Raw genomic sequence first — 56452 nt, 5'->3', positions numbered from 1 at the left:
CCCCGGGCAATCGTTGATAAGCCGGCCTCGCGAACCGGTTCCGTGCCGGACCCGTGGACCGCACGCGAGATCCCTCGTCCTAGCCGCATCCGTGCTGCCGCGCGCATCAATGTGCCTGACCGTTGGCCGAGGGCTGCTGGATTGCCTGCCATGGCACCAGCGCATCGAGAAGCAATGAGTGAGAGAAATGGGCAAGTCTTCGAGCGATTTCGCCTACGCCCGAAGATGCGAATCACATTGAATATAGACACTTCACAACCTCAACTCGAAAGCGGGCACACCACATGCAGACAGCACTCATCACCGGAGGTAGCGCTGGTATCGGGCAAGCCACCGCTCGCCTGCTGGCCAGCCGGGGCATCGGTGTCATCATCACGTTCCGGTCCCACCCCGAAGAAGCCGAACAGACGGTCACCGCTATCGAGTCCGAGGGTGGTGCGGCGCTCGCGCTGCCACTGGATCTGGCCGCGGTCAGGGGCATCGACGATTTCGTCGTCACGGTGACAGACGCGCTGCGAGCACGGTGGAGCACCGGCACGCTGGACTATCTGGTCAACAACGCCGGCTTCGGCGGCCCGGCGATGTTCGCCGACATCACCGAGGAGACCTTCGACGCCTTGCACAACGTATTGTTCAAGGGCTCATACTTTTTGACCCAGAAGCTGCTGCCGGTCCTCGCTGATGGTGCAGCGATTGTGAACACCGGCAGCACCTCCGCCCTGCCGTCCCGGACGACGCCGGGTTATTCCGCCTACGCGGCGTACAAGAGTGCCATGCACACCGTGACCGCGTTCTGGGCGAAAGAGCTCGCCCCTCGTGGCATCCGGGTGAACGCGGTCGCGCCCGGCACCACGCGCACGAGAATCGCCGACGACGCCTTCACCAGGATGCCCGAATTGGTTCCGGCGATCGCCGAGGCGGTCGCACTGGGCCGCATCGGGGAACCCGACGATGTGGCGAAGGCCATCGCGTTCCTGCTCAGCGACGAGGCGGCCTGGATCACGGGACAGGTGCTCGAGGTGTCCGGCGGCGAGCGCCTCTGAAACCCGCCGAATGCCCGCGGCGGGCGGCGCGGCTCGTCAGGCGGGCAGGTCAGGTGACGATGATGCGAAGGCGCGCTTGGCCTCTCGGCTCGGCGGCTCGCCGAACAACCGGCGGTACTCCCGGCTGAACTGCGACGCGCTGTCGTAGCCGACACGGTGAGCCACGCCGGTGACGTCGCGGGAGTTCGACGCCAACAGCAGTCGCGCATGTTGGAGCCGGATGTTCTTCTGGAACTGGAGCGGACTCTGCGCGGTGACGATCTGGAAATTCCGGTAGAACGCCGAGGAACTCATGCCGGACAGGCGAGCCAGGTCGTCGACCCGGAACGGCTCGTCGTAGTGCTCGCGGATCCAGCGCACCGCGCGCCCGATGTGGTGCAGCCCGCTCTCGGCGAGCCCGAGCTGTTGCACCGCCTCGCCCTGTTCGCCGACGATCAACCGCCACAGGATCTCCCGTGTCACCAGTGGAGCCAGCACCGCGCGATCACCCGGATGGTCCAACAGCCGGACGAGCCGAACCAGGGCATCAAGCAATTCGGCGGTCAGCTTGCCGACCGCAACCGCGGGTACGGTCCTGCGTTGCCTGCGTGGCAACTCGCCCGCGCCCGCCGCCAGCAGCAGATCGGCGATGGTGACCGGGTCGAGAACCAGGGCGAGCCCGAGCGCGGGAGTCTCCCTGCTCGCGCCTACGAACGAGCCGGTGACCGGCAAGTCCAGCGACGTGACGAGGTAATCGCCCGGCCGGTATTCGAACACCTCCTCGCCGACCGCGAGGCGCTTGGCGCCCTGCGCCAGAACCGCCAACACGGTGCCGGACATCTGCGTTTCCGGCGGGCCCGACCGGTGCACCTGCGCGATGTACAGGCCTGCGATGGCGGTCGTCTCATCGGGGCGCACATGTTTGGCCAGCAATGCGCGGAGTTCATCGAAGCTCATGCCTCGATGACACCACGCCATTGCATCAAACCTCCACACGAATGGAGTATCAGGCAAGTAAACGAGTCGATCATTCTACCGATTATGTGCTCTGAACAGCTTGAATAGAAGCATCCACTGTCCCGGCGCCGCAAATCTGACTTCGTCAGCCGGGAGAATCATATGAATGAAGGAGTAGCCGTGCGTATCGGTTATGGATTCAACGCCCTCTTGACCGCCAAGCCCGGAATGGCCGACCGGTTGGTGGAGCTGCTGCTGACCGGTCTCGACGACGGCAACCCCGGCGCCAGCGAGCACTGCGTGGTCTACCTGGTGTGCCGGTCGTCGTCCGACCCCGATCTCATCCACGTCACCGAAGGCTGGACAAGCCGGGAAGACCACCATCGACTCTTCGCCGGCGCGGCGGCCCAGGCCCTGGTCGCCGGAGTCCAGGAACTCGTCGCCGACGCGGCCCCCTACACCGATTACGTCCCCGTCGGCGGCAAAGCCGCCTTCTGAGCCCCGACACCAACACCCGCGAAGGATTCCGATGAAAACCCTGGCCCGTCCCGCCCTCGACCCCGAACTCGGGGCGCTCATCACGGACATGCCGCTCATACCCCGGATCACCTCCGAGATCCTCGGCCAGCTGCGACAGATGCCCTCTACGCCGCTGGAGACTCTACTGGCGGGCCGCCCGGTCGACCGCCGCGAAGTCCTCGTGCCCGCCTCCGACGGTTTCGACATCCCGATGACTGTCCTCACCCCTGCGACCGCCACCGCCGCGGCACCGTGTGTCTACTGGCTGCACGGTGGCGGCATGATCATGGGCGACCGCTTCTCCCAGCTGGACATCCCGCTGGAATGGTTGGACGCGATCGGCGCGATCGTGGTCACGATCGACTACCGTCTCGCACCCGAATACGGCGGCCTCGTCCCCGTGCGGGACTGCTACGCCGGACTCCTGTGGATCGCCGATCATGCCGACGAGCTCGGCATCGACCCGCACCGCATCGTCGTCGCGGGCACCAGCGCAGGCGGCGGCCTCGCCGCCGGGACCACCCTCATGGCCCGCGACCTGGACGGCCCGCCCATCTGCGCGCAGATCCTCAGCTGCCCCATGCTCGACCACCGCAACACGAGCACATCCAGCAGGCAGTACTCGGACGAACCGACGATCTGGACCCACGAGACCAACGCCTTCGCCTGGAACGCCCTGCTCGCCGGCCTCGCCGACGAACACATCCCCGCCTACGTCTCGCCCAGTCGAGCAGAAGACCTCACCGGTCTACCACCGACCTACATCGACGCCGGATCGGCCGAAGTATTCCGCGACGAGGACGTCGAGTTCGCCAGCCGCATCTGGGCTGCGGGCGGTCGAGCCGAACTCCATATCTGGGCGGGCGGATTCCACGGCTTCGACGCACTCTTTCCCCAGGCGGGACTGTCGGCCGCCGCTCGCCGCGTACGCACCGACTGGCTCCGCCGCACCGTGCCGTGATCGACAAGCCCACGCACCCCCGCCACCGATGAGAGATCCGGCCCGCCAGAGAGGGGTTCGAGCCACACCACCCGGCCGGGGTCGACGTCCGCACCGGCCGAGGCTTCCCGGCAGACGCGGGCAGGGTCGGTATCGATGGGCACTCGAGCTGACATGCCGTTTCGGACCATTCCGCAGCGGCGGATTGAGCCGGAAGAGTGGGGTCAGAGACTGTCGGTCGCTGCGGAGCTGAAGCTGATGGTGAAACTGCCGTGGTGGGCGGTGAGGATGAGTATTCCGTGGTGGGCGGCGTGGTGGCGGATCAGCTCGATCAACGTCACGCCGTCGAACGATTCGGTGAGGTCGATGTATTCGACGAAGTCGTCCCCGCCGACCGCGGCGCCGGAAAAGTTGAAGTGGCTGCGGTTGTCGTAGCCGACCGCGTACACCACCTTCGACGATCCGTCGGGTCGAGTCGGGTCGGCGAGCAGACGAGGCCGACCGTTGGACAGCAGATAGGTGCCCTCGTCTTTGGCCCATACCAGTGCCGGAGGCACCGGGTGGGGTTTGTCGGTGTCCCACTCGGGCCAGGAATGCTCACCAGCGGACATCGCGTGCTCGGCAATGGGCAAGACCTGCCGCAGCGGGAACCACAACTCGAACGAACTCGATCGACGCATGATGCGATACCTTTCGTTTGAACGGCACTGGGGCGTTGGCGGCTTCGAACACCGCGCGGTGTGCCGTAGCTGTTCCGGTGAGACCGGTGAGCGGGTGAAGGATCTCGGTGACGGCGCGTTAGCCCGGGACATCCGCCAGGCCTGTGCTGAGGGCCCGGTGAATCGAGGCCCCACACCCTGGAGGGACCTGAACGCGCGGTGCCGGTCGCGCCGCGCGAGGACGCCGTGAAAGTGGGAGATCGGCTCGGCGCTGTGGAACGCCGACCGCGTCGCGGTGGGCGGACTCACCGCGCTGAAGTAGATGCGCTGCGACAGGGTCGGCGTGACGAGAGGTGTGGCCAGGGCTGGCCCGGCGCTGGTCGCCGTTCAGCTCCTAGGCGTCGCTGGCGCCTTCCAGTTCGATGATCACGCGATCCTCGGTGATGTCGACGATGGTCACCGTGGTGTAGGTGTCGGTAATTCCGCCGTGCACGGTGGTTGCCTCGGTGGCGCGCACAGTACTGGTCACCCACCCGAACAGCGCCTTGATCTCCACTACCGCGGTATCGCCCTCGACCGCGACCAGGCGCACCGGCTTGCCGTACGCCGTCGCCGACGGGTCTTCCACGCGCCGGTCGAAGACCACCGTGCAGACCATCGGAACGCCGTTGTCACACGAGGCTTGTCCACCTGGACCGTTCTCCGTCGGGGTGGTGTACCACAAGCCGAAGAGCACGCCACACGGGCAACCACACAACATCACGACGATGAGCACATGTGGACCGAATTCGCGGAAGAAGTCGCGTCCCCACCCCATGTATCCGATCGTCGCACAGATTCTGTTCTCGAGAGCTCGATCCTGCTGTCGCTCTGTGTATCCCGCGTGCGGCCTGGGTTGCCCAGTGTTAGTGCTCGCAGTCGTTGTGCACGGGCGGGCTGTAGGTGGTGGCACCGCACACGAGGCAGGTGTGGGCGCGGTGGTGCCCGCCGACGCGGCGGCACGGCATGGCCGCGACGATCGCGCGTCCGGCGCCGAGGCGGTGCCCGTTCGGGCAGAACCGCGGCGAGGGCTCCGTCCAGATCCCGAGCCGCAGGTAGGGTCGCGCCGACTCACACACCGATGGGAACATGTGTTCGATTATAGTATCGATCCTGGAGGTAGGAGACTTAGTCCGGATCGGCACGAACGGTGTCAGCCAGTTCAAGATCCTCAACATCGATGGCACCACCGCCCGGATCGAACCGACCCTGGACGCCCCCCGGCGCGTACCCGTTCTCGATGCGGCTGGTCGATCTGACCCCCTGGACCGAGTGAGCACGATGAACGACGGCGGAGACGAGCCGAGCGGGCCCGCGCGGACCGAGGGCACCTTTCCTCGGCCGTTGTACCCGCAGGGGCGCGGCCACTTCGCACGGACCGTGGTGGAGTCGCCGAAGCCGGTGTGGGCGCGGCTGGACGCCATCGTGGTCCGCGATCCCGGCATGCCCCGCCACGTCAACGGCGCCGGACTGGATATGACCGGAGAACGCCCGGGCCTGCTCTCCCACTGGGTCCCGACCTATGCCGGGGACTGGCTGGGTTATGGCCACGGCGGTAATGGCGTGACAGACGAAGATGAACGCGGCGGGCGTGGTGGGCGATCCGTGCGGGAATCGAGAATAGTTGCAGGCGGAGTGTTTTCGGTTCCAGGCGCCGCGCCCGGTGGTGGTGCAGGCCGAGCGTCTGCAGCCAGGCGGTCAGATCGAGCGCGAGGGCGACGATCGCGACCTATATCCGGTTCGCGTCGAAGGATGTGAACGGCAGGTTGCGCAGTCCGGTGTCTTTCGCGGCGCGGATGCGGTCCTCGCAGCGGGCGCGGCGTCGATGCCGTAGCTCCAGATCGGGCAGTTGGCCGCGGCGGGTGTTGGTGACGAATGCCGTCAACCGGAGGCCGTCGACGTCGGTGAATCGCAGCTGAGCACCGGGATGTGGTCGCTCTTTGCGCACGATCAGCCGCATATCGTCGGGCCAGCCGACCAGCTCCGCCATGCCGGTGAGCTCGGCGACCCAGGCACCTTCACGGACTTGCTCGTCGGCGTCGTAGGCGCGAGTCCACACGTGTTCGGGGAGCGCGTCGACCGCCGTGACTATGGCGTCGGTGAGGGTGAACCCGAGCGAATACTGGAGTCTGCGAGCAGTGCAGTAGTCGACGAAATCATGGGTTCCGCCGCCGGAGTCGGTGCGCACCAGAACTTTCCGACCGACCCGATAGCCCGGCTGCCACGGCAGTTGCGCCAGCGCGGCAGCGAGGACCCGCTTGTGGTCGGCGGCGGTGTTGGCGCCGGCGTTGCCCGGGCGCAGCAGCTCGGCCAGGGGTTCGCCGGTGCCGTCGCGGCCGTGGTCAGCGAAAGCCAGCAGCGGATGGAACCCGAAACCTCGCTTGAATGTCGGTGTGGCGCATTCCTTCTCCGAGTGCGCGTCGAGCAGGGTGGCATCCAGATCGATCGTCAACGGGTCCTGCGCGGTGATCGCGTGGTCGGGTGCCTGGTCACCGGCGGCCTGCCAAACCGCCGCTCGCGCGGTGGCGCGAGCAGACGCGATGGCGGACACCACCTTCGGTGCATCACCGGCCAGTGTCGAGATCAGGCGAGACACCGTGGGGTCTGATGCCACGGAACCGAACACTCCCGGCTCGCCGCGCAGCATCGCCAGATCGGCGGCACAATCGCCGCCGACCGCGACCGACACGGCCAGGTCCAGCACGATCTTGCCTGGATCATGAGTTGCGAACCGCTTGCGCCACGGCGCAAGGACCTGCGACAACGCCCGATCCAACCCCACCCTCGCCGCCGTGCGCGGCAACGCGACCGCCCCGGCCTGCGAAACCACGCCCGACCCGACCCCGTCAACTTTCAGCGACGGGTACCACCCCGTAGACTCCCTCACCAGAAAGGTGCTCCTCGATACTGCTGATTCAACCTTCGACAAGTCGAATCCTTGCAGTTCAGAGCACCTTTCGCCATTCGAGAACCGCTATCTGTTCATCCGGCATGATTGGCCGAGGTTAGTCGCCCAGGAAGCGCTGGGTGGCGTCGTAAACGTCGCGTTGGTAGGCACGATCGCGAGAGCAGGCCGAGGACAGCTTCGCGCGTCCGGTGTCCACGCCGCGGACCGCACGGATGTAGCTGCCGCTCGGGTGGGCGGGGCGGGTGGCCGTCGCGACCACCGTGCGCGCCGGCCGCTCCGGTGTGGTCATCAAGGGTGCGCCGAGGAGGCCGATCAGGCGCAGCGGACCGCCCGCGCTGCGCTGGAAGCCGGTGCGCACGGCCCCCGGGTCCACCGCGTATACCTCGATACGGTCGCGCCACCGTTCGGCCAGCGCGTAGGTGTAGGCGAGGTTGGCGAGTTTGCTCGACGCGTACGCGTGCATCTGCGTCCACTCCCCCGGAAGTGCCCAGTCCTGGATCGGGCGGGCCCGCGCTTCCAGGTACGAGGTCATCATGATCACCCGCGCTGGTGAATTCCTCTGTTCCCCGATCGGTTTCAGGAGCGATTCGAGGCCGCGGGTAAGTCCGGCGGCCGCCAGGTGGTTGACGGCGACGGTCCGTTCGACGCCGTCTGCGGTGAGGCCGCGCCGATCGAACGCGGCGCCCGCGTTGTTGACCAGGACGCCGAGACCGTCCGGTGCGGCGCGGTGCACCTGATCGACCAGTCGCCGCACCCCCGACTGTGTGTCGAGGTCGGCATCGACGGGGATCAGACCGCCGGGCACGTCGCCCATGCGCGCTGCCGCGTCGCACGCACGCTCCGCGCTGCGCCCGTGCACCAGTACGGTCCAGCCGAGCCGCGCCAGCGCGCGACCGACCGAGAATCCGATACCGCTCGTCGCTCCCGTCACCAGCGCGGTCGAAGCCGACGGGACCGCCAATGAATTCGTTGTGTCCATTGTTCTCATTCTCGGAGCGCAGAATGGAATAGCAACACCAAAATCGAGTCCGGAGAAGCCGATGCCCATGTCCACCGATACCCTGACCGCCAAGGGACTACGTAGCCGCGCCAAGATCGTCGACGCCGCCGCGCGCCTGATGCTCGCGAACGGTGCGCACGGCACCACGATGGAGGCGATCCAGCATGAGGCGGGCGTCAGCGCCTCGCAGCTCTATCACTACTTCGACAACAAACGGGATCTGCTGGCGGCGGTCATTCAATCCAGCACAGAGGTCGTGGTCGCCAACAAGTGGCTGCTCGATATGCGCTCGCTACACGATCTGCGCGCATGGCGGGATGCGGTGGTCGCCGCGGCGCGCGCGACCGGCTGTCGCACGGGGTGTCCGCTGGCCTCGTTCGCCGAGGACATCCCCGACACCGATCCGGAACTCCTCGAACTGGTGGCCGCCGGATTACGCCGCCTCACCGCCGCCGTGGCCGAGGGCCTCACCGCCATGCGCGATGCGGGAGAACTGCGCCAGGACACCGACATCAACCGCCTGGCGCTCGTCGTCGTCACCGCCTACGAGGGCGGCATGCTCGTCTCCCGCGCCCAGCGCGAACCCGCACCGCTGGAAGCAGCGCTCGACGCAGCCGTCGCCTGTGTCGAGACACAGGCCGCTCGCACGGATCTGTGACGTCGAACGGATCGCGGCCCCAATGACAGCCCACACCGACCCACGACCACCTACTTCGCCACACGACCTACGTGTGAATTTGCGCGGCTACGGCTTCGTTGGAATGTTGCCGTGTTCCAGATAGAGCGGAATATGGCCTGCCAGTTGAGCTTTCGTTGTTCCCGTCAGTCGGCGAGCCAGTACTCCAGCAGGGTTCGCGCATTCACCGCGCCGAATCACGGGGCTGCTGTAGGGAGAGGTGACATCGTCGTCCCCCTCCCCGTACGCGGGCATTCGAGGAGTGCGTAACCGACATGTCACCCCGGACAGGTGCGCTACTTCCTCGCGGCGCAATCCGTCGACGCGGCGGCGCCGGTCGGTCGGGATGCCGACTTCCGCCGGATCGACCCGGGAACGCCGGGTAGGCAGGAAGCCGCGAGCCGACTCATAGACGCCGATGTTCTGGCCTACGTCTCCCCCGTCCACTCGGAGAACATCAACTTCTTCGGCGCGATCGAGGTCGACATCGACGCCGAACTCGCCGCGCTCGGCCCCACCGGCTACCGGCCGCTGCGCGTCCGCGACACCCTGTTCCGACCAGCGCGCCAGCAGACAATCCGCGTGCGAAACCGCCGAGACAGAACAGGATCGGGCGAGAGCGCCGCGGTCAACTCGCGCGGTCTTGGGACTGTTCGACCGGTAGACCGGCAAGGCGCCACTCGAGCATTCCTTCGTCGAGGCGCTTGACATCGCGGCCGACGGCTCTTGCGATACGGACCGCGTCGGGGGCCATGACGCAGAACGTTCCGCGGCAGTAGGCGACGATGTCGTGGTCGGCGGGCAGTTCGGCGAGCCGGTCGGCCAGTTCGGCGAGCGGGACACTGATCGCGCCGGATATGTGTCCGGCGAGGTATTCGTCGTGGGGGCGCACATCGATGAGGGTGATCTGTCCGGCATCGCGGCGGCGGATGAGTTCGTCGCGGGTGATGGCATCCTCGGGGGCGCCGAGCACGGCGGCCGCCGCGACGGCGACGTCGGCCAGATGCGCTTCGGCCACGGTCTGCACCAGCGCGAACAAGCGAGCGACATCGGTTCCGGCGAGCCGGTAGTACTGGCGGGTGCGCTCGCGGCGTGCCTCCACGAGACCGCCGGCCTTGAGCGATTGCAGGTTCGCCGACGCGGTGGTCAGGTTCATGCCGGTCGCGGAGGCGATTGCCTCGACGGTGCGCTCACCCTGGGCCAGCAGGTCGAGGATCTGCAACCTGCGCCCGTTGCCCAGCGCCTTGCCGACGCGGGCGATCTCGTCGAACAGGGCCGCTTTACGGCCGGTCGGCTCACTCACGCTTGCTTCTCCAATACTCTTTGGAATAGTTTATTCCATAGTTCCTTGGAACAACATCAGACGCGGTGATTGTATTCACCGCCCGCCTGCTCGCCCGAATTGGCGCACCCGACCAGGGAGAACGCGTGAACTACCTCTTCGTCCTGCACGACCCGCCCTACGGCACCGAACGCACCTACAACGGCATCCGCTGGGCCCGGCAGATGCTCGACGCCGGGCACGCGGTGCGGGTGTTCAACTTCGCCGACGCCGTCATCTCCGTCACCGCCGGGCAGAAGGTGCCCAATGGCTTCTACAACCTGGCCAAGATGACCACCGCGCTCACCAAGAACGGCGGACAGATCGGCAACTGCGGCGCGTGTATGGACGCGCGCGGTATGAGTTCCGACCAGCTCATCGACGGCGCGCATCGCTCCTCGATGGCGGAGCTGGCCGAATGGACCGCCTGGGCAGACCAGGTCATCAACGTTTGAAACCCCTCGAGTAGCAGAGGAAACGAGAAACTCATGAGCAAAACCGTCGCTGTGCTCGGCGCGGGCGTGGGCGGGTTGACCGCCGCCGCAGAACTGCGCAAAGTCCTTCCCGCCGACGACCGGATCGTCCTGATCGACCGGTCCTTCATCGGCAGCCTCGGGTTGTCGATGCTGTGGGTGCTGCGTGGCTGGCGCACCCCCGAGCAGATCACCGTGCGCCCGACCCCGGCCGCTCTACCCGGTGTCGACCTGCTCACCGGCGAGGTCGAAGGCATCGACCTGCGAGCCCGGACCATCGACTGCGGGCAGGCCGGAACCCTCGGCTACGACGCCCTGGTAATCGCCCTGGGCGCGAGCCTGGACGCAGCCCGCTTGCCCGGCCTGCCCCAGGCGCTCGACGCCGGGGTGGCGGGCCAGTTCTACACCGTCGACGGAGCCGCCGCGCTGCACCGCCAGGTCGAAGAACTCGCGTCGGGTCGGGTGCTGGTGCTGGTGGCAGCGGTCCCGTTCAAGTGCCCGGCTGCGCCGTTCGAGGCGGCATTCCTGATCGCCGACCAGCTCGGGGAGAAGTTCACCAGCGGCGCGGTGCGCGTCGATGCGTTCACTCCGGACCCGCTGCCGATGCCGGTCGCCGGCCCTGCGGTCGGTAACGCGCTAGTAGGCATGATGGGCAGCCACGGCATCGGATTCCACGGCGGCAAGGCCGCTACCGGCATCGACGCACAGGCCCGGACAGTCGAATTCGCCGACGGTACCCGCGAAACCTTCGATCTGCTCGCGGTCGTGCCGCCGCATACGCCGGGCGCGGCCGTCGCTTCGACCGGGCTCGGCCCGGGCGGCTGGATTCCCGTCGATCCCGCGACCCTGGCCACCACCGCCCCGGGGGTGTTCGCCGTCGGGGACAGCACCGCGCTGCTGCTGCCGGGCGGTAAACCGCTGCCCAAGGCGGCGATCTTCGCCGAAGCCGAAGGTGAGGTGGCCGCGCACCAGGCGGCCCGCTATCTCGGCTACGACGCCCCCGATACCCGTTTCACCGGCGAGGGCGCCTGCTATGTGGAACTCGGCGGCGGCCTCGCGGCCAAGGGCGAAGGGAACTTCCTGGCCCTTCCTGCCCCGCAGGTGAGCTTGGGTGAACCGTCGCCCGCCTACCACCAGGAGAAGGAGCAGCAGGAGAGAGACTGGTTGGCCCGCTGGAACATTCGCTCATAGTCCGCCACCTGGATGTGCCCGCGAGGGGCGCGCGCCCGGGATCCTCGCTGCCAGGAAGAACACTTTCGTGACCCATAGCGCCACCAGCACCGCCGACTCCTCTTTCCCCGATATCGCCCACGCTCAGCGCCGCGTCCTGACCGTGCTGGTGTCCGCGCAGATCCTCAGCGGCGCGGGACTGGCCGCCGGGATTACCGTCGGCGCGCTGCTGGCCCAGGACATGCTCGGCTCAACCAGCCTGGCCGGATTGCCCAGCGCGCTGTTCACCGCGGGTTCCGCGCTCGCCGCCGTCGCCGTGGGCCGGCTGTCGCAGTCTCGGGGCCGTCGCCCCGGGCTGGCCACTGGATATCTCATGGGCGCTCTCGGGAGCCTCGGCGTCATCGCCGCCGCCCTCGCCGACAACCCGATCCTGCTGTTCATCGCGTTGTTCGTCTACGGCGCGGGCACCGCCACCAACCTGCAAGCCCGTTATGCCGGGGCCGATCTGGCCACCGCCTCCCATCGCGGCCGTGCAGTGTCCACCGTCCTGGTGGCCACCACCGTCGGTGGCGTCGTCGGCCCCAACCTCGCCGCCCCCACCGGTAGCCTCGCTCGCGTCCTGGGCATCCCCTACCTAGCCGGGCCGTTCCTGCTCGCCGCGGCAGCCTACGCCCTGGCCGCACTGGTGCTGGCGGTATGGCTGCGCCCGGACCCCCTGCTGCTGGCGCGCGAGCTGGGCTCGACCGACCCCGGCGCAGTCTCGGCCACGACCGAGCCCCTGGAGGCGGAGGGTTCCAGCAGGGGCATCGCCGTCGGCGGGTTCGTGATGGCGCTGACACAGCTGGTCATGGTGGCGATCATGACCATGACACCGGTCCACATGCTCCACCACGGGCACGGCACCGCCGCCGCCGGGCTGGTGATCGCAATCCACGTCGGCGCCATGTATCTGCCCTCACCGCTGACCGGCTGGCTCGTCGACCGCTACGGCCGCCTGCCCGTCGCCGCAACCTCCGGTGTGACGCTGCTGGCCGCCGGAGTACTCGCGGGCCTCGCGCCCGGTGACTCGATTGCCGGGCTCGCGCTGGCGCTGGCGCTACTCGGGCTGGGGTGGAATCTCGGTCTCGTCGCGGGCACCGCCATCATCACCGACACCGTGCCCCTGGCCACGCGAGCCAAAACCCAAGGGGCGGTGGATGTCTCCATCGCCATCGCCGGCGCCACCGGAGGCATGGGCTCCGGGCTCATGGTCGCCGCCACCAGCTACCCGACACTGGCGCTCGCCGGTGGTGTGCTCGCCTTGGCAGTCGTCCCGGCCGCCGCGCTCACCGCACGACGAAACCACTGACCACACCACGGATGCCCACCCGACCGGCGGCATTCTGGGTCAGTGGCGCCGTGCGCGATACAGACGCATTCCCGCACGCAGCAGCCGCGGCGCGGTGAGTCCGGTCGCGATGGCTGCCAGAGGCACCACCACGTCGGTCCAGGAATCGCGGATCGGCCGATAGCGTGCCACGCCGTCACGGATCTCGATGAATCCCAGCGGTCGCACGTCCATACCGCCGCCGCCTCCACCGCCCTCACCAACCCTGTCCGCCGTCGATTCACGACCCAGACCGCCGCCGAATCCGAATCCCGCCCGAGCCACCGGCACGACCGTGACCCCGCGCTCGGCGATAGGGTCACCGAAAACCGTTGCCGTGCAAGCTCGCACACCCAGCTTGTCGGCCAATCGCTCCAGCAGTTGCGCCGAGGTCTCGACCGCGCCGCCGGTTCCGAGCCTGCTGTCGAACGCTTCCGATCCGCTCACGATCGCCGCCCCTCGGAGACGACCGCCGTGCCGAGGACGTGCTCGGCGGCCGGGAACGGAAACGCGGTGTCGGGGAAGCGGAATCGGTCGATCTCGGCGAGGGTGAATCCCGCAGCATCGAGGGCTCCCAGGGTGTCGCGGCCGCTGTGACAACCACCGTTGAGCACCGGCCATACCGTGGCATCCACCACGCGCTGCACGCGCCGCAGCCGTGCCGACTCCGCCCGGACATGTTCGAAGAATCGCAGAATCCCGCCCGGTTTCAGCACACGCGCGATCTCTGTCAGCGCCGCGCCCTGGTCCGGCACCGAGCACAACACCAACGACACCACCGCCGCGTCGAACGAATTATCCGGTGCCGGAATGTGTTCGGCCGAACCGTCCACGACCTCCACTGTCTGCTGGATGTGGGGCCGACCGTAGCGGGGCACTTGCGAATCTCACACCATGCGATCGAACGGTGTGAGTCCAAATTCACCAAGCCGTTCACAGGAAAATACATCGCGAAATCGGGTGGAAACAGGGCTAGGGCATAGTGCTAGCAGCGACGTAAGCCGTTGCGGGCCCACCGGGCCACAAAATCTCGGTGGGGTGAGGAGGAGTCTGCCCGACCCCACCTGGCCGCCGGTTACGGCTGCACGACTCCTCGATTGCCTAAGACATTCGAAGAGAAGTGAGGTGTCATGCAGCTCAAGGTAGTCATTGTCGTAGGAAACCCGAAGCCGCGTTCAAGAACACGCAAAGTCGCCGAGCTCCTAGTTTCTGAGCTTCTCGCACCAGGGTCCTACGACCTTTCGGTGATCGATCTTATCGATTATGCCGATGAGATCTTCGCGTGGCCGTCGGAGAAACTATCGAGGCTTAACGCACAAGTCGGTTCAGCGGATCTCGTCGTCTTCGCGACACCAACCTACAAGGCGACCTACACGGGGCTGCTGAAAGCCTTTATCGACAGATACCCGGCCAACGCGCTGGCGGGCGTGGTCGCTATTCCGCTTCACACGGGAGCAGACCTCGGCCATTCGATGGCCTCGACCCATACTCTTGCGCCGTTGCTCGCCGAACTCGGCGCCATCGTACCCGGGCGCGGGTTCTATATCGCGCTCAACGAATTCGACCATCTTGAGGAGTTGGTTTCCGCAATGGCTCGGGAGTACCGCACAAATTTGGCACGTCTGGCCCACCTTCTGTCACCCAGCCCCGTGTCCAGTTGAGCATGAGAACTCAGGAGATGCCATGACTCATTCCACAGCTCCGATATTCGATAAACAACGTCTGCGGGAAGCCTTGGGCCACTACGCGTCCGGAGTCACCGTGGTGACCGGTCGAGACCACGAAGGCCCCGTCGGGTTCACATGTCAGTCGTTCTACAGCGTCTCGCTCGACCCGCCGCTCGTCTCATTCAGCGTCATGAAATCCTCAACCTCCTACCCTCGCATCCGCAGCTCGGGAACATTCGCGGTCAACGTCTTGTCCGACGAGCAAAGTCATGTCTCCTCGCAGTTCGCCATCACCGGGGCCGATAAGTGGGCCGGCGTCACATGGACCGAGAGCAGGAAGAACAACCCTGTCATCAGCCGAACCCTGATGTGGATCGACTGCCGGACATGGGCGGAGTACGACGCTGGAGATCACTGGATCGTCGTTGGGCAGGTCGACGAGATCAGCTCCCCTGACTGGCACGAAGGCAAGCCGCTGTTGTACTTCCGTGGCCAGTACCGCCACCTGCGGGAACCGGACGAGCAGTCATGAACGCGTCAACGCCGCGGCGTGAGCCACAAAGACCAAAACCCCACAGCCACTATCCCAAGGAAGAATCATGCGTGAAACACTGATCCTGAACTCGTTCCACATGGCTGCGGCCAGCCACTTGTACGACGGGGGCTGGCGTAACCCGGCCGACGAGCAGAGCAAGTTCTACGAACTCGATACCTGGACCAAGCTGGCGGCAACGCTGGAACGCGGATGCTTCGACAGCATCTTCTTCGCTGATGTCATGGGCAGCGACGCCGCCTTCGGAGATTCGTGGGATATCTACCCGGAGCGGGGTATCCAGTTTCCCGTCCACGACCCGGTGACCCTGGCCGCAGCGCTGATCCCTGTCACCGAGCACCTTGGGCTCACCTTCACCAGCTCGATCATCCAGGAACCTCCTTTCACTTTCGCGAAACGGGTGTCGACGCTCGATCATCTGAGCGGCGGTCGGATCGGTTGGAACATCGTGACCGGTCATACCGCCAACGGGTTCCAAAACCTCGGCTACGACAACCTGTTGCCTCACGACGAGCGGTATGCGATGGCTGAGGAGTACGTGGAGGTTCTGTACAAGTTGTGGGAGGGGTCGTGGGACGAGGGCGCGTTAGTCAGCGACCGGGAGAAGGGCATCTTCGCCGACCCACGCAAGATCCACACGATCGATCACCGGGGCAAGCACTTCGCAGTACGGGGACCCAGCATCACCATTCCATCACCCCAGCGAACGCCGGTGCTCTTTCAGGCGGGAAGTTCGCCCACTGGCCGCGGCTTCGCTGGCCAGCACGCCGAAGGCGCTTTTGTCATCTGCCTCAACCCTGAAGGGTTGCGGCAGGCTGCCGCGCAGATGCGCAAGGTCCTCGCCGCGGCAGGCAGACAGGCAGACGATCTCACGCTGATCCAAGGGATGTCGTTCGTGGTGGGCAGCACGGAGGCCGAGGCCAAGCGCAAGGCCGAGGACCAGGACCAGTACCTGGACCTGCAGGCGGTCTTGGCCCGAGTCAGTCGCGACGTGGGTATCGACCTGAGCGGCGCCGAACTAGACCAGCCCCTCGACACCGTCAAGATCGAGCGAGTGCAGGGTATGGTCGCGTTTCTCAACGAAGCTCTTCCTGGCCGCCGGATCTTGGTCAAGGATCTTCCGTTGCTCTATTCCACTCGCATCATCGGCACGCCCGAGCAGATCGCCGATGAACTGAGCGTGTGGCGTGAGGCAGGGATGGGTGGCATCAATGTGGAGTCGCAGGTCGTTCCCGGCACGGATGCGGAATTCGTTGATTATGTGGTACCAGAGCTGCAAAAACGCGGGCTCGCGCAGCGCGAGTACGCGGCAGGTACTTTACGCGAAAAACTCTTCCCCGGACGCGGACCGCTGCTGAATGGCCGTCATCCCGCAGCCGACTTCCGTGGTGCGTTCACGCCCGCCAACAGTTGACAGGTACGTGGCCGACCACCGCTGGAACTGGTGGTCGGTGTTCCTGCGGCGCCACCGACCCACTGAGCGGGCAACAAGCGAAAGGCGGCCACGGGGTCTTGTTGATCAGCGCGATGTCCGAATGACGCGTTCACCGACCACCACTACACTACGCCACACCGCCCGTATTTGCCGGGGGTTCCCATCGTGTGGGCTCGATCGCGCAAGAGCGGACAGGTCGCATGGCCGAATGCATCGGCAGGCGTCAATCTCGCTCAACCGTGCTCACGGCAGCCTAGAACAAGGCGTTCGCAGTCGTCGACCTTGCCGAGCGTGTGCAACGTGATCGAGGCCGACCCAGCGGTGCTGACCCGACGATCGCGAAAGATGGCCGACGACACCCGACTGACTAGGAACTGTCATGTCTTGCCTCAACTCCCAAGCCACTCATCCGCCTCGGATTGCCGTAGACCTACTCGGCCACCATCCAGCGACGAATTCATCGTCTGTTGTCGGAGCGCCCCTGAACTGCGACAGATGGGTCGATTTGGCCGCGGAGCCGGATTCGTGGCGTGAGGTCATCCGGATCCGTGCGATGGATCTGCGCGCGGCCCAACTTGGTTGCGCGGCGAAGAAGTCAGAGATCGTTGCCGCAGGACGCGGTCCAGACGACGTTGATGTGCTCGTCGACATCGAGGTGATGATCGCCACCGATGCACCGACAGCTCGACGGCGCCTGGCCGAACTGGACTCTGTGGCAGATGGGACGTGGCGACCACAAACATTGCACTACGTCGGCACCCCAATAGGTTTGGCCAGGCTGATTGCCGACATCCACGTTGTCGGCATCGCGGACGGAGTGACGTTGTTGCCGCTGTCGCTACCCGACGTTCTCGGGCACATCACCTTCGAAACAATTCCATGGCTAGAATCGCTCGGCGCCCGCATATGTCCGCGCGGGATTCGAATGCTGCGAGAGCGTTCCGTGAACCCGCTCGCCGCGACTAGCCTTCCGACCAGATGGGCCCGGTCGTAGCCGAGTGCGCGAATCAGGCCGTGCGCATCCCGAGCCAGCGCCTCGGTACGAAAGGATCCGACATCGGCGGCGTCACTGCCGGTGGTGCGGCCGCAACCACGCTGGTCCGGCGCGACAACGTGGAATCCGGCCTCGGCCAGCGGCACACCAAGATCTTGCGCCACGAGTACGCCAGTTCGGGAAAGCCGTGCAGCAGCAACACCAGTGGACCGCGACCCGCCTCGAGAACGTGCACGCGCAACCCGTTGACACCATCGATGAAGCGCGAACCCACTCCGTCGGGAAGTCCCGGAAAGTCGATATTCTGAGCCATATTGTCGCCCCTCGATCCGCACGCGGATCAGTTACTTGTGGTCGCCGCGAACCCGGTCTGGTCGGCCGAGCCCGGACTCGCGACGCTGCCCGCGTGGGGCCGCACCGACATTATCAGCGAACACGGACACCAGCAGTCCGCGAAGTACGCTTCACCTACCCTCTTGTCAGAAGGCTGTGCGCGCGCTGGTTGAGCATCGAGTTACGAGGCGGGCGACCGTACGAGACCGCCGCGGGTTGGGTCGCCGTCGACCAGCTGCGGCCCTTGAACCCGTCGCCGACACGAGCGCCCGCGAGCACTTCCTTGGCGTCATCGGCTCGAGGATCGTCGAGCAGCCCCAGATCGTCGAGGAGTCGAAGGCCTTGGAGGACGTCGTAGTGCCAGTAGGGCGGATAGTGGGGCACAGTCCACGAGGAGTGGATCGCTTCCCCTGTCTTCGACCGTCGAAAGAGGCGGTGCTGTAGGAGCAGTTCAGCTGTTCGCGCCGCGGCGGCGGCCGCTTCCGGGTGCGAGAACTGCTGCGCGTATCGGGCGAGTCCTAGTGCCGTAGTGACGCTCTCGTGAAACGAGGACCTGTGTGCCATCGGTTTGCGGTCGCAGTTCCATCCGCCGTCAGGCCATTGCTTGGCCAGAACGATGCCGACGAGCTCGCCGACTCGTTCGTCGGCGCCGTGTCCGAGAACCGTGATCGCGTAGATCGCGTTTCCGTCTTGCGCGGCGTGCCAGCGGGGCCGAACCGGATCGGTCTGTGGGGGTACTTCCCGATCGGCGGACGTGAGCCAGGCCAGTTCCACCTCGACCGCAGCGTGACAGCGAGCTGGATCACTCGGTACGCCCAAGCGAACGAGCTCCGCCATCTCGACCAACCGCCAATGGATACCGTCGAACTTCGAATACGGGTGACCGCCGGGAAAGTCGAGGAGCTGCTCCATCCATTCCGCTCCGAGCCTCCCGATCCCGGCGGGGACCTGGCGTGTGCTCATGCCCGGTCTCGGGAGGACAATGTCATCACGGTGACCGGTAGGAAAATGTCGGTCTCCATTGCGCTGGGTTCAGCATGGTCGGCGACGCGGTACACCTCGAATGACGGCCGCGCGGCATCGAGCGTCAGGTCGGGATCGGCGTCCGCGTCGAGCCCGATCCGACGCCAACTGTCGGGAAGTGTGGCGTACGGACCATGATGCGTCAGCGTGGCGTAGTCGCCGTCAGGGAGTTCGAGCTCGACGAGGCCATCGGGAACGGGAGAAGCGTCTGTGACGATCACCGCCGCGTATCCCGTCGGCTCTTCATCGGTGTGTCTGTCAGCGGAGGTCGGGAACACCGCGACTCCGTAGGCGCCCGGACGTGCGAACAAGCCTGCGGGCCCTGCGATCTTCGCCAGCGCGGCGAACGCTTCGCCAACCATGTTGACGGGGCCGGTATGGGCGAGGGCGGCCAGACGTATCGAGTCGCGCCGGGTGAGAACGACGGGCATGACGTCTCCTCCTCGGAGTGGAACAGGTGAAATAGCGGGTGAGTTCGGGACAATGGAGAGAACGTCGACATGGATCGAGTTCGCAGCGGGCAACCGGTGCGGGAGGTCGGCCGATGGCCCGGTGCGGGCCTGGTGCAGAAGCATTCGCTGTCGAAACCTCACGGGTGAGAGGTGATACGCGCGCTGAAACGCGCGAGTGAACGACTCGTGCGTCGTATACCCCGCCCGGAAAGCGACCGTCGTCACCGCGAGCTCCGTGACACTCAACTCCACCGCGGCGCGCTCGAGCCTCAGCCGTCGATACAGCGCCGCGACGCTTTCGGTGAGTGTTGCGTGGAATACGCGGTGAAAGCGAGACGCCGACAAGCCGGCGTCCCTGGCCAGCATCTCGATATCGAGGGCGTCATCGAGACTTGACGCGATCTTCGCCGCAGCATGCCGCACGCCCTGCTCATGCGCTTCGACAGTCGACCTTTTCACGCGTCCCATTCTGCTACAGCCAACCCATCGCCCGCTTGATCGAAATTGTCGAGATCCGAATCGACTGAATCGGGCCCGCACGGGTACCCGCGGTCCAGCGGATCGCCGCGTTGGCGGGCGGGCGGGCGGGTTCAACTCGTCCGGCATCGGACGGATTGGTTACCCCTCCCCGTGGTGACATGGACGCCACCCCGCCCTTCTACGCGACAGTGGTCTACCGACAGGAAGTGCTGGTACGCAGGTTGGCAGTGGCACCGGCAATGACCGAGTCGAGCCGATCTCGGGTGTGGGCGAGGTCCGCGATGTGCTGGTCGAGGCGATCACGCTGAGCAGCGAGACCGTCGAGTAGCTCAGGTGTGGCCTTGCCCTCAACGACACACGGCACGAGCTCCGCTAAACTACCACGATCAGCGGTAGAACTGAAACCCAGCTGAACATCATGGGCAACTGTCCCCGCTCAATTTTGCACGGACACTGAAAGCAGGGTCGTTTGCGAGAATGTCATGTACCGCGGTCTGGTGAGTGGAGCTTGATGAGCTCGCTAACGCGTCAGCGAGAACTCTCCGAACACGTACATCGTCGTCCTTGGCAAGGCGCTCTCCCACGTGAATTGGACGACCGTGTTTCACCCATAGGATTGCTGCAAGTGATCGGAGGGGCCAGCTTTGCGCGGACAGAAACCCGATATCGTCTCGCAGCGTATCTCCGAGCTTTTGCAGGGTCCGCGCGGACCAGTAGTCTGACGTATCGTCCTCTCCTAGAACGGCGAACGTCTGATTTCTGATCTCGGTGCGCTGTTCGGAGCTCGTGGCGAGGCATGCCGCCAGATAGAGAGCCTTTTGACGGCTGTCGCCAAGGGTGCTGGTGATACGGAACGTACCGAGCGCATGATCGAGCCTCTTGTTTAGCTCGTCATGCTGCGACCGAGTAGGCGATGAGGCGTAGAGCATGGCCTCATGCAAGTACGTCTGGCGATCGTCTTCGTCGATATGCGGTGCGATGTTCGCTGCCGCTATAAGATAGTCACCTCGATCCCGGTCGCCAACGTGGGGGTCTTGAGCGCGCCGCAGAAGTTCCGCTATCGCGGGCACGAGTCGGGTAGATCCGAGTGCGGAAACAAGCAGGGAGTCTCCAACCGCATGGGTACCGACTGTGAACCTGTTCGGCCGATGGCTCAAAGGGGTAACCAACCGTTCAAGCGCGGCCTCGGCGACCTCCATGGATGTGCCGTCCGGAAAATGGGCAGCCAGTGTTTCCTGAGCCCATCTATTCCCTTCGGAGGCAAGCTGAGTGAGAGGCTCTTTCGCGATCCCGATATGGGATTCAATTGCCTCAAATGTCACGCTGTTGCGGGCCGCCTCAGACCGTGCCAGTAGTGCGACCAGATGCGTGATGGCCCGGATGCGGAGAGCTGGATAGCGAAGAGCAAACCGTGCGACTGCGATCGCTTCGTGCTTGTCATGCAGGCGGTAATGGTGTTCGCCTACTACTGGTTGGCGCTCGAAATGTTCCAGCGCGGCGTTGGCGGTGTCAGCTCCAATTCGGCTGGAGATTCCCGCCAACACCTGTACTGCTCCCTGGTATCGCGAGGATGACGAAATTCTCATATCGACCAGGGCCCCTTGTTCGGCTTCGGCGAACTCGGTGAGGATATGGCGGGAAATACCTGCAAGAACTTCCTCGGGAACGAGGTCTGCTTGCTTAGCTATCGCTCGGTAGGCGGCACCGACGGTCCAATAGTTGGTACCGTCTAGGTGGCCCACCACGTCGATGAACCGATTGGGAAACGTTGTGGCGAGGTGTTCAATTTGCTCGACTGCCGCAGCTTGGGCTAGATGCTGTGCTGCGCGCTCAGGTTCGTTGGATTCGATCAGAACGGAAGCGAGCACCCGCCGGGCCTTTTCCTCAGCGACCCAGTCGCTGGTCACGACCGCATCGCGTAGGGCCCTCTGTGCCGAGATCGCCGCTGACCGCAATTTTCCGCTCGCGATATCTTCCATCGCCTGCTGGTAGGCGCTCTCGTCGGTCTCGATTATTCGACTCGCTGGCCCCATTTCGCGTATCGCTCTCTCAATGGGCAGCAACTCGTCGCTTGAGAAGAGCTTCCAGCGGGCGCGGAAGCCACGACGGCTGAATATCCAGGTTGAAGCGTCTGACCAACGTTGCGCGAGGCACGCATCCCCGACTGCTTCGTCCCAGAGCGCGTCGGCTTCCTTGAACTTCTGTTCGAGCGCGCGTGAGCGCGCATAGCGCGCCGTGACAAGCCCGAGAAGTTCATGACCGAGTTTGAGTTGCCGTGCTTCGGACAGGAGTTCTGCCCAATCTCCAGTAGCCTCGGCGATAAGTAAACGCAAGCGAGTTCTATAAAGCTTGTCAGCGGTATCCAATGTGGACAGATTGGCGAGCGTCGGGTCAAGTCCAAATGCGTGGTGTATCGAAGTGATCGCCGCGTGACCGCTGCCGGTCAGGCGGTCAACGCTGCGGGATCCTCCTGTTCATCGCTGGGTTCGGTGTGGTTGCGGGAGCGGGCCAACACGTCGAGGCCGAGGTAGCGGCGGCCTTCGATCCATTCGTCGTGTTGTTCGGCCAGGACAGCGCCGACGAGGCGGATGATCGCGGTGCGGTCGGGGAAGATCCCGACGACGTCGGTGCGGCGCCGGATTTCCTTGTTCAACCGTTCTTGGGGGTTGTTCGACCAGACCTGACGCCAGATCTGTTTCGGGAAGCTGGTGAACGCGAGCAGGTCGGCGCGGGCCGCGTCCAGGTGCGCGGCGACTTTCGGAAGCTTCTCGGCCAATGCGTCGAGCATCCGATCATATTGAGACCCAACCGATTCCGGGTCGGCTTGATCGAAGACCGAGTGGAGCAGAGTCCGAACCCACGGCCACGACGTTTTCGGTGTGATCGACATCAGGTTGACGGTGTAGTGGGTCCGGCAACGCTGCCAGGACGCGCCGGGCAGGGTCGCTCCGATCGCCGCGACCAGCCCGGCGTGGGCGTCGGAGGTGACCAACTCGACCCCGGACAAACCCCGCGCGACCAGATCACGGAAGAACGCCAACCAGCCGGCACCGTCTTCACCACTGGTGACCTGCAAGCCCAGGATTTCGCGGTAGCCGTCGGCGTTGACACCGGTCGCGATCAGGGCATGGACGTTGACCACCCGCCCGTTCTCGCGCACCTTCAACACCAGGGCGTCCGCGGCGACGAACGTGTAAGGGCCTTGGTCGAGTAAGCGGGTCCGGAACGCTTCGACCTGGGCATCGAGGTCGGTGGCCATGATCGAGACCTGCGACTTCGACAGCTGCGTGACGCCGAGGGACTCGACGAGTTTCTCCATCCGCCGGGTCGAGACACCGAGCAGGTAGCAGGTCGCGACCACGCTGGTCAGGGCTCGTTCGGCGCGTTTGCGGCGTTCGAGCAGCCAGTCGGGGAAGTAGCTACCCGACCGCAGTTTCGGGATCGCGACGTCCATGGTCCCGACGCGGGTGTCGAAATCGCGGTGGCGGTATCCGTTTCGGGAGTTGACCCGGTCCTCGCTGCGTTGCCCGTAGTCGGCGCCGCACATGCTGTCGGCTTCGGCGTTCATGATCGTGTGGACGAAGCTGGACAGCAATTCTCGCAGCAGATCAGGGCTGGCCGCGGCGAGTTGGGTGTCGAAGGGCTTGCTCGGGTCGATACGCTGGATATCGGTCATCGCGTGATGTCTCCTTCAAGTGACTTTGGACGGTCTCTTCAAGGGTCACGCGGTGACCACCTCGTTTCCGGCTACGACACGCTCGGAACAGGGGGCTGCTCGGGTGGTCGGGCCGTACACCACGCTATTGGACGCAACCGAGCGTCGGGCACGATTCGTGCAACCAGCCGAGATTGCCGTTGGCAAGGGCGGTCTCACCCGCGAGCACTGCCAGCCTAAGTTGATCAGCGTTATCGCCCACCCTTAACCCTATGGCTGCTGGCAGAACCGCCAGCGGATTGAAGTACAGGTCCATGGCGATTTCAGCGACGTCGGCAAGCTCGGACGGCCCAACAGATTCCTCCCCGACAATTCCTTGTAGCCTTCGCTGGGTCATCTGAGCCGTATTGGTTAGCCCGCGGTCGAGCGCGCTCCATAATTCGTCCAATGCCTGCCTCGCAGCCTCATCGCTCCGTCCGAGCTTGGCAAGGAGGTTGGCGCGAGCGGGTTCATGTTGAACGGCATAGCTTTCGAATCCTGCGTCACGGAGTCTATGTTGAGCCTCTTCGATAAGCTGTAACGAGCGTGTCGGGTCATCTGAGGTCTCGCGAGCAACTCGTAAAAGCTCTGATGCACCAGTAACTTCTTCCGGGGTCCTGGCCAGCGCTTCGCGGATCGCCACCGCGTTCTCTGTCGGAACGACGGTCGGTTGAATCTCGAATGGAAGGCAGAAGCGTTCGGCAGTCGGCATGCCGAAGAACTCGATTACGATCCGGGGAGCACCTCTTAGAAGATCTGATAGCGCTTGTTTGTCCCAGAGGTCGAGTTCGATAGGAAGCAGTTCGCTTCGGAGCTCCCTCAAAGTCGTCAGTGTTTTCGTTGACTTGACTTCTCGGCTCACACCTATGATCAGGCGTTCCACCGGGAATGGTCGACTTGACGTGCGGAACTTATTTACCGCAGCTCTAAGCTGTGCTGGGCCAAACTGTTTGTACTGTTTGCTTTGTAGCGCGACCCCGGATCCCCCTGGGGTGAGAGCCACTACGTCTAGACCTTGCTGTGCCTGTCCGCGCTCGCCGTACATTTGAGCGTGGCGAAGTCCCTCAACGTCGCGCATGATTCGCCACTGAATCTTCTCGAAGTCCTCCCACGACGTCATCTGATCGAATGGCAGCAAATCCAACGCACCCATGACAGGAGCTGGAGTGATATGGGAGGGGCCCCGATGGATGTTGGCGCCCAGCGATATAGGACTCCACGAAGGTCTCGCGGCCATAGACTCTCCCGTCGTCGCTGGAGCCGTGGGCTTCAGGATGTCACAGCTCACCGCTGGCAGGTCTCGGTGGTGGTGTACACAGAGGTGTGAGTTCCGTCTTGAGTGTTGCCAGCATCGCGGAGCTGACCCCAGGCCGACACGGACGACGTAGTGCAGCTCTCCATCCGGTCGGGGATCGCGCCATGACCAGCGAGGATCTGGCCGCTGCGAGTGCCGTTGCTGGAGCTCCGGCAGCCTAGAGCTGGACTGCCGGCCAGCCACCGCCGCAGCAGCACGCAAGCAAGTCGCTCAGATCGAATCGCTCACGCGAGCAGAGACTAGTTTGGGGCTGCTGCAGCAGCGGTGGCACGAGTTTGGTCGCGTAGACCAGTATCTCGGTGCCCGCGTCAACGTGCTGCGGGGCCACGCTGGACGGGATCGCACGCCACGGCACGAACACCGGCACGCTCGTTGCGGTCGTTGCGGAAGTCATCGTGTTCTCCAAATGGGTCGCTGCTGCTCGGCTTTCGGGTTTCAGGTTCGGGCGTGGCGGCGCCGACGTGGCTGCCCGCGCCGCCGGGCACGGCGCGTTCTGCTGTGCTGGTCCTTATCGGGGTCGTGGCCCATCGCGCGGAAGGCCACTGCCAGAAGGGTCAGGGTCACCGCTGCGGCAGCCAGAGTGTCGAGCAGTACCCGGTGCGCCCACCCGGCCGCGTCCCACGAGCGTCCCGGGTGGGGGTGATCCCCGGCCAGGTGCGTGACCGGGATGGCCGCCTCCGCCGCGGCCTCACCGAGGGTGAGGAGACGGGCCGGGGCGGTGCGGGCCAGCACGGCGGCACGGTGGCCTGGCGGCAGGTCGGCGTCGACGGTGATGAGGACCGCGGTCAGCGCCCACACCGCCACCCAGGCCGCGACCCTCGTCGCCGACGATGCGGGGGCGAGGACCGCGACCCGGTCACCGGGGCCGATGCCGCGCTCGGTCAGCTCGATGACGATCTCGGCGGCCGCGACCGCCAGATCCTCCCACGTCCAGGCCCGGCCGTCGCCGTCGACGACAGCGATGGCCTCGGGGGCGGCGACCGCGGACGCCGCGAGGGCCGCCGCGACCGACAACTGCGGTACCGGACGCGGCGGCGAGATCGGGGGGCTGGAGGTAGTGATCATCGGGTGCGGGCTCCGGCGGTGAGGGCACGCAGGTCGGTGGTGATGGCGTGGAGGATTCGCTGGGTGGCGCGGCGTTGGATGCGGTCGGTGCGGTAGCGCGCACGCAGGGTCAGCACGGCGTGCTGGTGTTGCGCGGCGATGTCGAGGGTGCGGTGCTGGCGGGTGGGTGGCAGGCGCAGCGGGACGGGTGGTTCGGTCCCGATGACCGGTAGCGTGCCGCGCGGTTGGCCCGCGTAGGACACCGCGACCGCGTCGAGGTCACAGCCGAGTTCGGTGCTGAGGTGGTCGATCGGGACCGCGCCGCGATGCCAGCCCTGTGCCCACCAGTCGCGCACGGTCTCGGCGAGCGCGTGCCGACCGCGGGCACCGGTGAGGTACAGGCGGTGCGGGCGAGTGGCGGCGATCATGCCGACGGTGGCGGCTAGGCTGTCGGTACGCGAGGCCAGCTCGGTCGCGACCACCACATCCTCCGCGCCCGCCCAGGCCCCGACATGGATTGCGGTCAGGGTGATCAGGGTGCGCAGCAGGCTGGCGTGCCCGCCACCCAACCCGTGGGTGACCGCCGCCGACAGCGGGACACTCACGCGCAGCCCGGCCGAGGGTCCGGTGCTCGCGCTCCCGGCGGGGGCGAGCAGTCCGGGCTGGTAGCCGGTGAGCCGGGTAGTCCACCAATCCAGCTGCTGCTGGTAGACCTGCGGTGGTGTCAACTGCCGTTGCCAGCGGGTGTAGTCGCCGGGGCTCGGCGGGGGTGGCCCGATCTCGTCGGGGGCGCGGTAGGCCAGGGCCAGCTCACGCAGCAGCGCGCGCCACGAGCGGGTGTCGCACACCAGCTCGTCGGCGACCAGGACCAGCAACAGGACCGGGCCGGCGCCGGCCAGTGTCCACTGAGCCAGCGGCGCACCGCCGGTGTGGTCGAAGCGCGAACCCGCGAGCGCGTCGAGCGCGCGGCGGCGGGCGTCACCGGGCCCGGTCACCGGGGTCGGGTCGACATCGAGCACGGGCCGGGGGTGGATCAGTTGCTGCCAGCCCGCCGGGGTGTGCCGGATTCCGGTGCGCAGCGCGGGATGTCGCTGCCCGATGAGCGCCAACGCGGTCAGCAGCCGGGCGGGGTCGGCGCCGGTGAGCACCACCGCGTGGGCGTGGCGGCGGTGCGTCGCCGGGCCGGTGCGCGCCGCCAGTTCCAGGCGGGCTCGCTGCTGGAACGACACCGGATGTGCCCCCGGTGCGCGGGTAGCGGGGTCGGCGCTGACCGTCGGGACCGGCTGGGCAGCCAAGACGGCCGCCGCATCCCCGATCCGGGGATGGGTCACCAGCAGATCCGGCGGTGCCCCGTACGCGCGCAGGACCGCGAGCACCGCGGCCGAATCGGTGCCGGTCCCACCGAGGCGCACGAAATCGGTCCCGCCACCGATCCCCGAGGCCGCGACACCCACCACCTCGGCCACCGCACGACACAACGCCGGCACCACCATCCCGGCCCGCGCTTCGCGCGCGCGGGCATGCCGGGTGAGGGTGCGCACGCTCGACCGCGCACCGGATCCCCGAAGACCTTGCCCGCGTGCGCCTTCCGACGACCCGATCGTGGCGCTGCCGGCTGTCGCCGGGTCGGTGGTGGTGCGTCCTGTCGTGCGGCCTCGGGCCATAGGTGATGTGGGTGTCGTGTCCTGCATTCGCTCAGCCCTCCTTGAGGTAGTTCTCTTTGAAGATGTCCGCACCGGGCAGGGGCTTGACAGCGAAGGCGGCGACCAGGGTGGGCAGGTGTTCGGCGAGCACTTCGCGGTGGGCGTGGCGCTGGTCCTGGAAAGCGTCGAGCTCGGCGAGGGTCAGGTCCCTGTTGCGCTGGTACCACGTGCCGTGCTTGTCGATCGCGGCGCAGGTGTGTTCGCCGAGCAGCGCGGTGAGCAGTTCGCGCCCGCGGGGATCGAGGGTCAGGCTGCGATCGGCGGCCAGGCAGGCGGCCGCGATCCGTGTCGCCGCCGCCTCGGAGCGTGCGATGGCGGCGCCGTCGAATCCCTTGACATCGAGCCGTTTCCAGTCCGACTGGGCGATCGCGTCGCTCACGCCGCGTTCCCGGACTGCCAGCGCGACGCTGCCCGGCCAGGCTCCCGCGGTTCCGGGCAGCCACACCTGTGCTGTGTCGTGGCGCCCCGCCGCGAACTGGAGCAGATCGTTGGCGCCTTCGGCGGTCCGGATGGCGCGCGCGGCGCCGACCCAGTCCGGGATCCGGTTGGCCCGCATGTGTCCCTGCGCACCGGCCAGGGTTTGGCACCGGTCCAGTACCTGCCATGCCAGATTCGAGGCCAGCGGCTTGGTGAGCATCGCCAGCCGCGCACGCGCGGCTGGGGCCAGCCCCTGGGCGCGCACGGTACGCAGCCGACGGGCCATCGAGGTCGCGGCGTAGACGGCGGCGATATCGGTGACGAGTGTGTCGATCACGTGACCGCGCTCGATCAGCGCCGGACCGTTCGGGTCGGGACGACGCTGGAGCGCGTAGTTCACCACCCCGGCCAGCGCGGCGCGTGTCATCGCCAGCGCAGCGGTGGACAGGTCACTTCGGCCGGCGGTGAAATCGCCCACGCCGACGCGGAACATCTCGGGTTTGCTGCCCCGCATCCGGATCACGCCATCGGCGATCTGGCAATGGCGTCCGCCGAGCAACGCATCCTCGGGAACGAATACGTCGTCGAAGGTCACACGCGCGTGCGGCATCGGCGTGTCGGTCTGCGACAACTCCGTCACGCGGACCCCCTCGGCCAGGCCCGCCGCCGAGCGCAGGTCGAGCAGGAAAAGGTGCACTCCGTAGTCGGCGCGTCCATCCACCAGGCGCGCGGACACGGTCGCGACCACCGGGGTGTCGCGATCGGCGACGTTGGGCATGTTCTTTGCCGCCGCACCGCCGGTGACGGGGTCGATGTCGGGTGTCCGCAGCACAAATCCACCCCGCCCCCGGTCGCGGATCGCCAACGTCCGCACATCGGTGCGGTTGGTACCGCCGAGTTCGGTGTGGACCCGAACACCCAGCGCGGCACCGGCGTTGAGGGCTGCCAGCAGCCGCTGCTGATAGGGCGAACCGTTGCCGAGCCGTACGATCGCGCCCACGGTGAGATCGACGGTGCCGGTGAACGCCAGCATCGCCGGGACCGCGGCGACCGCCGCAGCGTCGATCGCCGCGCCCGCGAGTTCGGGGTCGGCGAACACTTCTTGCGGGGTGCGCCCGAGCGCGCCGAACAATGCCCGCAACTGCCGTGCGCCGGCGTGGGCGCGTTCATGGAAGGTTCCCGACCCGACCGGCAGATCGTCGACCGCCGCCGCGGCCGTCGCCGCCGCGGCGTGCAACTGGGCGTGCTCGCCGACTATCACCGGGCGCAGTGCTGCCACGATGTCGGGGTCGGCGGCCGCGTCCAGTCGCGGCATCCCGAGCAGGGGTGTCGTATTCATGTCACATCACCTAGCTGGTCGTTCGGTGGGCGAACCGGGTTCGCCGGGACGGGAATGGATCGGGCAGGATTGCGTGTCGGTCATCGATGACGGACCGGAGGGAACGTGACCGGCAGCCCCTGCAGCGCGCGGTGGAAGGGGCCCAGGCGCCATTGCAGCGCGGCAGGGTCGGGGATCGTGATCTCCGGTAGCTTGTCGAGGAGGTAGTCGATGGCGTCGGTGGCCACCATCACGGCGATCTTCTGGGCGGTGTCGGGGCAGCGGTGGATGCCGGTGCCGAACCCGAGTCCCCAGTCCCCGGTGACCCAGGTGCCGGTGCTCAGCGCCGGGTCGGTGCTGCATGCGGCCATGCTGACCACCAACGGCTCGTGGGCCGGCACCTCGTAACCGGCGATCCACTTCGGCGCGACCGGATAGGTGATGCAGAAATTCGCCAGCGGCGGGTCGGTGCTCAGAGTGTGCCGGACGGCATCACGAGTGGTCAGCGCGAATCCTGCTGCGCCGGAACGGCTGTCGTGGGTGAGCATCATCGCCAGCGTGTTCGTCACCAGATTCGTCAGGGGCTCGATTCCGGCGGCGTAGCAGGTGACGAGCGCGTTGATCAACTCGATGTCGTCGAGCCGCGTGTCGTGCTCGACCAAACGGGTGGCGATGTCGTCGGCCGGACGTGCCCGTTTGAGCCGCACCACTCCGATCAGCGCGTCGTCGAGCATCTGATTCACCGCCGCGGTGTCGGTGGATTCGAACATCAGAGCACTCGCCCGCGCTACCTGATGGCCGGTTTCGGCCGGGCACCCGAGCAGGGTGTTGAGTACCGCGAACGTCAGTGGCAGCGCGTAGTCGGTCAGGACGTCGGCGGTGCCGGTGGACGCGACGGCGTCGATCAGCGGGTCGGCCAGGCGCTCGACCATCCGCGAGATGGTGTTGATATCCACGCCGTCCAGAGCGTCGTTGGTCGCCCTGCGGTAGCGCTGGCGGGTCGCGCCGACCGAGCGCAGTGCGTTCGGTCGCCATTCCATCATCGGCAGTAGCGGGCAGCCCGGCGGGACGTGGCGCTGCCACAACCGGGGATCGGCCGGGAACTGGACTTCGTCGTTGAGAATCTCGCGGGCACGGTACAGATCGAGCACGAGCGTGGCCTGTACCTCCGGCGCCAGCCACACCGGCGCCAGCGCGCCCCATCGCCGGCGCATCGCCCGGTAGACCGCGTGCGGGTCGGCGGCGAACTCCTCGGTGTAGAGCGGGACTCGGCCCTCGACCTCACCCACCAGTGACATTCCAGGCCTGGCAGGAGACGAGGTGGACGAGGCGGCGGGACTGTTCAACGGGTTCACAGCAGGTGTCCTTAGGTTTGTGGTGGTGTCGTGGTCACACCGGAGTGACGGGCGGGAACGTCACCGGCAGCGCGACCAGTTCTCGATCGAATCCTTTTCCACGCCACAGCAATTCGCTCGTTTCGGTGGCCAGCTCGACATCGTGGATGGTGTCGAGGATCTGCTCGAGCGCCGTCTCGGCGATGATCCTGGCCAGTGAGGACGCCGGGCATCCACGACTGCCCAACCCCCACGCGAGGTGCCACCTGCCGCCGATGGAGCGCGGGAGATGTTCGCCGTGAGCGCTGGATCCGGTCACCGCGGGATCGGTGTCGGCGGCCTGGATGCTGACCACCACCGGGATCCCGCGCCCGACCGCCTCACCCTCGAAAAGCTGGTGCTGGGCCGTCCACCGGGTGACCGCGGCCACCGGCGGATCGGTGGCCAGGACTTCTTCCAGTGCCGACGCCACGGTCACCGATCCACCGATCACGTCGATGTCGTCGGCGTCCTCGCCGGTGTCGGCGATCAGCCGAAGCAGCCCAGAGGCGATGACCTTCCAGGTCGGCACCGTTCCCATCAGGTGCATGCGGGCCACGATGGCGGCCACGTCCACATCGCTCAACGCCGCCTGGGTATCGGCGAGCAGTGCCGAGATCACATCGCGGGCCGGGTGCGTGCGCCGGGCCGCGACCACCGCGCCGATCGCCGCGAGCGCCCGCTCGATCCCGGCGCTCGCCGCCGCGAGGTCGGTGGCGGCACGGACCTCAGCGGCCGCGGCGGCCACGTCGCGGCCGACCTCGGGTGTGAATCCCAGCACGCCGTCCATGACATGGGTGACCAGCGGGATCGCGTACTGCCCCAGCAGATCCGCGTGGCCGTCGGCACAGACTCGGCCGATCAGCGCGCGTGCCGCGCGTGCGGTCTCAGCGCGTACCGCATGCTCGTCCACACCGGCGATGGCCACCCGATAGCCGTGCCGGTGCGCCACCGCGGACTCACCGCGCGCCGCGCTGGGCGCGAACGCCGTGGCGGGCAGCATCGGGCACCGTCCGCCGGGCGCGACCATCTGCTCCCACACACCGCTATCGGCCGTGAAAAGGTTCCCGGGGTCGTTCAGCACGGTCACGGCGAGGTCGTAGCCCAGTATCAGCAACCCCGACCCCGTCTCGTCGAACTCGAGTGGCGCGACCGCGCCGTAGCCGGCCCGCACCGTCGACAGCACCGCCACCGGATCGCGCGCCGCTCCGAAGGCATCCGCGCTCACCACGGGCCATACCTCCCCTCGACCCGGCCGTCGTGACCCGTGTCGGGGCTGATCGCCGCGCCCGTGCCCGGATCCTGGCGTGCCCAGTGAGTGGCCTGCTCGCTACCGCTGCGCAGATGGCTGGCCTCAGGCATGGTCGGTGATCGCGACACCCTCACCCTCCCGTTCGCGGTGGGTCACCAGGGTGCGTGCGACCGCACACATCGCCGACAACTCACTGTCTTGGCTTGGTGCGCAATGGTTTTGGCGCAGCGGCTGGAGGCCGGTGGTGTCGAGGTGCAGGTCGTCGAACAGCTCGCGCAGCTGGGCGGGCGGCCGCGGAGTGTAGGCGGGTGTGGTGGTGCAGGAGTAGTGGTCCCACATCGTCGCCGCGTCCGGGTCGTCGTCGGTGCCGTCCCACCACACGAGGTAGCTGTCGGCCGCGAGGCCGCCCATCAGCCTCGCCACCGCGTCCCTGGCCTGCGACCAGGGACTAACCTGCCCGAGCACCCCGCCGGCCACGACCGCGACCGGCGCCCCGAGGTCGACGACTCTGCCGGCCGCGGTCAGGATCCGGTCGGTGTCACGCAGATCGGCGTCGAGGACCTCGACGCACGCGCCCGCGCGCACCGGCCGCAGCAGCGCACGCGCGTGGACGAGCACCACCGGATCGACATCGACGTAGACCACCCGCGCGGTCGGGATGATCGCCTGGGCGACCTCGTGAGTGTTGCGGGCGGCGGGCAGCCCCACGCCCACCTCGACGAACTGGTCCACCCCGGCCGCGGCCAGCCGGGCAACAGCGTCGAGCTGGAACGCCCGCCCCGCCGCGCACAGCGCCCCGATCGCGGGGTAGATCTGCGCACACGCCAGCGCGGTCGAGCGGTCCGCCGTGACCCAGTCCTTGCCGCCCAGCCAGAAATTCCAGACACCCCGAGCATCCGCCACCGGAACGCAATCACACTGTCTTACAGACTGTTTCGTCACGGCTTGCGCCTTTCGAAGCTCGCGCATTCGGGGGCGGGGGCGGGGGTGAGCGCGGTGGCCAGCGTGCCGAGCAATGCGCCGACCTCGACCCTCGCCAGCCGTGCCGACCGTCCACCCGGATCGCTCACCAGCCGCCCCGCCTCGTCCACGCGCACCGCGATCCGGCTGTGCGTGGTTCCCAGCCCGATCGCCGCGGCCAGCGCAGCGGGCGTGGCCAGCCGCAGCGGCGCGTCCGGGCCTTCGAGTTCACGCCATCGCCGCACGTGCCCGCGCAGTTCCGGCGTTCCGGGCAGCTCGGACTCCGACAAGCGGTGGCCGACCACGCTCGTATCGGTCAGGCAGATCTCCTCCGGCAGCGTCGACGGGTCGACCACCGTCACGTCCCGCACCCGGCGCAGCACCGAGCGGGCGGCATCGTGATCCACGCCGAGATACGGGTCGGCCCTGTCCCGCTCACACACCAGGGTCAGCGCGCACCGACTGGCCAAACCCAAACCCGCGCTGGCCGATTCGTCCGCGTCCAGGACGCGCGCGAGGTTCGTCAGCGGTCCAGCGCACACCCAGTGCACACGACGGCCGTAGTCGGGCAGGATCTGCGCGAACTTGCGCCAGGCGGTGGTGCTGACCGGCAGCTCGGTCTCCTGCCCGTGCCCGACGCCGGTCGGGATCCACCGCGACGGCGTGCCTTTCGGCGCGGGGGCGCCCGCCACCAGCACCACGCCGATCCGGCCGACATCGCGGATGATGTGACGCGCGGTCTGTGCCCGCGTCCGATACGGCCGCTCCTGGCCCGTGATCACCAGCGCGGCGCCGTCGAATTGGCGCGCGGCCCACCACAGCGTCAGCCACTGATCCGGATCACCACCCAGCCCCGCCAGATCCAACACGATCAACTCCGGTCTCCCGAACCCCCACCGTGAACGTGGCTGGTACGCCAGACGGCGATCCGGCGCGGGCCAGCACACCGGGCTCGCCGCGCCACCGCGAACCCCACCCTCGGCGGGGCCTCGTCCCCTCCGGAATCGAGGCCCCGCCACACTCGTGCCCCCGACCATGCCGGGGATCACGAGTCGTCCCGGCGGGCGCCGGTCAGCGCGTGCACCACCAGCGCATCCAGATCCAGCAGGCCCGACCAGGAGTAGCCCTCGCAGGCCCGCACCGCCACGGCCAGCGCCTCGGTCAGGATCCCGCGCACCGTGTCACCACCGGGCAGCGGATTGAACCGGTAGGAGTGGATCGTCTCGCAAGCCTTGGTGAGGGGAACCCCGCCGAGGTCGACCATGCGGGGCGCCCGCGCGAACTGGCGGTCCTCCCAGCGGCCGCGCAGCCGCCGCAGCAGCGTGTGCTGGTTGGGGCGCATCTCCAAGAGCGGATCCACGCGCGATGGCAGATCGTGCGCGGCGAAAAGCTCGGTGCGGGCCCACAGCGGCCCCAGGGTGACCTCCACCGCGTCGAATACCCCGCCCAGATCACCACTCTCGCCGCATACCGCGATCATGGCGCCGGTCTCGATCCGACGCCCCGGGCTCAGCACCACCGGCGTCGTCGGGGCGGGCACACTCACCACCCCGACACCGAGCAGATCATGGCCATGCCACACCGGATGCACCACAGTCACCAACCGGGTCGCACGGCTCAACGCCGACCACCGGACGACCTCGATACTGCGTGGAAGCTGTTGAATCACTGGAACTCCAAACGGTCAACGTTTCAGGAATGGAATCAAGGCAGAGCGGGGATCACGTTCGCCACGGGCATCGATGACCACGGGCGGCTGATCACGAGCCGTCGACGCCTCGGACATCGAGCACCGAGGCGACGATCGCGTCCAGATCCAGCCACGGGCTCCACCGGAAGACGTCGGGAACGGCCAGCAGCGCGATCGCCAGGGCACCGGTGAGCGCCGTGCGCGCCACGTCCCCAGAGTTCTCGTCAGGGCCGATCCATCGCGTGTGCAGGCCGGCCTGTCCGCACACCCCGGCCAGCGACACCCCCGTCACCGGGGCCTGCGCGCGGTCGTGCGCGGTATCGACCATTTTCGGTTGCAGCATCGACGGGCGGTTCACCCACCGATCACGCACCATGCGAAGCATGTCGTGCCCGGGATCCGACCGCAGCAGCATCGCCTGATCCAGCACCGGAAGCAGACGGTGGCCGGCCACGATTCGGGTGCGCGGCCACAGTCGGCTCACCGCGGCGTCGGCCCGCGCGAGCATCTCGTCGTATCCCCGATCATCCAGCGCGACATCGCAGCCGAACCGAATCCGCACCCCCGCCACGTCGATGGGGGCGGGCGGGATCGCGACACCGACCACCGCGACCGCCTTTTGCTGAACATGCAGGACGGTCACCAGGTCCGAGGTCGCCGTGCCGGTGGGCACCGGGGCGGGTACATCGACACGCACCACGGCCTACTCCCCCGGCGCCGGCGCCGGTACTGCCGACATCGCGGCCGGCGACCAGCTGGTCAGGCGCTGAGACAGCCAGGCCACGAAGTGCGGATAGTTCGCGCCGGTGCTGACGAGGACGGACCGGCCTTCGGAATGATCGATCCTCATCCGGCCGTCCTCGCCGACGGTGATCGGCCGCCGTGCCACGCGGACGAATCCGAGCCCCAGCGCGACGGTCAACGCCAATGGGTCGTGCATCTTGCTGGTGTAGCCGGTCGCTGCCTCCCATCGATCGAAGTGCTCGGCCAACAGTGCCGCCCACGCCGGCGCAGTGGGCGCGGCCAGCCGGATGAGGATCGGATGCCCGGGATACAGCGCGATCTCGTCGGTGAACGTCACATCGGATACCACCAACGTCAGGTACCGAGCATGGGCGAGGACGTAGCGTGCCGCGTCGGGATCAAGCCGGAAATTGTGCTCGGCCTTGTCCGGGTCCCGGTAGTTGATGGCACCACCCATCTGGGTGATCACCAACCGGTCGACCAGATCCGGTTGGGCACGCAGCACCGCGGCGAGTTCGGTCATCGGACCGCATCCGAGCCACCGCACCGGCCCCGCGCTCTGCGCGCAAATCGCACGCACGGCGCCCACCACATCAACCGGCTGGGCGGAAACCCCAGAAGGAGTTACCCCCGACATCACCCAGTACTTCCGATTACCGAGATCCTGCCCCGTGATCACCGGCTCATCCCCCCGACCCAGCAGGTCGAGCTGGTGCCGCGTGAATCGAGCACGCTCGCCACCGATTTCGGCGGCCGTGATCACCGCCGCCACCTCGGGCACCCCCGCCGCGCAGGTCACCATGGTCGCGTCGTCGGCATCTCCGCCGTTGTCGGTACTGATCAACAGCGCAGACCCCTCCAGGCCCCCGAGCCCGCCGGGCCATGCGGAGGCCGACGCCGCACGCGAGAACATCGGCCCGCCGCCGTCGGATTCCGTCGCGATCGGCCCGCCCGAAACCTGGTCACCGGACGCCGAATTATTCTGAATCACAAGCGAACTCCTGGGGAAGGGATGGAATGAGCGAGCGCGCAGGACGGGCTCGATTCATGCGCCGGCATTCCGACCGCCACGCGTGCTCGCTGTGGTGGGCTGCCATACCCGCCCACCACGTGCGCGGGACATCTCGGCGGTCGCAGCCGACCGGAGACGATCGCGTCGAGAAGCCGGTCGTAGCGGACCGCCTGCTCGAGCAGCACCGGCCCCGCGCTCTGCGCGCAAATCGCACGAACGGCGTGCGTGGTGGCGTACATAGTCGGCGTGATCGGTGTGCTCTCGCGGGCCACCCCGCGCGGCCGCTACGCCGACAACGAGGAGTAGCGCAATCACCGTGACGGCGAGGATGATTTCCATGTCGGGTGCCTCCAGCTCCCTGGAACGGATGGAGTGCACCCGACGCCAGGGGTAAGGGGCCGACCTGGCGGCGGGTGCTGCCTTCACCCTCGCGCGCGGGTTGCTCCGAATGAAGTAGACGCCGGTACACGCCGGTATACGCTCGGTCTACGCATCTCCCACCAACCAGGGGTAACGGGTATGCAAGAGGCATGGACAGGTGCCGACGTGACAGCGCTGCGGAAAGCGCTGGACATCTCGCAGAAGGAATTCGCGAGGAAAATCGGCATCCACGAGAGCACGGTCAAGAAGTACGCCGCCCGCGGCGAGACGATCACGTTGGACGCCGAACTCGCGGAAGCGATGGACACGGCCCTCGCGTTGGCGACGCCCAAGCAGCGGGCGCGATACCTCGCCGCTAGGCAGACCCGTGTCTCGATAGTCCTGCCCAGAGATTCCGACGGCCCGACCGAACCCGTTACGCAGCAATGGGAGCCGGGCGTCTGGACTGCGGACTGCACCGCGATAGCCCATGACCTCACCCGAAAGGATCTAATGGTGGACCGGCGGCAAGCCACCCGCGCGCTACTCGGCGTCATTGTCGGCGCGAACTTGCTCGAGCCCCTCGAGCACTGGTTAGGTGCACCGGATGGCCAGCCCGAGACAGTGACCAGCGCCGCAGGGATCGGTATCCAAGAGGTCGAGCAGCTCGAGACCGCCGCGCGGGTGTTCCGCGAGTGGGATGACCAGTACGGCGGTGGCCTGCGCCGCAAGGCGGTCGTCGGCCAGCTCGACGAGGTAACCGACCTGCTCGACAGCACCATTTCGCCAGAGTTGCGCCGCCGCCTGACCGCTGTACTCGCGCAGCTGGCCGAGACCGCAGCCACGATGTCATGGGATTCGGGACAGCAGGCCGTCGCGCAGCGGTACTACGTCCTGGCGGTCCGGGCCGCCAAGGCCGCCAGCGACGCGCCGTTCGCTGCGCACGCGCTTTCCGGTATGGCCCGGCAGTTGCTGTGTCTCGGCCGCGCACATGACGCGCTCGAACTCGTGCGCCTGGCGCAGGATATCGCCGCGGACGAGGCGGCACCCGCAGTCCGGGCAATGCTCGATACCCGCGAGGCGTGGGCATATGCACAGCTCGGTAGACCGACTGCGTTCCGGCGGACTTCAGACCGTGCGTTCGAAACACTCGCCGCGACCAAGCCCAGCGACAACCCGTACTGGATTGGCTATTTCGATGCCGCCGAGTTCGCGGGCACCACCGGCGGCCGTTTACTCGAGATGGCGCAGCGCAACCCCGAGTACGCTGCACCGGCCGCCGAATACATCGGGCAGGCCATCGCTCTCCGCAGGCCGGACCGCTTGCGCAGCACGGCCCTCGACCAGCTCGGCATCGCTGAGGCTCGCCTGATCGAGGGCGAGGCTGAGGAAGCGTGTCGACTCGGGCACGAGGCTCTGACCACCGTGGAACGGACCGCATCCGACCGCGTACGGGTCAAGCTCGGCGAGATGTACCAACGAACCAGCGCACTCGCCGACGTCGCGGTCGTGGCAGAGTTCCGCGACAGGATGCGCCCTCTCATCGCCGCACCTGTATAGAAGTGGGTATGACTCGCATCGGTGTGACCGGACACATGAACATCACCGCCGACTCGGTTCCGCTCATCTACAGCGAGATCCGGCGCGTCCTCGAAGAACACGGCGATGCAGCCGATCTCGTCGGAATCAGCTGCATCGCCCGCGGTGCCGACTCGGTATTCGCGCAGGCCGTCCTCGATACGGGCGGCAGCCTCGAGGTCGTGCTGCCATCGCGGAACTACCGCGAGCGCAAGGTCAAACCCGACCACGCGCAGCAGTTCGACGAGCTGATCCGGCGCGCCGACACCGTGCGAGTGATGGAGTTCGACGAGGCAGGCCGCGAAGCATACGAGGCCGCGAACGAGGCAGTCGTCGGCACCTGCGACACCCTGATAGCCGTATGGGATTCCCAGCCCAGCGAGAAGGGCGGCACCGGCACTGTCGTGGAGCTGGCCCGTGACAAGGGCGTGCCCGTCGTCATCGTATGGCCCGACGGCGCTACACGCGGCTGATCAATAACGCTCGTCTTCCACAGGCGCACCGCCATGACGCTCCGTCTCGGCCGTGTCAGCTTGCAGGCGATAGTGCGCACGCAAACGCACGGTGAGCGAATCGAGCGACTCGCCCGGCACATGCCCGACACCGTCCAGGACGGCGACCACCGAGGCGACGATCTCGGCCGCCGGTGGGTGGCGCAGTGAGGTTCCCCCGCTAATCCGGGGAGCGGATTATCTGGTTCCAGCAGGAACCCGTTGATGGTAACCGGCTTCGTACTCGTCGGGTGATCGCCAGCCCAGCTTCTTCTGGATGCGCTGGGAGTTGTACCAGCCGTCGATGTAGGCGAACAGGGCGTTCTCGGCCTCGTCGCGGGTGCGCCAGGTCCGCCGGTAGACCAGCTCGGTCTCGAGAGTGGAGAAGAAGTTCTCCATCAACGCGTTGTCGTAGCTGTCGCCGACCGATCCCATCGATTGCGCGATCCCGATGTCGGCCAACCGATTAGCGAACCGGATCGCGGTGTAGGTCGAACCGCGGTCGCTGTGGTGAATCAACTGCCCGTCACGGATCTCCCGGCTCCAGACCGCGTATTCCATCGCACCGAGCACCAACTCGGTATCGCAGCGGTCAGAGGTCTTCCAGCCCACGATCCGATTAGAGAACGCATCGCGCACCGCGGCCAGCCAGAACGCGCCCTGCCCACACGGAACACGAGTGGCATCGGCCACCCACAGCCGGTTCGGTTCCACGGCAGTGAAGTTGCGTTCGACCAGATCCGGCGCGGGCCTGGCCCGCGGTCGGTGTGCAGAATGCAACCGGCGACATCACCGCGGCGGGCGACTGCATTGTTCAGCGCGGTGACCGCGAGTCGGGACTTCATCCGTGAATCGATCGAGTAGCCGATGATCCGGTTGGAGAAGACATCTTTGATCGCGCACATTCTGTGGAATCTGAAATGTCCTGTTTATGGCGGCTTTTCGGGGGTTATGGGGGTGATGGGCAGCAGGGTGGCGGTGGGTGGAACGCCGATCTGTCGGGGTGTGGCTCCGGTTGGGGCGGGGATGTCGATGAGGCGTTCGAGGAGCTGGTCGAGGGCGCTGTGTCCCTCGTCGACGGCGTTTCGTTCTTCGTCGGTGAGCGGGATGGTGGCCAGCATCCGTTGCAGGTTATCCTTGGCTTCGAGGAGTTGGCCTTTGCTGGAGTTCTTCGGGGTGTAGAAATCGCAACGGGCGCAAGCCATTCGGTGGGGACACTGTTCGAAGAATGTGTAGGTGCAGAAGCCGTGACCGAGGTCGTAGTGCTGCCAGGGTTCTCCGGCGGCGGCTGCGCCGGAGGTGACAGCTTCTCGGTCGACGAGGACCTCGATGGTGCGGATGTTGCGGGCGAAGTATCCGGCCTCGGAATATGCCTTGGACAGGGTATTCGGGGTGATTTTGGCGTAATGCTGGGTGGTGTTCGGGGTGCTGTGTCCGAGCCATGCCTGCAGCTCGAACAGGGTCATCGGCTCTTTGGCGTTGTAGAGCTGACTCGCGATCGTGGAGCGAGCGCGGTGGCTGGTGATGTTGCCGCGGACGTCGGCGGTGGGGACACCGGCCTTGGCGCAGAGCGCCGGGATCACGGTGCGGTTGATGTAGTACTTGGCGACAGGATGCGCGCGGACCGAGAACAGCATGTCGACGTGCTCGCTGGTTTTGCGGTCGAGCCGTTTCGGCTGGTCTGGCCGCATTTTCTGCCAGGTTTCGATGGCTTGTCCGACGATGGGGTCGACCGGTTTGGCGAACGCGGTGCCGGTCTTGTGGACCGGAACATCGAGCAGGCAGACCGCATCCTCGGCGAGGACGTCGGCGGAGTCGCCGGGGATGGGCTGCCCTGCGTGTTGCCAGCGGATGCAGCCCACTCGCAGGCGGGAGAGTTCGTCGCTGCGCAGCCCGGAGAACAACCAGGTCACCGTGATGGCGCGCACGAGCTCCATCGGATAGGCGGTGTCGCCGGAGGTGCCGGGCATGTCGGCGGGTTCGAGGTTGAGCCCGGCCCACAAAAGTTTGGCCCAGACCTCATCGGCGATCACGCGGGGATTCGGGCCGATCAGCGCGGCGACGCTGCGGGGAACGGCCAGGGCTCGGTTCGGGTCGAAGCGGCGGGGAATCCATTCCCACTCCTGGCAGTCCCGCAAGAACGTCCGGGCGGCATTGAGATTCTGAGCCTTGGTGCGGGGTGAGATCGGGGTGCCGGCCCGTTTGCCGAGGGCGTCGTGACGCTGAACCCAGTCACCGACACTCATTCGGTCGACGGCGGCGACCCAGGCCGCGCAGGTCGTTCTGGTCCAGTGCGACGGTTCGGTGATCTCGGGGTGCTCGGCGGCCAGCCAGCGACCGGCTTTGGCCATGATGTTGCGGACCGAGGCGCGGACCTTCGGAGTCAAAGTGGAAGTGGCATACCAGCGTTCGACCCACTGGGCCCAGGCAGGATCGGTTCCTTCGATTTCCTCGAACGGGAGGTATCCGCTGCGGACCGGCGGGTCGCAGTGTCCCAACTCGGCAACGGCTCGTTGCAGCGCGTAAAGCATCGACCCCTGGTGGCCGACGGTCGCGGGATGGGCCCGCAGCTGCTCGAACGCCGAGGTGGACAGGTCGGCGAGGCGAGGGCTGCCGTTGAGCAGCAACGCCTGGCTGAACACGCCGTGCATCCGAGTTCGGGCACCGTCGAGGCGGTAACCCCACCGGTCGAGCACCTGCCCCGCCTCATCCATCGCCTCGGCGACCACGGGATCGCCGAATATCAAGCAGGCCAAGTGAAATCGGTTGAACATGCCCAGGCGATGGAAGTCGGTGAACCCGCCGAGAAGATAGGCCAGGGCGACCACGAAGGGACGCACTGTCGACTCGGTCGGCATCGGCCGCGCGGTGGTGAATTCGCGTGCGCTGCCGCCGCAGAGCGCGGCCCACTCCCATGGGGTCCAGCCCCACCAGCTGCGGCCGGTTTCGGCGCAGTGGGCCAGCACGACCGCTGCCGCCTGCCTGCCGGCGCGGCGGAACCGATTCGGCGCCGTCGTGATGCAACCCGGCCACCGTCGCGTCCAGAGGCTCGACCAGCCGGGCCAGTGCCCGCCAATGCACCGCGGTCCGCCGCGGAATGCCCACGGCCTTGTTTCGGCGCAGCTGCTGCGGATCGAGCGCGGCCAACGCCGCGATCTCGGTGTCGCTCAACATGATCCGCCGGTCCCACCGCATTGATCCAGGCAGCCGGTGATCAGCGGCGGTGCTTATCCGCGCCCGGTTGGCGGCGGCGCTCATGCCGGCATGTCCGGTCCCGCGCCGGAACTCCCAGCGCGGGTGAGCATCTCGAGGCGCCAGGCATGGATCTGCGCCATGGAGGAATTCAGTTTGTCCGACAGATCCCGGCCCGACAGGTGGATATAGGTCAAAGTCGAGTCGGTGCTGCGATGCCCGGCGAAGGTGGCGATAGCATGCAGCTCCCAGCCCATTCTCGCCAGGTCGGTCAAGCACAGATGCCGAGTGGTATGGGTCGAGAAGTTCGGCACCTCGGCCGCTAATGCGATGCGCCGCACCACTTTCGACCACGTCCACAACGTCAGCGGCTCACTGCGGTTGCGGCGCGATTCGGACAGAAACAACCCACCCCGAGCCCTGCTCACCGTTGCCCGATGCCGCAGATACTGCGACAACAGCACTCCGGTCGACGCCGAGTAGGGGACCATGCGTTCCCGGCGGGTCTTGGTCGTCTCCGCTCGCACCCGCAGCATGCGAAGCGCGGGGTCGAGATCATCGGTGCGCAGCGAACACAGCTCTTCGCGGCGCAGCGCGGCATCGTAAGCCAGCGCCAGCATCACCCGATTCCGGATCGGCTCGGCGGCGAAGGCCTCCAGCAGTCGCAGCCACTCCGCCTCGCTGGGAATCCACGGCAACTTCACCATCCGTGGCACCAGTCCGCGGCTATGGTCGCCGAACCGCCCGGAAGGTGTATACCGGCCCCGCCCAACGGGATTCGACTCCCGAATCCCTTCCTCGACAAGGAAATCGAAGAACAACCGGACCGCAACCAGCCGCTGCTGCAGCGTCGCGTTGGCCAACCCCGCCCCCGAATCCAGCACCACCACATTCGCGCCGCGACGGCTCGGGCGCGTCGTCAACTCCCGCACGAACACCGCCACATCAGCCCGTGTCGCTGTCACCGGATCGATCCCGTCCCGCTCACACACCTGCAAAAATTCCGCAAGCCCCCGCGCATAAGCGTCGATGGTGCGCGGCGCACGACCCAGATCAGCCCAGACCCGTAGCCACTGCGCTGCCCGCGCGTGCCGTCCCAATACCGGCCACCGGTCGACCACCCTCATCCCGCCGCTCGCATCCACCCCCATAGTTCGTGGTCACAGGGGGCGAGGATGGCTGCGAGATTCCACGTAACTTATAAATACAGCTTGCCTTCACCGGTGTGATATTCGGTGATATCGCTGAGCCACAGGCGATTTGGTGCGTCGCTGCGGAAGTTCCGCCGCACCAGATCGTCATGGACGGGTGGCCCGGGTCTGCCGTTCTTGCCACGCCGAGGCTTGCCGAACGCACTCCACCACCGATTGCTCGAGCAGATCCGCCACGCGGTCCGCTCGGCCATCGTTTCCCCGGCCTCACGGGCCTCGTCGGCGAGAAATCGGTACCCGAACTCCGGATCATCGTGGTGCGCGTCGAACAAGGCGTTGGCCCGATACGCCTCGGCGACCTCGCCAGTGGTCACCGGATCTGCCAGCCATCGGTAGTAGGGCTGGCGAGCGAGCTGCAGCACCCGGCACGTCACCGCCACAGGGATACCTTCGGCGGCAAGCTCTTTCACGAGCGGGTAGAGCCTTTTCCCGGGATCTGTGCCTGCGACAGATACGCCGCGGCGCGGCGCAGGACCTCGTTCTCCTGCTCGAGCAACCGGATCCGGCGGCGAGCATCCCGCAACTCGACCGACTCACTGCGAGTGGTCCCGGGCTTGTTCCCGTCATCGATCTCGGCTTGGCGCATCCATTTCGACAACGTCATCGGATGAACCCCGAAATCGGCCGCGACCTGCTCCAGGGTCACTCCGTCGTCGCGGTTGCGAGCGACCCGCACGACGTCGTCGCGGAACTCTTTCGGATACGGCTTGGGCACTGCGACATCCTCTCAGGCCTGCCTCTCGGCAAGCCATCTCGGTTGTCACCCACCCCTGCAGCAGCCCCGAACCTCAGGGCACATGAGTCGCTACTGCGGGATAGACTGGGCCGAAGGTCATCACGATGTCGCCATCGTCGACCAGGACGGCACCCTGGTATCGAGGAAACGGATCGGCGACGATCCGGCCGGATTCACCGCCCTGACCGAGCTACTCACGGCGGCCGGAGACACCGCCACCGACCCGATCCCGGTCGCGATCGAAACCCCGCGCGGGCTCATGGTCGCCGCGATCCGCGCCACCGGCCGACCGGTTTACGCGATCCGCCCGATGGCCGTTGCCCGCCACCACGAACGCCACACCATGGCGCGGTCGAAGTCCGACCACGCCGACGCGATGACCCTGGCCAACACCGAGATCGGCGACGACCGAACCAGGTTCGCCGATGCCCGCGCCTTGAAGGCCTACGCCGGAACCGCACCCGTCACCCGCGCATCCGGACGCAGCATCTCGATCACCTTCCGCTGGATCAAGAACGACCGCCTCGCCGCCGCGGGCTGGGTCTGGGGATCTTCAGCGGCCGCCAACTCCGGACCAGCCCGCGATCACTACCTCCGCCGCAGAGCACACGGAGACCGGCACTCCGCTGCCCTGAGACACCTCGTGAACAAGATGCTCGGCCAGCTCTATCACTGCCTCCACAAACGGGCAGGAATTCGACCCGGCGAGAGCATTCGGGCAACCCGTCACACCCTGTTGATCCGCCTCGGGAGCTAAGAGGAGCACTCACCGACGATCTCGAATCGGAGATCCACACCTGTCCGGAAGAGTGCGGCACTGAGCCTCGGGGCCGACGCGCTGACAGGAATGTCAGCGGTGAACATGCGCGGGCTGGGGAAACAGTTAGTCGGCTACGCTGCCTGGCATGTCTGTCTACCTGGTCACCGGTGCCGCTGGATTCATCGGCGCGAACTACGTGCACTTCCTGCTCGAACGCGAGCCGGACGCACACGTGGTGGCGGTGGACTACATCGGGTTCGCGGGCAACGTCGCGAACCTGGATGCAGTGATCGACAAGGTCAGCTTCGTTCAAGCCGATATCGCCGACCTGGCAGCGATGGAAGCGATCTACCGGCAGAACCGGCCGGACTTCGTCGTCAATTTCGCTGCCGAGTCCCACAACGATCGCGCGATCCTGGGGCCGTCGGTGTTCATGCGATCCAACGCCTTGGGCGCGCAGGTGATGGCCGAGTGCAGCCGGTTGATGCCGGTGACCTCGCATGTGCATGTGTCGACCATCGAGGTCTACGGGGAACTGGCCGCCGGGCAGCAGTGGTTTACCGAACGCTCACCGTTGAACGCGAAGACGCCCTACTCGGCGGCGAAGGCGGCCGGGGATCAGATGGTACGCGCCTACATGGCGACCTACCCGGACCTGAATATCCGCATGACGCACTGCGCCAACAACTACGGTCGCTTCCAGCTGCCGGAGAAGCTGATCCCGCTGGCAGTGACGAACCTGCTGCGCGGCCGCAAGGTCCCCGTCTACGGAGATGGCTCGCAGTCGCGGGACTGGCTGCACGTCGAGGACCATTGCGTGGCCGTGCACCAGGTGCTACACGCCGACCTCCCCCCGATTCCGGCGGCCGCGAGCACCGATCCGGGATTGCTGCCGATCTTCGACATCTCCGCGCGCTGCGAGGTCACCAACCTCGAAATCGTCCACCGTGTCGTGACTGAGCTCGGTCTCGACCCGAGCGAGTGGATCGAACACATCCCCGACCGGCCCAACCACGACCGCCGCTACCTCATCAACCCGACCAAGCTCGAAACCGAGCTCGGCTGGGCACCAACGCGCGACTTCGACGCAGGGATCGCCGAGACGGTGGCCTGGTATGTCTCCCACCGTGACTGGTGGGAGAAGATCATCACCGAAAAGGGCGACCTCGGGTTCGACTGGTCGCGGGTCGGCCCAGCCGCGGTCAGCTAGCGCGCGGTCGCGAGCGACGCCGCGACGGCGGCGATCACCTTCTCCACCGTCACGGTGTCCATGGCCCGCCATAACGGCAGGCAGATGTGGCGGGCGGCGAAGTCCTCGGCGTGGGGGAACCGGTCATGCACGTTGAGGTCGGCGAACACCGGCTGTCGATGCAGCGGTTGCTCGTAGACACCGCGGGCGAGGATCACTCCCTGCTCGGCGACTGCCGCCCGTACCGCGTCACGATCAGCACCGTCGGCCAGTATCGCGACGCATTTATGGCCGCTGACCTGGTTGTTGTCGCCGATCTCGGGGAAAGCCAAGCAGGGACCGGCGAGGCTACGCTGGTAGCGGTCGATGATGGCGCGGCGGGTGCGGGTGTTGGCGGTGAGCTGGTCGAGTCCGATCACACCGATCACCGCGCCGATCTCGGTCATCCGCCAGCTGTTGCCCGCCAGGGTGTGAACGCCGTCGCTGTCTTTGCCCTGGTTGCGGTATTGGCGCGCGAATGCCGCGAGGGTGTTGTCGCTGGTGGTGATCGCGCCGCCCTCGCCGCCGGTGGTGACGACCTTGGTCGCGAAGAACGACCAGGCCGCCGCGACCCCGAAGCCACCCGCCGGGATGCCGTGCAGGTGGGCGCCGTGCGCGTGGGCGGCGTCTTCGACCAGCGCCGCTCCCGCACGCTCGCACATCGCGACCAGCTCAGACAGTTGCACGCTGAGGTAGCCGCCGATGTGGACGACCACCACAGCGGCGACCGCGCTGGTCAGGCGCGCAGCGAGATCATCGAGGTCGGGATACAGGCCTGCGTCGTAGAGTTCGACGCGGGCCCCCGCCCGCGTCGCGGCCGCCGCTGTCGCGTAGTTGGTGTTCGTCGGGACCAACACGGTGCGGCCAGCGACATCTAACCCGGCGAAGATGATCTCCAGCGCGGTCGACCCAGAATTGACCGCGACCGCCTCACGGGCGCCGGCCAACGCGGCCACGCGCGCCTCGAACGCTTCGGTGTGCCGACCCAGCACCAGATCGCCCGACCGCAGGATTTCGGTGATCGCGGCCCCTGCCATGGCGATCTCGGCTTCGCTCAACGCGGCGGTGAACGGTGTGATCATCGTGCCACCTGCATCGACTCGCTGACCCACGGCTGCCCGGAGACCAGGCCCCGCGCGTCATCGACCGCGACCGCCCGATCGGCGCGCAACGCCACAGACTCCGACGTGCCGGTGATCGCGGCGGCGACGTGACGCGATGCGTGCATCGCCAGGGTCATCTTGCCGGGCAAGACCGTCCACAGCCCTTGGAGCTGTTCTCGGGCGGCGTGGTCGATGACCGCGAAGTTCGGTGCGGTGCCCCACTGGTCGGCGTCTTCGCCGAGGTGTTCGGTTTTCGAGCAGACCCACGCGCTGGCGCGGCCGTGGGCGATGATTCCCGGCGCGAGCCAGTCCCGCAGTTCGGCATCGAGCGCGGCGGCCTCGCCGGTGGGTACCGGCCACCGGGCCGCCCTGGTCACCGTGGGCTGGACCCCGCCGTAGCGCGAGGCCAGCACCACCCCGGCCGTAGTCGGCGCCAACGCGGGCCACCCGAACTCAAGCCCGATCAGCGGCCGCGACAGGACACCGGGGTAGGCGGTGAGCATCTCCAACCGCGACGACAACGCGGCGCCGATGATCGAGCCCGCGTCATCGAGCAAGGCGCGGGTACCGATGCCCGCGCACACCACCACCCTCGGCGCGGGTACCAGCGCGTGTGCTGCCGCGACGCCACGTACCCGGCGATCCTCGGTGACGATCCGCGCGGCTTTCACCCCGACCGAGATTTCCACACCTAGCCGGATACATTGTGCGGCAAGTTGATTCAGCAGTGCGTGGGTGTCGATGACCAGTTCGCTGATCGCGCACGCGGAGACATCGCGACCATCGACCCGCAGGACCTCGCTGATCTCGCGGCTATCGACGCGCTGGTGGACGATGTCGTGGCGTCGCCACAACTGACGGTAGATGTGCATCGTCTCCGGCGTGCCGTAGTACCAGCACGGTTGAGTGGTGACAACGCAGCCGGGAAACGCTGTCCGGTAGGCGATCTGGGCTTGAGCGCAGGCAGTGACGATCTCGGGATGCCATCGCGCGTACAGCGCCCCGGAGTGGATGAGGCCGTGATTGCTCGTCGTCGCACCCGCACCCAGCAGGTCACGCTCGATCAGCCGCACCCGCATGCCCGCGCTCGCTAGCCGTGCCGCGCTCATCAACCCGGCGATCCCGCCGCCGATGACGACACAATCGATCTCGCTTTTCATCGCACCCCCTGCGTTAGGTTGGGGCATCGGATTGGCCCGGTGTCTGGTCTCCAGGGTGGTGCGAATCGAGCCGGCATTGACGCGTTCGGCGTCTCCGGCCGTCTACACCTCGAGAGCATCGATCCATGACGACCCAGGGTCGCAGTGGGTGGGATGAGCGTGAGGCCGCCGCGGTGGCCGGCGCCCAGCTCAAGGCCTCCGGCGCGCGCTGGTGCGCTGCGCCGTCATCGGGCCGCGACGCCCAGTTCGGCGGCGCCACCGCGGCGCTCATCATGAGCGCCTGCCCGGCAGGCGGGCCAACCCGCCGTGAGCGGGAACCGGTGCGCGGTTGCCGCTGAACGGCGTAGGCTCGCACCGCCACACGTCGATCAGGCCAGCCGCAGCGCAGACGGCGGTGCGGGCGATGGTGGTCACAACGTCCTCCGTGCCGGGTCACCCAGCGCCGCGCTCACGAGCACATCCACGTCCAGGCCGGGCCGCGACCAGCGATACCCCGCCCCGGCCAGCTCGGCCGAGGCCAGCAACGCCATCGCGACCGCACCAGTCAGCGCAGCCCGCTCGACACCCTCCAGCCCGGGATCGGGACCGATCACCGTGCTCTGCAGCCCCGCCCGCCCACACGAGGCCGCCAACGGACTCGCAGCGGCTGTGCGCGGCACGCCGCTCAGGTCCCAGGCGGTGTCCACCAACTGGGGATGTTCGGTGAGCGCGCGATCCACCCACAAACCCCGCAGCGTGGTCAACAGGTCCTCACCGCCGACCTGCTGCCTCAACATGAACACGAGGTCCAGCGCGGTCAGCAGGTCGTGGACCGCGACGATCCTCGAGCGCAGCCACTGTCGGCCCACGGCCGCGCCGGCGATCTCCACCGCGGCGTCGAGATCGATGTCAGGGTCACAGACCACGGTGTCGTACCCGACCGGAATCAGCTGCCCGGCCAGTTCCACCGGTTCTCCCGGGATCGGTAGCCAGCACACCGCCACGGCCACCAGACCGGACAGGTCGAACACGGGGTGCAGCGCAGTCACCGCCATTCCGTCGACGCGAGCAGGCACAATCGCACGCACAACGACCTCCTAGTAATTGGGATTCAGTGGTCCATGGCGTCCAACTCAAGCGGATGCCGCGCGCTCCCGGGACAGACCCGGTCGCGGAGGCACCGACGGCGCGGACCGGCTGGACGTCGCGTGTCGAAACGTCGTAGTGCTCACCGGCCCGCGACGTGGCTCTTCGCCCGCCCACCCCGTCGGTCAGTCGACGCGTTTCCGGCGCACTGTGCTCATTCATCGCAGCGCCTCCGTGCACGCGGATTCTGTTGTGGTGTCAGGGATCTTGTGCGCGCCGGGAAGGCACCGCGACATCCAGGTATGGAACGCGATCAGATCGATCCGGGTCGACACCTCCACCGACGCGCCGCGCGGCACCCGATACATACGCGCGTCCGCCGCGATATGGATCGTCTCCGCTGCGGACTCGACCACGCCCGGCACACCCAGCGCCCACGCCAGTGCCAGGGGGTCGGCCATCCAGCTGCCCGGCCGCCACGACCGATCACCCACCGTGCTCGACGGCCGCCGCGCGAACCACCCCGCGGCGTTCGCCGCGACCACGGCAGTCTCCGGCGGCGAGTCCGGGCCGGTGAGCCATCCCATCAGCGGTGAGTCCGGTGTGAGCCGCAGCCCCGCGTCATTGGTGTGGGTCGACAGCAGCAGCCTCGGCGCCGGCACCATCCGCAGGACCAGGCCCGCCGCCGCGCGGTCCAGCCTGAGCTTGTGTGAGGCGCGCGACATGCACCGATACGCGTCGAGCCAGCCACCCATCTGCACCAAGGTGATCGCCTCGGCGAGATCGGGCCTTGCCACCAGCACGCGCGCCACGTCGGTCAACGGCGCCATCCCCACAACGATCGGCTCGGCCTGCTCGCACAAGTCGACCAGAGCATCCACCACCGCCGATTCGACAGCGCCAGAAGAGATGTCGGGGACCAGATAGTCAGGCAGAACGAACCGCTGCGGCGATCCCGGCAACTCCGAGCCCGCCACTACCCGGGCGTCCTCACGCCCTAATCCGTCGAGGAAGGCGCGCAGCACACGGGCACGGCGCCCGCCCGGATCATCAGCCGACACCACCACCAGCCGATCGCGGCCCACAACGCGCGCCGCGATCCAGATCGCGATCACGTCATCGAGGTCATACAGCGCGTCGGTCCAATGACCACGACGGCGGTCGACCGGAATGCCCATGGATTCACCACGCTGCTCCTGCATCTCGCACTGGATGTTCGGAACCCGCTGCGGCTGGTTCCGGGAATGGGTTCCTGGTGAAAATCGTGGCCTGTCAGTAGCATTGGGAGGAACGGCGCAGTGTGGGCGTAGTGTTGGCGTACCGTAGGCGTTTCCCAGTTCAGGAGCGGGAATTAGGGGGCCGCATGATACGAGGGCGGGCGTGGACCGGCTACGAAGCTGCCGTGTTGCAAGAGGCGATGAGACAACCGGTTCGGCAGTTCGCCGAGATGCTTGGCGTCGAAACCACCACGATCAGCAATTGGAAGTCGGGACTGAGCGCGGTCAAACTCCGCGCGCACACCCAATCACTCCTCGACACCGCCTACGCACAACGAGCCACGCCGGAAGACCGGGAACGTTTCGAACAGATCGTGGCCGAAGGCGAAACCGCTTGGCGTGCGCGCCACCCGAAAACCGCGCGTAAAGGCAAAACGGACTCGAAAACCGGTGAGGTGGCCCGCGCTGATCTTGCCGCTGCCCCCAAGTCAGTGGTGGTGAGAACGGACGTGCCGTTGGTCGGGAACCACGACTACCCCGCGCCGACCGGTGACCTCGCACCGATCAGCAGCGCGGCGTTGGTTGAGACCGATCACCCAGCAATCACGGAAGATCCTTCGGCGCTGATGCGAACGCGGGCTACGCCGGGATCTCTGGGCAGTTTCGCCGCCATGACCGATCTGCTGGCTGGTCAGCGCCAAAGCTTGGCGCCCGATGCGCTCATCGGTCCGGTCGAGGCTCACCGAGATGCTGTCGCGTCGTTGTTTCGAGCTGCGACCGACGGTGTGATCAAGCGGCGGGCGGGGGCGCTGCTCGGCGAGACATCCGTTGTGGCGAGCCGGGTGTGGAGCGCCATCGGTGACCGGTCGATGGCACTCACCCACGCTGCGTTCGCGCGCAAGCTCGCCGACCAACTCCAGGACAAGACGTTGGGCGGTATCGCACGAATCTTCGAGAGCAATCTCCGCTCGGATGCCGCCACGTTGATCAGTTCGGACGGTGACGTGGTCATCGGGCTCCGAGTACTGAACGAAGCAGCCGGCCTCGCTGCCTTCTTGCCACCGGCGGCGCGAGCACGAATCGGCGCCGAGCAGGCGCAGGCTTACGCGGTGCTTGATCTTCGGGATGAATGCGAGGCGGCGCTGACTCGCGCGCAGCGCGCCGCGGAGAGTATCGATGGAGACAGCCGCTCCGGCCTGTTCAGCGACTGGAACAGCACCCGGATCCAAGTCTATGTCGGCACCTGCCAACTCCTCCTCGGTCAACCGAAACACGCTGTCGCCGCCCTTGCCGCCGCGCTGGACTCGCCCGAGATGGACAGCCCCAACGTCGCCCTGGCAGCACGCGTCGACCTCGCTAGTGCGTACGCGCTGGCAGGAGAACTGGACGAGGGATGCCGGGTACTCGGCGATACCTACGAGGACCTGGCAACAATGGGCAATCGCCGTGGGCTCGAACGAGCGCAACGCGCAATCGAGAAGATGGCTCCCTGGCAGAACGAGAAGCCGGTCCTCGCGCTGATGGAGCGAGTACGCGAAACCTCGCCTAACGATCGAGCTTCGCAGCTGATCGAATCGTCTGTGCCGAACGGATAGCCTCGAGAACCTTGTCGGGATCCAGTCGGTCCACGACCGCATCCGGCGAGTGTTCCCACAGCTCCTCGGAGGCAATCCGGTGGGCCACCGCGACAACTCCGAATCCGGCGTGCCGAGCGGTAGCGATGTCATTCGGCGCGTCGCCGATGATGACGGTCCGCACAGGCTCGATGGGGTGCTGGTACTTCGCCTGATACCGGTCGGCGACGAACGCGGGCAGGGCGAACCGCTCCCGCGCGTCTGAGCCGAAGGCACCGATATCGAGGTCGAGGTGCGAGTCCAGGCCTGCAACAGCCAGCTTGAACTCGGCCGACACACGCAGGTTCCCGGTGAGCGCCGTCTGGACGTACCCGTCCTTCGCCAACGCAGCGATCGTTTGCACAGCACCCGAATACGCTGCCTGATCGCGGGCGAGCTCAGCCTCTCCCTGCCTCATGACCTCCATCAGCACCTCGGCATATCGGCTGAAGCCACGTTCGGCCGCATCCTCGGCGACTCCCGAAGCTACGGCCGTGTCCACGACAATGGACTCGTCGGTGTAGCCATGTATCCGCGCTGCGGGGAACACGACAGCTGACTCTTCAATGTCATAGGTCCGGGCTACTGCTCGCCGCAACCAGCGCAAATCGGCCGGAATCAGCGTGCCGTCCACGTCCCAGATGATCAGCCCTGCCCATGTCTCAGCCATGTTCACCGATTCTGGCAGACGGTAGCGGACCCCGCAGCGGCCAGCCGTTCACCCAGCACGTACAGCGCCCACGTCCAAGGAACCGCTCCCGTATCACCGTCCTCACGCACGGCCGGCAAGTTCATCTGGTCCTGCCTGGCGTACGGGATCGCCGCAACGATCTGCCCTCCTCCGATAGCCTCGACCAACTGATCCACGACATGAACACTCGCGCGACAGCAAGTTAACGCGGCCTAGCCTGGGGATTCCGCGAGAGGGCGAGCACTTATCCGGTTCATGGTCTCCCATCGCCACCGTCACCATGCAAACTCGAACGGACTGCTGTAGGGAGTGACCCGACCCCCGTGAGGTCGGGGACCGCTGCACAGGTAGGTGACGCCGACAAGCCCTCCGCACCCGCATCGGCGACCCCGACACCACCCGGGCCCAGCTGGAGATGCTGCCTGCGCCCGCTGCCCCCGACCGTGACGCTCGGTGTCCTGCCCCGGTCGCCGCAATTGCCTTCCTCGACAACGAATTTCATCCTCTACGACGACACCCCGCTGTCATGGACACGGTAACCGGGCAGCCTCCGGTTCACCGACCACACCAGCATCCGTGACTACCGCACCGTCGTCAACACACTCACTACGCGGGCGCGTTTTTCGGCACCGACGCCGAAACCCTCATCCGCCAAGCCATCACCAGCCACCCAGTAACCGGGCCTCGCCAGCCCCGCCGTCGCGGGAACCCCCGGCACCCACACGCGCGGGCGGGCGGGCGAAGTAGAGGAGACTCCGGGACAGCCGGTATCGGTGATGCCCCGCCGCCCGCACCGGTGTAGTTGTCGAACCGACCATGCCGGGGCGCGGCCCCTATGGCGACCGGGCGGAGCGGGAGCCGGGCATGGGGTTGCGCGGCGGGTGATGGGTGGCGTGCTAGCCCGGTGGAGCATCGCCACACCGAGACCCTTGACAGCTGTGGGGTCGAGGGCGGGGAGGCGGATGTAGCCCACCGCGACCGGTTCGAGCAGGATCACAGGAGTCGCTGGCTTGCGTTGTGGGAGTGTGATTCTCATGGCCGATCGTGATCCTGTGAGCGGTGAGCGTCAGGCGCTGGCGAGCAGTGTTGGTGTGGTGGGCAGTCGGTAGGTTCGCCGGTCCAGGCCGGTGACGAGATCGTTGTAGGCGTCGACCAGGACGGCCAGCTGGCGCCAGGCGCCGTGGACGCGAGTGTCGTCGGCGGGGTAGGTCATGAGCAGCCGCCACGCGCGGACTTGGGTCGCGGCGATCCGGTCCACCAGTACACCCACCGTCTTCGGATACACCCGTGCGGCCCGGTGCGGGCTGGGGAGTCGAGGCTGCAGCCACCTGTCGATCGCCTGAATGACACGGGCTCTGCGGGAACGGGTTTCGTGTTCTGCCGGGTGGTCGAGCAGACGGGTGTGCAGGATGCCGAGTTCATGCGCCCACCCGGTGATGGGGTGCGGGCCGATGTGCTGGCCTCGGATCGCGGCGAGCAGGCCATCCTGGCCCGGCCACGCCAGATCTTCCCCGCGGCCGGGCGAGGACCATGCGGTCACGGCAGCCTCACCTCCCTATTCGGAATGAGTGGGAGTGCTTGGTAAGAAGCAGATTTCGCCGCGTTCAGGATCTGGTCGCTGGGCGGCAATACCATTACACCCGAACCCGTGCCGGTGTTCGTGTTGGGGGCGCGGCGTGGTGCGGTGATCCAGTACCAGCCGGTGTGGGACGAGGTGGGCAGCGGCACCCGGCTGTCCGGAGCCAGCGTGATGACACCGCGCTCGGCCAGGGACCGCGCGGTGAGTTCCCCGATCACCACGCGGCTGGGCCGGACCAGAAACCGCCACTGCCGACGCCGGGGATGCCCGAGTACTGCTGCGGTGGGCAGGTGTCGGGAGACCAGCCGCCCGACTGGTTCGGGCATCTCCACCACACCGAGACGGTCGCTGGTCAGCACCGACAGGTTCACGTCGTTCTGGTCCACCGGAAGCCCGAGTCGCTCACGGTAGACGTAGGCGACCTCGTGCGGGGTGACACAAGAACCGATGAATCCGCTCATCTCGGGCACGGCGTCCCCCTCCGGCTCGCCAACGCCATCCGCACCGATTCGAGCACCACCATCCCCGAGGGCCGGAAAGTGCTGCATGGTGCGGTGATCCACGCCCGCACCTGTGCGCCCCTGTCGGTGGGTGAGGGCAGCACGATCTCGTGACCGCGTCGCAGCACCTGCACGCCGAACCGCCGCAGCTGGGCGATATCCGGTACTTCCCGCAGCGGGATGTCCGAGCGGACCAGCATCGTCCACGTGTGGCTGCGTGGGTGGGAGATGATCGGTCCGCCATCGCGCTGGCGGCGCTCCAGATCCAGTTTCACCGCGTGCCCGACATCGGCGGGCATCGAGATCGCCCACACCAAGTTCGTCGTGAAGCTGATCCGCCCGGTCCCATCCCGAACCGCAGCAGGCAGACCGCAGACGGTGCGGTAGTAGCGGCACCGCGAGACCGGGGTGTCGCTGGTGCCGGTCATGACGGCCACCCAGTTCCGGTGGAGCAATCCATGGACGCCTCCCTGCCAGGCTCGTCGGGTCAACGAGCACCCGGTACCGTGGACGCTCGTGCCCGCCCACCTCCACTCCCGGCGGGCGAGCACGCCGTGCAAGGGGTCACGGCGGATTTCCCCGGTACCGGGTGCCGGGTTTCAGCCTGCCCCGCAGGAGGTTTGGTCCGGAACCGCGTTATGGCGGCGTATCGTGGGCGTATTGTGGGCATTTGCCCAGTTCAAACGCATGCGCAGAGGTGGGGATCATGGTCAGAGGGCGGGAATGGACCGGATTCGAAGCAGCAGCCCTGCAAGAGGCGATGCGCTGTTCGGTCCGGGATTTCGCGGCGATGCTGGGCATCGAGACGACCACCGTGACCAACTGGCGGACTGGTCTGGGCAGTGTTAGACCGCGTACCAAAGCTCAAGGCATTCTCGACACCACGTATCAGCAGCGCACCACGCCCGAAGATCGGGAGCGGTTCGCCCAGATCGTGGCCGAGGGTGAAGCAGCATGGCGCCGACGGCGTTCATCCGCATCACGGCAGCGCGACTTACCCGAGCCGGTCGCGGCCATCGTGGCAGCAGACCACGACGTTTTCGAGGGGCCGTCCGAGGTGGTCGAGCGGATGCGTCTCCTTCAAACCCGGGAAGTCGATGACGCGGTGCTCGATGTCATCGATCTGGCGCTTGCCGATCTCCTTGACCGCTACGAGCTGGAGGGGCCCGTCCGCCTCGCGGGTGAAGTGCGCGCGTTGCGCCGGGAAGTCGATGCGCTACTCGACCTGTGCCGTCAGCCGCGACAATCGCAACGGCTGTTCCGGCTGGCGGGACAACTCGCCGGCGTGCTCGGCTACATGGCGGTCAACCGCGGTCGCTTCCACCACGCGAACATCTACAGTCGCGAGGCGTTGAGCGTCGCCGAGTTCATCCAGGACACCGACCTGCAAGCCTGGGCCAAGGGGACACAGAGCTTTTGCGCCTACTACAAGGGCGACTACCCCGGGGCCGTTGCGCTG

Annotated in this window: 56 protein-coding genes and 5 pseudogenes (1 of these 61 running past the window's edge); 21 read left to right on the top strand and 40 right to left on the bottom strand. The window is 66.8% G+C overall.

From position 1 onward, the window contains the following. Positions 1 to 284: 284 nt before the first annotated feature. Positions 285 to 1043 (top strand): SDR family NAD(P)-dependent oxidoreductase, encoded by a 759-nt coding sequence (locus tag OHB21_RS18355; RefSeq protein WP_328439765.1) that lies wholly within the window; start codon positions 285 to 287, stop codon positions 1041 to 1043. A 36-nt stretch (positions 1044 to 1079) separates the two neighbouring features. On the opposite strand, the gene OHB21_RS18350 is transcribed toward OHB21_RS18355, so the two are convergent. Then, positions 1080 to 1979, bottom strand: coding sequence for an AraC family transcriptional regulator (locus OHB21_RS18350; RefSeq protein ID WP_328439763.1), 900 nt, complete (start codon positions 1977 to 1979; stop codon positions 1080 to 1082). A 180-nt stretch (positions 1980 to 2159) separates the two neighbouring features. Here OHB21_RS18350 and OHB21_RS18345 point away from each other — a divergent pair, with 180 nt between their 5' ends. Beyond that, positions 2160 to 2477, top strand: coding sequence for a putative quinol monooxygenase (locus tag OHB21_RS18345; RefSeq protein WP_328439761.1), 318 nt, complete (start codon positions 2160 to 2162; stop codon positions 2475 to 2477). Positions 2478 to 2508: 31 nt separating this feature from the next. After that, a complete protein-coding gene (locus tag OHB21_RS18340) occupies positions 2509 to 3459 on the top strand; it encodes an alpha/beta hydrolase (RefSeq protein ID WP_328439759.1) in 951 nt (316 codons plus the stop codon). Positions 3460 to 3662: 203 nt separating this feature from the next. Here OHB21_RS18340 and OHB21_RS18335 read toward each other — a convergent pair whose 3' ends face one another. From OHB21_RS18335 to OHB21_RS18315, 5 genes and pseudogenes are all read right to left on the bottom strand, one after another. Beyond that, the gene (locus tag OHB21_RS18335) at positions 3663 to 4118 is read right to left on the bottom strand and encodes a DUF3085 domain-containing protein (RefSeq protein WP_328439757.1); all 456 of its coding nucleotides are present in this window, start codon (positions 4116 to 4118) and stop codon (positions 3663 to 3665) included. Positions 4119 to 4491: 373 nt separating this feature from the next. Continuing rightward, positions 4492 to 4755, bottom strand: coding sequence for a hypothetical protein (locus tag OHB21_RS18330; RefSeq protein WP_328439755.1), 264 nt, complete (start codon positions 4753 to 4755; stop codon positions 4492 to 4494). A gap of 247 nt (positions 4756 to 5002) precedes the next feature. Then, complete coding sequence (locus tag OHB21_RS18325) at positions 5003 to 5227, bottom strand: hypothetical protein (RefSeq protein WP_328439753.1); 225 nt, start codon at positions 5225 to 5227, stop codon at positions 5003 to 5005. A gap of 365 nt (positions 5228 to 5592) precedes the next feature. Then, a pseudogene (locus OHB21_RS18320) lies at positions 5593 to 7023 on the bottom strand (IS1380 family transposase). 118 nt (positions 7024 to 7141) lie between these two features. Continuing rightward, the gene (locus OHB21_RS18315; protein ID WP_328439751.1) at positions 7142 to 8023 is read right to left on the bottom strand and encodes an SDR family NAD(P)-dependent oxidoreductase; all 882 of its coding nucleotides are present in this window, start codon (positions 8021 to 8023) and stop codon (positions 7142 to 7144) included. 67 nt (positions 8024 to 8090) lie between these two features. On the opposite strand from OHB21_RS18315, the gene OHB21_RS18310 reads away from it, so the two are divergent. Further along, entirely contained in the window at positions 8091 to 8702 is a 612-nt protein-coding gene (locus OHB21_RS18310; RefSeq protein ID WP_328439749.1) for a TetR/AcrR family transcriptional regulator, read from the top strand. Between the two features lie 309 nt (positions 8703 to 9011). After that, the gene (locus OHB21_RS37525; protein WP_407675270.1) at positions 9012 to 9428 is read left to right on the top strand and encodes a hypothetical protein; all 417 of its coding nucleotides are present in this window, start codon (positions 9012 to 9014) and stop codon (positions 9426 to 9428) included. Here the strand turns inward: OHB21_RS37525 and OHB21_RS18300 are convergent. After that, positions 9349 to 10023: an ArsR/SmtB family transcription factor gene (locus OHB21_RS18300; RefSeq protein ID WP_328439747.1), complete on the bottom strand. Its 675-nt coding sequence runs from the start codon at positions 10021 to 10023 to the stop codon at positions 9349 to 9351. The two genes, OHB21_RS37525 and OHB21_RS18300, sit on opposite strands and share 80 nt — an antisense overlap. 125 nt (positions 10024 to 10148) lie before the next feature. On the opposite strand from OHB21_RS18300, the gene OHB21_RS18295 reads away from it, so the two are divergent. The 3 genes from OHB21_RS18295 to OHB21_RS18285 all read left to right on the top strand — a co-directional run bounded on the left by OHB21_RS18295 (position 10149) and on the right by OHB21_RS18285 (position 13032). Next, entirely contained in the window at positions 10149 to 10496 is a 348-nt protein-coding gene (locus tag OHB21_RS18295; protein WP_328439746.1) for a DsrE/DsrF/TusD sulfur relay family protein, read from the top strand. A 33-nt stretch (positions 10497 to 10529) separates the two neighbouring features. Further along, positions 10530 to 11705, top strand: a complete 1176-nt coding sequence (locus tag OHB21_RS18290; RefSeq protein ID WP_328439744.1) for an NAD(P)/FAD-dependent oxidoreductase — start codon at positions 10530 to 10532, stop codon at positions 11703 to 11705. 67 nt (positions 11706 to 11772) lie between these two features. Then, positions 11773 to 13032: an MFS transporter gene (locus OHB21_RS18285; RefSeq protein WP_328439742.1), complete on the top strand. Its 1260-nt coding sequence runs from the start codon at positions 11773 to 11775 to the stop codon at positions 13030 to 13032. Positions 13033 to 13071: 39 nt separating this feature from the next. Here the strand turns inward: OHB21_RS18285 and OHB21_RS18280 are convergent, their stop codons facing one another. Continuing rightward, complete coding sequence (locus OHB21_RS18280; RefSeq protein ID WP_328439740.1) at positions 13072 to 13497, bottom strand: spore germination protein GerW family protein; 426 nt, start codon at positions 13495 to 13497, stop codon at positions 13072 to 13074. Further along, positions 13494 to 13928: a class I SAM-dependent methyltransferase gene (locus tag OHB21_RS18275; RefSeq protein WP_328439738.1), complete on the bottom strand. Its 435-nt coding sequence runs from the start codon at positions 13926 to 13928 to the stop codon at positions 13494 to 13496. The genes OHB21_RS18280 and OHB21_RS18275 overlap by 4 nt, the downstream gene beginning before the upstream one ends. Before the next feature lie 252 nt (positions 13929 to 14180). Here OHB21_RS18275 and OHB21_RS18270 point away from each other — a divergent pair, with 252 nt between their 5' ends. The 4 genes from OHB21_RS18270 (at position 14181) to OHB21_RS18255 (ending at position 17699) form a co-directional block, all read left to right on the top strand. Further along, a complete protein-coding gene (locus OHB21_RS18270; protein WP_328439736.1) occupies positions 14181 to 14711 on the top strand; it encodes an NADPH-dependent FMN reductase in 531 nt (176 codons plus the stop codon). Positions 14712 to 14733: 22 nt separating this feature from the next. Continuing rightward, the gene (locus tag OHB21_RS18265) at positions 14734 to 15249 is read left to right on the top strand and encodes a flavin reductase family protein (RefSeq protein WP_328439734.1); all 516 of its coding nucleotides are present in this window, start codon (positions 14734 to 14736) and stop codon (positions 15247 to 15249) included. A 67-nt stretch (positions 15250 to 15316) separates the two neighbouring features. Beyond that, entirely contained in the window at positions 15317 to 16684 is a 1368-nt protein-coding gene (locus tag OHB21_RS18260; protein WP_328439732.1) for an NtaA/DmoA family FMN-dependent monooxygenase, read from the top strand. A 574-nt stretch (positions 16685 to 17258) separates the two neighbouring features. Continuing rightward, on the top strand, positions 17259 to 17699 hold the full coding sequence (locus OHB21_RS18255; RefSeq protein WP_328440164.1) for a hypothetical protein: 441 nt from the start codon (positions 17259 to 17261) through the stop codon (positions 17697 to 17699). A gap of 35 nt (positions 17700 to 17734) precedes the next feature. Here OHB21_RS18255 and OHB21_RS18250 read toward each other — a convergent pair. The 16 genes and pseudogenes from OHB21_RS18250 to OHB21_RS18175 form a co-directional block, all read right to left on the bottom strand. After that, positions 17735 to 17845, bottom strand: a pseudogene (locus OHB21_RS18250) (hypothetical protein); the annotation flags it as partial. A 322-nt stretch (positions 17846 to 18167) separates the two neighbouring features. Then, entirely contained in the window at positions 18168 to 18944 is a 777-nt protein-coding gene (locus OHB21_RS18245; RefSeq protein ID WP_328439730.1) for a hypothetical protein, read from the bottom strand. 47 nt (positions 18945 to 18991) lie between these two features. Then, entirely contained in the window at positions 18992 to 19966 is a 975-nt protein-coding gene (locus OHB21_RS18240; RefSeq protein WP_328439729.1) for an AraC family transcriptional regulator, read from the bottom strand. A 437-nt stretch (positions 19967 to 20403) separates the two neighbouring features. Beyond that, positions 20404 to 22353 carry a hypothetical protein gene (locus OHB21_RS18235; RefSeq protein ID WP_328439728.1) on the bottom strand — a complete coding sequence of 650 codons (1950 nt, stop codon included), beginning with the start codon at positions 22351 to 22353 and terminating at the stop codon, positions 20404 to 20406. Between the two features lie 77 nt (positions 22354 to 22430). Beyond that, the gene (locus OHB21_RS18230) at positions 22431 to 23663 is read right to left on the bottom strand and encodes an IS256 family transposase (protein ID WP_054811708.1); all 1233 of its coding nucleotides are present in this window, start codon (positions 23661 to 23663) and stop codon (positions 22431 to 22433) included. 124 nt (positions 23664 to 23787) lie between these two features. After that, on the bottom strand, positions 23788 to 24834 hold the full coding sequence (locus OHB21_RS18225) for a hypothetical protein (RefSeq protein ID WP_328439726.1): 1047 nt from the start codon (positions 24832 to 24834) through the stop codon (positions 23788 to 23790). A 597-nt stretch (positions 24835 to 25431) separates the two neighbouring features. Beyond that, a complete protein-coding gene (locus tag OHB21_RS18220; RefSeq protein ID WP_328439724.1) occupies positions 25432 to 26061 on the bottom strand; it encodes an AMP-binding protein in 630 nt (209 codons plus the stop codon). Then, positions 26058 to 27581 carry a condensation domain-containing protein gene (locus tag OHB21_RS18215; protein ID WP_328439722.1) on the bottom strand — a complete coding sequence of 508 codons (1524 nt, stop codon included), beginning with the start codon at positions 27579 to 27581 and terminating at the stop codon, positions 26058 to 26060. Before OHB21_RS18215 ends, OHB21_RS18220 begins: the two co-directional genes overlap by 4 nt. 154 nt (positions 27582 to 27735) lie before the next feature. After that, positions 27736 to 29499 (bottom strand): acyl-CoA dehydrogenase family protein, encoded by a 1764-nt coding sequence (locus OHB21_RS18210; protein WP_328439720.1) that lies wholly within the window; start codon positions 29497 to 29499, stop codon positions 27736 to 27738. An 80-nt stretch (positions 29500 to 29579) separates the two neighbouring features. Beyond that, positions 29580 to 30776 carry a cytochrome P450 family protein gene (locus OHB21_RS18205; protein ID WP_407675224.1) on the bottom strand — a complete coding sequence of 399 codons (1197 nt, stop codon included), beginning with the start codon at positions 30774 to 30776 and terminating at the stop codon, positions 29580 to 29582. Positions 30777 to 30867: 91 nt separating this feature from the next. Next, entirely contained in the window at positions 30868 to 32082 is a 1215-nt protein-coding gene (locus tag OHB21_RS18200; protein WP_328439716.1) for a cytochrome P450 family protein, read from the bottom strand. A 123-nt stretch (positions 32083 to 32205) separates the two neighbouring features. After that, on the bottom strand, positions 32206 to 33006 hold the full coding sequence (locus OHB21_RS18195) for an SAM-dependent methyltransferase (protein WP_195142691.1): 801 nt from the start codon (positions 33004 to 33006) through the stop codon (positions 32206 to 32208). A 35-nt stretch (positions 33007 to 33041) separates the two neighbouring features. Further along, the gene (locus OHB21_RS18190) at positions 33042 to 33932 is read right to left on the bottom strand and encodes a hypothetical protein (protein WP_328439712.1); all 891 of its coding nucleotides are present in this window, start codon (positions 33930 to 33932) and stop codon (positions 33042 to 33044) included. Between the two features lie 176 nt (positions 33933 to 34108). Then, complete coding sequence (locus OHB21_RS18185; protein WP_067509296.1) at positions 34109 to 34684, bottom strand: hypothetical protein; 576 nt, start codon at positions 34682 to 34684, stop codon at positions 34109 to 34111. A gap of 139 nt (positions 34685 to 34823) precedes the next feature. Next, positions 34824 to 35453 (bottom strand): hypothetical protein, encoded by a 630-nt coding sequence (locus OHB21_RS18180; RefSeq protein WP_328439710.1) that lies wholly within the window; start codon positions 35451 to 35453, stop codon positions 34824 to 34826. Positions 35454 to 35456: 3 nt separating this feature from the next. Beyond that, positions 35457 to 36299: a nucleoside hydrolase gene (locus OHB21_RS18175; protein ID WP_328439976.1), complete on the bottom strand. Its 843-nt coding sequence runs from the start codon at positions 36297 to 36299 to the stop codon at positions 35457 to 35459. On the opposite strand from OHB21_RS18175, the gene OHB21_RS18170 reads away from it, so the two are divergent. The 3 genes from OHB21_RS18170 to OHB21_RS18160 all read left to right on the top strand — a co-directional run bounded on the left by OHB21_RS18170 (position 36253) and on the right by OHB21_RS18160 (position 38920). Further along, the gene (locus tag OHB21_RS18170) at positions 36253 to 36483 is read left to right on the top strand and encodes a hypothetical protein (RefSeq protein WP_328440162.1); all 231 of its coding nucleotides are present in this window, start codon (positions 36253 to 36255) and stop codon (positions 36481 to 36483) included. The two genes, OHB21_RS18175 and OHB21_RS18170, sit on opposite strands and share 47 nt — an antisense overlap. 572 nt (positions 36484 to 37055) lie before the next feature. Beyond that, complete coding sequence (locus OHB21_RS18165) at positions 37056 to 38429, top strand: helix-turn-helix domain-containing protein (protein WP_328439708.1); 1374 nt, start codon at positions 37056 to 37058, stop codon at positions 38427 to 38429. 35 nt (positions 38430 to 38464) lie between these two features. Beyond that, positions 38465 to 38920 carry a hypothetical protein gene (locus tag OHB21_RS18160; protein WP_328439706.1) on the top strand — a complete coding sequence of 152 codons (456 nt, stop codon included), beginning with the start codon at positions 38465 to 38467 and terminating at the stop codon, positions 38918 to 38920. Here OHB21_RS18160 and OHB21_RS18155 read toward each other — a convergent pair whose 3' ends face one another. The 7 genes and pseudogenes from OHB21_RS18155 to OHB21_RS18125 form a co-directional block, all read right to left on the bottom strand. After that, positions 38921 to 39070: a hypothetical protein gene (locus tag OHB21_RS18155; RefSeq protein ID WP_328439704.1), complete on the bottom strand. Its 150-nt coding sequence runs from the start codon at positions 39068 to 39070 to the stop codon at positions 38921 to 38923. Between the two features lie 66 nt (positions 39071 to 39136). After that, positions 39137 to 39652 carry an IS3 family transposase gene (locus tag OHB21_RS18150; RefSeq protein ID WP_328439702.1) on the bottom strand — a complete coding sequence of 172 codons (516 nt, stop codon included), beginning with the start codon at positions 39650 to 39652 and terminating at the stop codon, positions 39137 to 39139. A 41-nt stretch (positions 39653 to 39693) separates the two neighbouring features. Beyond that, positions 39694 to 39843 (bottom strand): annotated as a pseudogene (locus OHB21_RS18145) (DDE-type integrase/transposase/recombinase); the annotation flags it as partial. Positions 39844 to 39867: 24 nt separating this feature from the next. Then, complete coding sequence (locus OHB21_RS18140) at positions 39868 to 41667, bottom strand: tyrosine-type recombinase/integrase (protein WP_328439700.1); 1800 nt, start codon at positions 41665 to 41667, stop codon at positions 39868 to 39870. Positions 41668 to 42192: 525 nt separating this feature from the next. Beyond that, complete coding sequence (locus OHB21_RS18135; RefSeq protein ID WP_328439698.1) at positions 42193 to 43257, bottom strand: tyrosine-type recombinase/integrase; 1065 nt, start codon at positions 43255 to 43257, stop codon at positions 42193 to 42195. 71 nt (positions 43258 to 43328) lie between these two features. Then, on the bottom strand, positions 43329 to 43721 hold the full coding sequence (locus OHB21_RS18130) for a hypothetical protein (RefSeq protein WP_328439697.1): 393 nt from the start codon (positions 43719 to 43721) through the stop codon (positions 43329 to 43331). 26 nt (positions 43722 to 43747) lie between these two features. Beyond that, positions 43748 to 44056, bottom strand: a complete 309-nt coding sequence (locus tag OHB21_RS18125; protein ID WP_067514889.1) for a transposase — start codon at positions 44054 to 44056, stop codon at positions 43748 to 43750. Between the two features lie 82 nt (positions 44057 to 44138). On the opposite strand from OHB21_RS18125, the pseudogene OHB21_RS37755 reads away from it, so the two are divergent. The 3 genes and pseudogenes from OHB21_RS37755 to OHB21_RS18115 all read left to right on the top strand — a co-directional run. Next, positions 44139 to 44417, top strand: a pseudogene (locus OHB21_RS37755) (IS110 family transposase); the annotation flags it as partial. Positions 44418 to 44471: 54 nt separating this feature from the next. Further along, a pseudogene (locus tag OHB21_RS37750) lies at positions 44472 to 44817 on the top strand (transposase); the annotation flags it as partial. Positions 44818 to 44982: 165 nt separating this feature from the next. Beyond that, positions 44983 to 46047: a dTDP-glucose 4,6-dehydratase gene (locus OHB21_RS18115; RefSeq protein ID WP_328439695.1), complete on the top strand. Its 1065-nt coding sequence runs from the start codon at positions 44983 to 44985 to the stop codon at positions 46045 to 46047. Here OHB21_RS18115 and OHB21_RS18110 read toward each other — a convergent pair. Further along, on the bottom strand, positions 46044 to 47147 hold the full coding sequence (locus OHB21_RS18110; RefSeq protein WP_328439693.1) for a DegT/DnrJ/EryC1/StrS family aminotransferase: 1104 nt from the start codon (positions 47145 to 47147) through the stop codon (positions 46044 to 46046). The genes OHB21_RS18115 and OHB21_RS18110 overlap by 4 nt on opposite strands. Continuing rightward, on the bottom strand, positions 47144 to 48328 hold the full coding sequence (locus tag OHB21_RS18105) for an NAD(P)/FAD-dependent oxidoreductase (protein ID WP_328439691.1): 1185 nt from the start codon (positions 48326 to 48328) through the stop codon (positions 47144 to 47146). Before OHB21_RS18105 ends, OHB21_RS18110 begins: the two co-directional genes overlap by 4 nt. 125 nt (positions 48329 to 48453) lie before the next feature. On the opposite strand from OHB21_RS18105, the gene OHB21_RS18100 reads away from it, so the two are divergent. After that, the gene (locus OHB21_RS18100; RefSeq protein ID WP_328439689.1) at positions 48454 to 48666 is read left to right on the top strand and encodes a hypothetical protein; all 213 of its coding nucleotides are present in this window, start codon (positions 48454 to 48456) and stop codon (positions 48664 to 48666) included. 72 nt (positions 48667 to 48738) lie between these two features. Here the strand turns inward: OHB21_RS18100 and OHB21_RS18095 are convergent, their stop codons facing one another. Further along, positions 48739 to 49356 carry a hypothetical protein gene (locus tag OHB21_RS18095; RefSeq protein ID WP_328439687.1) on the bottom strand — a complete coding sequence of 206 codons (618 nt, stop codon included), beginning with the start codon at positions 49354 to 49356 and terminating at the stop codon, positions 48739 to 48741. A 255-nt stretch (positions 49357 to 49611) separates the two neighbouring features. Then, positions 49612 to 50595, bottom strand: coding sequence for a nucleoside hydrolase (locus tag OHB21_RS18090; RefSeq protein ID WP_328439685.1), 984 nt, complete (start codon positions 50593 to 50595; stop codon positions 49612 to 49614). Between the two features lie 200 nt (positions 50596 to 50795). Between OHB21_RS18090 and OHB21_RS18085 the strand changes: the two genes are divergently transcribed. Continuing rightward, the gene (locus OHB21_RS18085; RefSeq protein ID WP_328439683.1) at positions 50796 to 52205 is read left to right on the top strand and encodes a hypothetical protein; all 1410 of its coding nucleotides are present in this window, start codon (positions 50796 to 50798) and stop codon (positions 52203 to 52205) included. On the opposite strand, the gene OHB21_RS18080 is transcribed toward OHB21_RS18085, so the two are convergent. The 4 genes from OHB21_RS18080 to OHB21_RS18065 all read right to left on the bottom strand — a co-directional run bounded on the left by OHB21_RS18080 (position 52156) and on the right by OHB21_RS18065 (position 55421). Next, positions 52156 to 52893, bottom strand: coding sequence for an HAD family hydrolase (locus tag OHB21_RS18080; protein WP_328439681.1), 738 nt, complete (start codon positions 52891 to 52893; stop codon positions 52156 to 52158). The two genes, OHB21_RS18085 and OHB21_RS18080, sit on opposite strands and share 50 nt — an antisense overlap. Positions 52894 to 53980: 1087 nt before the next feature. Next, positions 53981 to 54454, bottom strand: a complete 474-nt coding sequence (locus OHB21_RS18075) for a hypothetical protein (RefSeq protein ID WP_328439679.1) — start codon at positions 54452 to 54454, stop codon at positions 53981 to 53983. Continuing rightward, positions 54451 to 54963, bottom strand: a complete 513-nt coding sequence (locus tag OHB21_RS18070) for a hypothetical protein (protein WP_328435874.1) — start codon at positions 54961 to 54963, stop codon at positions 54451 to 54453. Before OHB21_RS18070 ends, OHB21_RS18075 begins: the two co-directional genes overlap by 4 nt. Continuing rightward, complete coding sequence (locus tag OHB21_RS18065; protein ID WP_067509221.1) at positions 54951 to 55421, bottom strand: hypothetical protein; 471 nt, start codon at positions 55419 to 55421, stop codon at positions 54951 to 54953. The genes OHB21_RS18070 and OHB21_RS18065 overlap by 13 nt, the downstream gene beginning before the upstream one ends. Before the next feature lie 278 nt (positions 55422 to 55699). Here OHB21_RS18065 and OHB21_RS18060 point away from each other — a divergent pair, with 278 nt between their 5' ends. Further along, positions 55700 to 56452: the 5' portion of a hypothetical protein gene (locus tag OHB21_RS18060; protein ID WP_328435870.1), read on the top strand. The gene runs 585 nt beyond the window's last position; the window shows 753 of its 1338 coding nt (coding positions 1–753); its start codon is at positions 55700 to 55702; its stop codon lies beyond the right edge, outside the window.

The organism is Nocardia puris, assembly GCF_036051655.1.
In the GTDB taxonomy this organism is placed as follows: domain Bacteria; phylum Actinomycetota; class Actinomycetes; order Mycobacteriales; family Mycobacteriaceae; genus Nocardia; species Nocardia puris.
Note: the sequence above shows the minus strand (reverse complement) of the source record. Positions and strands in the feature narration are given on the sequence as shown.

What these genes read in the sequence shown, in the direction of transcription:
- OHB21_RS18090 (WP_328439685.1), bottom strand. Translation starts at nt 50,595, where the DNA reads ATGCAGGAGCAGCGTGGTGAATCCATGGGCATTCCGGTCGACCGCCGT.
- OHB21_RS18260 (WP_328439732.1), top strand. Translation starts at nt 15,317, where the DNA reads ATGCGTGAAACACTGATCCTGAACTCGTTCCACATGGCTGCGGCCAGC.
- OHB21_RS18225 (WP_328439726.1), bottom strand. Translation starts at nt 24,834, where the DNA reads ATGGGTGCGTTGGATTTGCTGCCATTCGATCAGATGACGTCGTGGGAG.
- OHB21_RS18245 (WP_328439730.1), bottom strand. Translation starts at nt 18,944, where the DNA reads ATGGAGCAGCTCCTCGACTTTCCCGGCGGTCACCCGTATTCGAAGTTC.
- OHB21_RS18080 (WP_328439681.1), bottom strand. Translation starts at nt 52,893, where the DNA reads ATGGCTGAGACATGGGCAGGGCTGATCATCTGGGACGTGGACGGCACG.
- OHB21_RS18335 (WP_328439757.1), bottom strand. Translation starts at nt 4,118, where the DNA reads ATGCGTCGATCGAGTTCGTTCGAGTTGTGGTTCCCGCTGCGGCAGGTC.
- OHB21_RS18210 (WP_328439720.1), bottom strand. Translation starts at nt 29,499, where the DNA reads ATGAATACGACACCCCTGCTCGGGATGCCGCGACTGGACGCGGCCGCC.
- OHB21_RS18160 (WP_328439706.1), top strand. Translation starts at nt 38,465, where the DNA reads ATGAACATCACCGCCGACTCGGTTCCGCTCATCTACAGCGAGATCCGG.
- OHB21_RS18100 (WP_328439689.1), top strand. Translation starts at nt 48,454, where the DNA reads ATGACGACCCAGGGTCGCAGTGGGTGGGATGAGCGTGAGGCCGCCGCG.
- OHB21_RS18110 (WP_328439693.1), bottom strand. Translation starts at nt 47,147, where the DNA reads ATGATCACACCGTTCACCGCCGCGTTGAGCGAAGCCGAGATCGCCATG.
- OHB21_RS18330 (WP_328439755.1), bottom strand. Translation starts at nt 4,755, where the DNA reads ATGGTCTGCACGGTGGTCTTCGACCGGCGCGTGGAAGACCCGTCGGCG.
- OHB21_RS18355 (WP_328439765.1), top strand. Translation starts at nt 285, where the DNA reads ATGCAGACAGCACTCATCACCGGAGGTAGCGCTGGTATCGGGCAAGCC.
- OHB21_RS18340 (WP_328439759.1), top strand. Translation starts at nt 2,509, where the DNA reads ATGAAAACCCTGGCCCGTCCCGCCCTCGACCCCGAACTCGGGGCGCTC.
- OHB21_RS18205 (WP_407675224.1), bottom strand. Translation starts at nt 30,776, where the DNA reads ATGTCACTGGTGGGTGAGGTCGAGGGCCGAGTCCCGCTCTACACCGAG.
- OHB21_RS18270 (WP_328439736.1), top strand. Translation starts at nt 14,181, where the DNA reads ATGCAGCTCAAGGTAGTCATTGTCGTAGGAAACCCGAAGCCGCGTTCA.
- OHB21_RS18325 (WP_328439753.1), bottom strand. Translation starts at nt 5,227, where the DNA reads ATGTTCCCATCGGTGTGTGAGTCGGCGCGACCCTACCTGCGGCTCGGG.
- OHB21_RS18175 (WP_328439976.1), bottom strand. Translation starts at nt 36,299, where the DNA reads ATGGTGACCTGCGCGGCGGGGGTGCCCGAGGTGGCGGCGGTGATCACG.
- OHB21_RS18115 (WP_328439695.1), top strand. Translation starts at nt 44,983, where the DNA reads ATGTCTGTCTACCTGGTCACCGGTGCCGCTGGATTCATCGGCGCGAAC.
- OHB21_RS18315 (WP_328439751.1), bottom strand. Translation starts at nt 8,023, where the DNA reads ATGGACACAACGAATTCATTGGCGGTCCCGTCGGCTTCGACCGCGCTG.
- OHB21_RS18105 (WP_328439691.1), bottom strand. Translation starts at nt 48,328, where the DNA reads ATGAAAAGCGAGATCGATTGTGTCGTCATCGGCGGCGGGATCGCCGGG.
- OHB21_RS18310 (WP_328439749.1), top strand. Translation starts at nt 8,091, where the DNA reads ATGTCCACCGATACCCTGACCGCCAAGGGACTACGTAGCCGCGCCAAG.
- OHB21_RS18135 (WP_328439698.1), bottom strand. Translation starts at nt 43,257, where the DNA reads ATGAGGGTGGTCGACCGGTGGCCGGTATTGGGACGGCACGCGCGGGCA.
- OHB21_RS18230 (WP_054811708.1), bottom strand. Translation starts at nt 23,663, where the DNA reads ATGACCGATATCCAGCGTATCGACCCGAGCAAGCCCTTCGACACCCAA.
- OHB21_RS18265 (WP_328439734.1), top strand. Translation starts at nt 14,734, where the DNA reads ATGACTCATTCCACAGCTCCGATATTCGATAAACAACGTCTGCGGGAA.
- OHB21_RS18220 (WP_328439724.1), bottom strand. Translation starts at nt 26,061, where the DNA reads ATGATCACTACCTCCAGCCCCCCGATCTCGCCGCCGCGTCCGGTACCG.
- OHB21_RS18290 (WP_328439744.1), top strand. Translation starts at nt 10,530, where the DNA reads ATGAGCAAAACCGTCGCTGTGCTCGGCGCGGGCGTGGGCGGGTTGACC.
- OHB21_RS18350 (WP_328439763.1), bottom strand. Translation starts at nt 1,979, where the DNA reads ATGAGCTTCGATGAACTCCGCGCATTGCTGGCCAAACATGTGCGCCCC.
- OHB21_RS18065 (WP_067509221.1), bottom strand. Translation starts at nt 55,421, where the DNA reads ATGACCGGCACCAGCGACACCCCGGTCTCGCGGTGCCGCTACTACCGC.
- OHB21_RS18255 (WP_328440164.1), top strand. Translation starts at nt 17,259, where the DNA reads ATGGATCTGCGCGCGGCCCAACTTGGTTGCGCGGCGAAGAAGTCAGAG.